This window comes from Bacillus sp. ChL18 (genome assembly GCF_026241425.1).
GTDB lineage: Bacteria > Bacillota > Bacilli > Bacillales > Bacillaceae > Bacillus > Bacillus velezensis.
On record NZ_JAPHWE010000001.1, the window covers coordinates 1,549,606 to 1,607,276 of the forward strand.

General features: G+C 45.4%; 58 protein-coding genes and 1 pseudogene (2 of these 59 only partly in view). 14 read left to right on the top strand and 45 right to left on the bottom strand.

The features are described from left to right. The 4 genes from rsmH to OQ477_RS07655 form a co-directional block, all read right to left on the bottom strand. Window positions 1-21 carry the 5' portion of a 16S rRNA (cytosine(1402)-N(4))-methyltransferase RsmH gene (gene rsmH / locus OQ477_RS07640; RefSeq protein WP_007409704.1) on the bottom strand. The gene continues 915 nt to the left of window position 1, outside the view, so the window shows 21 of its 936 coding nt (coding positions 1-21); its start codon is at window positions 19-21; its stop codon lies beyond the left edge, outside the window. Between the two features lie 69 nt (window positions 22-90). Beyond that, window positions 91-522 carry a division/cell wall cluster transcriptional repressor MraZ gene (mraZ, locus tag OQ477_RS07645; protein WP_007409703.1) on the bottom strand — a complete coding sequence of 144 codons (432 nt, stop codon included), beginning with the start codon at window positions 520-522 and terminating at the stop codon, window positions 91-93. A 125-nt stretch (window positions 523-647) separates the two neighbouring features. After that, window positions 648-2,267, bottom strand: a complete 1,620-nt coding sequence (bshC, locus tag OQ477_RS07650) for a bacillithiol biosynthesis cysteine-adding enzyme BshC (protein ID WP_265971992.1) — start codon at window positions 2,265-2,267, stop codon at window positions 648-650. 86 nt (window positions 2,268-2,353) lie between these two features. After that, entirely contained in the window at window positions 2,354-3,235 is an 882-nt protein-coding gene (locus tag OQ477_RS07655; RefSeq protein ID WP_265971993.1) for a 2-dehydropantoate 2-reductase, read from the bottom strand. A 162-nt stretch (window positions 3,236-3,397) separates the two neighbouring features. Between OQ477_RS07655 and OQ477_RS07660 the strand changes: the two genes are divergently transcribed. Further along, the gene (locus OQ477_RS07660) at window positions 3,398-3,880 is read left to right on the top strand and encodes an N-acetyltransferase (protein WP_007611262.1); all 483 of its coding nucleotides are present in this window, start codon (window positions 3,398-3,400) and stop codon (window positions 3,878-3,880) included. A gap of 40 nt (window positions 3,881-3,920) precedes the next feature. Here the strand turns inward: OQ477_RS07660 and gerR are convergent, their stop codons facing one another. The 3 genes from gerR to OQ477_RS07675 all read right to left on the bottom strand — a co-directional run bounded on the left by gerR (window position 3,921) and on the right by OQ477_RS07675 (window position 5,374). Continuing rightward, window positions 3,921-4,496, bottom strand: a complete 576-nt coding sequence (gerR, locus tag OQ477_RS07665) for a sporulation-specific transcriptional regulator GerR (RefSeq protein ID WP_003154450.1) — start codon at window positions 4,494-4,496, stop codon at window positions 3,921-3,923. Window positions 4,497-4,654: 158 nt separating this feature from the next. After that, entirely contained in the window at window positions 4,655-4,834 is a 180-nt protein-coding gene (rpmF, locus tag OQ477_RS07670; protein ID WP_003154457.1) for a 50S ribosomal protein L32, read from the bottom strand. Between the two features lie 21 nt (window positions 4,835-4,855). Beyond that, on the bottom strand, window positions 4,856-5,374 hold the full coding sequence (locus OQ477_RS07675) for a YceD family protein (RefSeq protein ID WP_014417711.1): 519 nt from the start codon (window positions 5,372-5,374) through the stop codon (window positions 4,856-4,858). Window positions 5,375-5,582: 208 nt separating this feature from the next. On the opposite strand from OQ477_RS07675, the gene OQ477_RS07680 reads away from it, so the two are divergent. Then, a complete protein-coding gene (locus tag OQ477_RS07680) occupies window positions 5,583-6,830 on the top strand; it encodes a nucleotidyltransferase (RefSeq protein WP_021493721.1) in 1,248 nt (415 codons plus the stop codon). Between the two features lie 18 nt (window positions 6,831-6,848). Here the strand turns inward: OQ477_RS07680 and OQ477_RS07685 are convergent, their stop codons facing one another. Together OQ477_RS07685 and OQ477_RS07690 are read right to left on the bottom strand one after the other, a co-directional pair. Continuing rightward, a complete protein-coding gene (locus OQ477_RS07685) occupies window positions 6,849-7,871 on the bottom strand; it encodes a SepM family pheromone-processing serine protease (RefSeq protein WP_182072684.1) in 1,023 nt (340 codons plus the stop codon). Between the two features lie 5 nt (window positions 7,872-7,876). Further along, complete coding sequence (locus OQ477_RS07690; RefSeq protein WP_014304961.1) at window positions 7,877-8,656, bottom strand: patatin family protein; 780 nt, start codon at window positions 8,654-8,656, stop codon at window positions 7,877-7,879. A gap of 179 nt (window positions 8,657-8,835) precedes the next feature. On the opposite strand from OQ477_RS07690, the gene ylbJ reads away from it, so the two are divergent. Beyond that, window positions 8,836-10,062, top strand: a complete 1,227-nt coding sequence (gene ylbJ, locus OQ477_RS07695) for a sporulation integral membrane protein YlbJ (protein WP_053573413.1) — start codon at window positions 8,836-8,838, stop codon at window positions 10,060-10,062. An 18-nt stretch (window positions 10,063-10,080) separates the two neighbouring features. Here the strand turns inward: ylbJ and coaD are convergent, their stop codons facing one another. From coaD to OQ477_RS07735, 8 genes are all read right to left on the bottom strand, one after another. Beyond that, window positions 10,081-10,563 carry a pantetheine-phosphate adenylyltransferase gene (coaD, locus tag OQ477_RS07700; RefSeq protein ID WP_014417707.1) on the bottom strand — a complete coding sequence of 161 codons (483 nt, stop codon included), beginning with the start codon at window positions 10,561-10,563 and terminating at the stop codon, window positions 10,081-10,083. 4 nt (window positions 10,564-10,567) lie between these two features. After that, on the bottom strand, window positions 10,568-11,122 hold the full coding sequence (rsmD, locus tag OQ477_RS07705; protein WP_007409693.1) for a 16S rRNA (guanine(966)-N(2))-methyltransferase RsmD: 555 nt from the start codon (window positions 11,120-11,122) through the stop codon (window positions 10,568-10,570). A gap of 298 nt (window positions 11,123-11,420) precedes the next feature. After that, on the bottom strand, window positions 11,421-11,693 hold the full coding sequence (locus tag OQ477_RS07710) for a YlbG family protein (RefSeq protein WP_014417705.1): 273 nt from the start codon (window positions 11,691-11,693) through the stop codon (window positions 11,421-11,423). Between the two features lie 58 nt (window positions 11,694-11,751). Further along, window positions 11,752-12,201 carry a YlbF family regulator gene (locus tag OQ477_RS07715; RefSeq protein WP_003154472.1) on the bottom strand — a complete coding sequence of 150 codons (450 nt, stop codon included), beginning with the start codon at window positions 12,199-12,201 and terminating at the stop codon, window positions 11,752-11,754. Window positions 12,202-12,271: 70 nt separating this feature from the next. Beyond that, window positions 12,272-12,511, bottom strand: a complete 240-nt coding sequence (locus OQ477_RS07720; protein ID WP_003154475.1) for a YlbE-like family protein — start codon at window positions 12,509-12,511, stop codon at window positions 12,272-12,274. A 15-nt stretch (window positions 12,512-12,526) separates the two neighbouring features. Next, window positions 12,527-12,937, bottom strand: coding sequence for a YlbD family protein (locus OQ477_RS07725; protein WP_007409691.1), 411 nt, complete (start codon window positions 12,935-12,937; stop codon window positions 12,527-12,529). Window positions 12,938-13,100: 163 nt separating this feature from the next. Further along, on the bottom strand, window positions 13,101-14,141 hold the full coding sequence (locus tag OQ477_RS07730; protein WP_014417703.1) for a CAP domain-containing protein: 1,041 nt from the start codon (window positions 14,139-14,141) through the stop codon (window positions 13,101-13,103). Window positions 14,142-14,225: 84 nt separating this feature from the next. Then, window positions 14,226-14,669 (bottom strand): CBS domain-containing protein, encoded by a 444-nt coding sequence (locus OQ477_RS07735; protein WP_014417702.1) that lies wholly within the window; start codon window positions 14,667-14,669, stop codon window positions 14,226-14,228. 139 nt (window positions 14,670-14,808) lie between these two features. Here OQ477_RS07735 and OQ477_RS07740 point away from each other — a divergent pair, with 139 nt between their 5' ends. Further along, complete coding sequence (locus tag OQ477_RS07740; RefSeq protein WP_007409688.1) at window positions 14,809-15,168, top strand: YugN family protein; 360 nt, start codon at window positions 14,809-14,811, stop codon at window positions 15,166-15,168. 33 nt (window positions 15,169-15,201) lie between these two features. Here OQ477_RS07740 and ctaG read toward each other — a convergent pair whose 3' ends face one another. The 6 genes from ctaG to cyoE all read right to left on the bottom strand — a co-directional run bounded on the left by ctaG (window position 15,202) and on the right by cyoE (window position 21,174). Beyond that, window positions 15,202-16,086 (bottom strand): cytochrome c oxidase assembly factor CtaG, encoded by an 885-nt coding sequence (ctaG, locus tag OQ477_RS07745; protein ID WP_100261768.1) that lies wholly within the window; start codon window positions 16,084-16,086, stop codon window positions 15,202-15,204. 24 nt (window positions 16,087-16,110) lie between these two features. After that, complete coding sequence (ctaF, locus tag OQ477_RS07750; RefSeq protein WP_007409686.1) at window positions 16,111-16,443, bottom strand: cytochrome c oxidase subunit IVB; 333 nt, start codon at window positions 16,441-16,443, stop codon at window positions 16,111-16,113. Between the two features lie 2 nt (window positions 16,444-16,445). Then, on the bottom strand, window positions 16,446-17,069 hold the full coding sequence (gene ctaE / locus OQ477_RS07755) for a cytochrome c oxidase subunit III (RefSeq protein ID WP_003154482.1): 624 nt from the start codon (window positions 17,067-17,069) through the stop codon (window positions 16,446-16,448). Continuing rightward, window positions 17,069-18,937 (bottom strand): cytochrome c oxidase subunit I, encoded by a 1,869-nt coding sequence (gene ctaD, locus OQ477_RS07760; RefSeq protein ID WP_007611227.1) that lies wholly within the window; start codon window positions 18,935-18,937, stop codon window positions 17,069-17,071. Before ctaD ends, ctaE begins: the two co-directional genes overlap by 1 nt. Window positions 18,938-18,968: 31 nt before the next feature. Further along, the gene (coxB, locus tag OQ477_RS07765; RefSeq protein WP_003154484.1) at window positions 18,969-20,039 is read right to left on the bottom strand and encodes a cytochrome c oxidase subunit II; all 1,071 of its coding nucleotides are present in this window, start codon (window positions 20,037-20,039) and stop codon (window positions 18,969-18,971) included. A gap of 217 nt (window positions 20,040-20,256) precedes the next feature. Next, on the bottom strand, window positions 20,257-21,174 hold the full coding sequence (gene cyoE, locus OQ477_RS07770) for a heme o synthase (RefSeq protein ID WP_003154486.1): 918 nt from the start codon (window positions 21,172-21,174) through the stop codon (window positions 20,257-20,259). A 343-nt stretch (window positions 21,175-21,517) separates the two neighbouring features. Between cyoE and ctaA the strand changes: the two genes are divergently transcribed. After that, window positions 21,518-22,444 carry a heme A synthase CtaA gene (ctaA, locus tag OQ477_RS07775; protein WP_007611205.1) on the top strand — a complete coding sequence of 309 codons (927 nt, stop codon included), beginning with the start codon at window positions 21,518-21,520 and terminating at the stop codon, window positions 22,442-22,444. Window positions 22,445-22,540: 96 nt separating this feature from the next. Here the strand turns inward: ctaA and pyc are convergent, their stop codons facing one another. The 4 genes from pyc to glsA all read right to left on the bottom strand — a co-directional run bounded on the left by pyc (window position 22,541) and on the right by glsA (window position 28,797). After that, the gene (gene pyc, locus OQ477_RS07780) at window positions 22,541-25,987 is read right to left on the bottom strand and encodes a pyruvate carboxylase (RefSeq protein ID WP_265971996.1); all 3,447 of its coding nucleotides are present in this window, start codon (window positions 25,985-25,987) and stop codon (window positions 22,541-22,543) included. A gap of 75 nt (window positions 25,988-26,062) precedes the next feature. After that, window positions 26,063-27,274 carry an FtsW/RodA/SpoVE family cell cycle protein gene (locus OQ477_RS07785; RefSeq protein WP_015239798.1) on the bottom strand — a complete coding sequence of 404 codons (1,212 nt, stop codon included), beginning with the start codon at window positions 27,272-27,274 and terminating at the stop codon, window positions 26,063-26,065. A 204-nt stretch (window positions 27,275-27,478) separates the two neighbouring features. After that, on the bottom strand, window positions 27,479-27,760 hold the full coding sequence (locus OQ477_RS07790; RefSeq protein WP_003154494.1) for a YlaN family protein: 282 nt from the start codon (window positions 27,758-27,760) through the stop codon (window positions 27,479-27,481). 107 nt (window positions 27,761-27,867) lie between these two features. Continuing rightward, entirely contained in the window at window positions 27,868-28,797 is a 930-nt protein-coding gene (glsA, locus tag OQ477_RS07795; protein ID WP_101669578.1) for a glutaminase A, read from the bottom strand. Window positions 28,798-28,900: 103 nt separating this feature from the next. On the opposite strand from glsA, the gene OQ477_RS07800 reads away from it, so the two are divergent. Continuing rightward, window positions 28,901-29,377: a peptidyl-prolyl cis-trans isomerase gene (locus OQ477_RS07800; protein ID WP_265971998.1), complete on the top strand. Its 477-nt coding sequence runs from the start codon at window positions 28,901-28,903 to the stop codon at window positions 29,375-29,377. On the opposite strand, the gene OQ477_RS07805 is transcribed toward OQ477_RS07800, so the two are convergent. Continuing rightward, window positions 29,372-30,700 (bottom strand): PhoH family protein, encoded by a 1,329-nt coding sequence (locus OQ477_RS07805; protein WP_265971999.1) that lies wholly within the window; start codon window positions 30,698-30,700, stop codon window positions 29,372-29,374. The genes OQ477_RS07800 and OQ477_RS07805 overlap by 6 nt on opposite strands. A 154-nt stretch (window positions 30,701-30,854) precedes the next feature. Between OQ477_RS07805 and OQ477_RS07810 the strand changes: the two genes are divergently transcribed. Further along, entirely contained in the window at window positions 30,855-31,478 is a 624-nt protein-coding gene (locus OQ477_RS07810) for a YhcN/YlaJ family sporulation lipoprotein (RefSeq protein WP_012117484.1), read from the top strand. A 100-nt stretch (window positions 31,479-31,578) separates the two neighbouring features. Further along, complete coding sequence (locus OQ477_RS07815; protein ID WP_007409677.1) at window positions 31,579-31,788, top strand: YlaI family protein; 210 nt, start codon at window positions 31,579-31,581, stop codon at window positions 31,786-31,788. A gap of 41 nt (window positions 31,789-31,829) precedes the next feature. Here OQ477_RS07815 and OQ477_RS07820 read toward each other — a convergent pair whose 3' ends face one another. Then, window positions 31,830-32,150: a YlaH-like family protein gene (locus OQ477_RS07820; RefSeq protein WP_007611192.1), complete on the bottom strand. Its 321-nt coding sequence runs from the start codon at window positions 32,148-32,150 to the stop codon at window positions 31,830-31,832. Between the two features lie 56 nt (window positions 32,151-32,206). Next, complete coding sequence (gene typA / locus OQ477_RS07825; RefSeq protein WP_007409675.1) at window positions 32,207-34,045, bottom strand: translational GTPase TypA; 1,839 nt, start codon at window positions 34,043-34,045, stop codon at window positions 32,207-32,209. A 111-nt stretch (window positions 34,046-34,156) separates the two neighbouring features. On the opposite strand from typA, the gene OQ477_RS07830 reads away from it, so the two are divergent. After that, window positions 34,157-34,345 (top strand): YlaF family protein, encoded by a 189-nt coding sequence (locus OQ477_RS07830; RefSeq protein WP_003154504.1) that lies wholly within the window; start codon window positions 34,157-34,159, stop codon window positions 34,343-34,345. Window positions 34,346-34,656: 311 nt separating this feature from the next. Next, window positions 34,657-35,274: a hypothetical protein gene (locus OQ477_RS07835; RefSeq protein ID WP_265972001.1), complete on the top strand. Its 618-nt coding sequence runs from the start codon at window positions 34,657-34,659 to the stop codon at window positions 35,272-35,274. Between the two features lie 38 nt (window positions 35,275-35,312). Here the strand turns inward: OQ477_RS07835 and OQ477_RS07840 are convergent, their stop codons facing one another. Together OQ477_RS07840 and OQ477_RS07845 are read right to left on the bottom strand one after the other, a co-directional pair. Further along, window positions 35,313-35,606: an anti-sigma factor family protein gene (locus tag OQ477_RS07840; RefSeq protein WP_007409673.1), complete on the bottom strand. Its 294-nt coding sequence runs from the start codon at window positions 35,604-35,606 to the stop codon at window positions 35,313-35,315. After that, window positions 35,603-35,737 (bottom strand): annotated as a pseudogene (locus tag OQ477_RS07845) (RNA polymerase sigma factor); the annotation flags it as partial. The gene OQ477_RS07840 and the pseudogene OQ477_RS07845, both read right to left, overlap by 4 nt. A gap of 366 nt (window positions 35,738-36,103) precedes the next feature. Here OQ477_RS07845 and OQ477_RS07850 point away from each other — a divergent pair. Beyond that, the gene (locus OQ477_RS07850) at window positions 36,104-37,669 is read left to right on the top strand and encodes a M4 family metallopeptidase (protein WP_032874795.1); all 1,566 of its coding nucleotides are present in this window, start codon (window positions 36,104-36,106) and stop codon (window positions 37,667-37,669) included. A gap of 51 nt (window positions 37,670-37,720) precedes the next feature. Here OQ477_RS07850 and OQ477_RS07855 read toward each other — a convergent pair whose 3' ends face one another. The 3 genes from OQ477_RS07855 to OQ477_RS07865 all read right to left on the bottom strand — a co-directional run bounded on the left by OQ477_RS07855 (window position 37,721) and on the right by OQ477_RS07865 (window position 39,279). Next, window positions 37,721-38,173 (bottom strand): GNAT family N-acetyltransferase, encoded by a 453-nt coding sequence (locus OQ477_RS07855; RefSeq protein WP_014417654.1) that lies wholly within the window; start codon window positions 38,171-38,173, stop codon window positions 37,721-37,723. After that, the gene (gene suhB / locus OQ477_RS07860; RefSeq protein WP_017417710.1) at window positions 38,160-38,957 is read right to left on the bottom strand and encodes an inositol-1-monophosphatase; all 798 of its coding nucleotides are present in this window, start codon (window positions 38,955-38,957) and stop codon (window positions 38,160-38,162) included. The genes OQ477_RS07855 and suhB overlap by 14 nt, the downstream gene beginning before the upstream one ends. A 133-nt stretch (window positions 38,958-39,090) precedes the next feature. Continuing rightward, window positions 39,091-39,279 (bottom strand): hypothetical protein, encoded by a 189-nt coding sequence (locus tag OQ477_RS07865; protein WP_003154513.1) that lies wholly within the window; start codon window positions 39,277-39,279, stop codon window positions 39,091-39,093. A gap of 235 nt (window positions 39,280-39,514) precedes the next feature. Between OQ477_RS07865 and OQ477_RS07870 the strand changes: the two genes are divergently transcribed. Next, entirely contained in the window at window positions 39,515-40,147 is a 633-nt protein-coding gene (locus OQ477_RS07870) for a DUF1054 domain-containing protein (protein ID WP_007409668.1), read from the top strand. A 34-nt stretch (window positions 40,148-40,181) separates the two neighbouring features. On the opposite strand, the gene OQ477_RS07875 is transcribed toward OQ477_RS07870, so the two are convergent. After that, window positions 40,182-40,448, bottom strand: a complete 267-nt coding sequence (locus OQ477_RS07875) for a UPF0223 family protein (protein ID WP_265972003.1) — start codon at window positions 40,446-40,448, stop codon at window positions 40,182-40,184. Between the two features lie 179 nt (window positions 40,449-40,627). Here OQ477_RS07875 and OQ477_RS07880 point away from each other — a divergent pair, with 179 nt between their 5' ends. Then, the gene (locus OQ477_RS07880; protein ID WP_265972005.1) at window positions 40,628-42,100 is read left to right on the top strand and encodes an aminotransferase class I/II-fold pyridoxal phosphate-dependent enzyme; all 1,473 of its coding nucleotides are present in this window, start codon (window positions 40,628-40,630) and stop codon (window positions 42,098-42,100) included. A gap of 47 nt (window positions 42,101-42,147) precedes the next feature. On the opposite strand, the gene OQ477_RS07885 is transcribed toward OQ477_RS07880, so the two are convergent. Beyond that, window positions 42,148-42,267: a GapA-binding peptide SR1P gene (locus OQ477_RS07885; RefSeq protein ID WP_003154518.1), complete on the bottom strand. Its 120-nt coding sequence runs from the start codon at window positions 42,265-42,267 to the stop codon at window positions 42,148-42,150. A 113-nt stretch (window positions 42,268-42,380) separates the two neighbouring features. Further along, window positions 42,381-43,181, bottom strand: coding sequence for a polysaccharide deacetylase family protein (locus OQ477_RS07890; RefSeq protein ID WP_007409665.1), 801 nt, complete (start codon window positions 43,179-43,181; stop codon window positions 42,381-42,383). 248 nt (window positions 43,182-43,429) lie between these two features. Between OQ477_RS07890 and OQ477_RS07895 the strand changes: the two genes are divergently transcribed. Then, entirely contained in the window at window positions 43,430-43,804 is a 375-nt protein-coding gene (locus tag OQ477_RS07895; RefSeq protein ID WP_007409664.1) for a hypothetical protein, read from the top strand. A gap of 47 nt (window positions 43,805-43,851) precedes the next feature. On the opposite strand, the gene lpdA is transcribed toward OQ477_RS07895, so the two are convergent. The 7 genes from lpdA to OQ477_RS07930 all read right to left on the bottom strand — a co-directional run. Further along, window positions 43,852-45,264, bottom strand: coding sequence for a dihydrolipoyl dehydrogenase (gene lpdA / locus OQ477_RS07900; RefSeq protein WP_007409663.1), 1,413 nt, complete (start codon window positions 45,262-45,264; stop codon window positions 43,852-43,854). Between the two features lie 4 nt (window positions 45,265-45,268). Then, a complete protein-coding gene (gene pdhC, locus OQ477_RS07905) occupies window positions 45,269-46,597 on the bottom strand; it encodes a pyruvate dehydrogenase complex dihydrolipoyllysine-residue acetyltransferase (protein ID WP_007611173.1) in 1,329 nt (442 codons plus the stop codon). Window positions 46,598-46,719: 122 nt separating this feature from the next. After that, complete coding sequence (gene pdhB, locus OQ477_RS07910) at window positions 46,720-47,697, bottom strand: pyruvate dehydrogenase complex E1 component subunit beta (RefSeq protein WP_003154528.1); 978 nt, start codon at window positions 47,695-47,697, stop codon at window positions 46,720-46,722. Window positions 47,698-47,700: 3 nt separating this feature from the next. Continuing rightward, window positions 47,701-48,816 (bottom strand): pyruvate dehydrogenase (acetyl-transferring) E1 component subunit alpha, encoded by a 1,116-nt coding sequence (gene pdhA, locus OQ477_RS07915; protein WP_007611171.1) that lies wholly within the window; start codon window positions 48,814-48,816, stop codon window positions 47,701-47,703. 470 nt (window positions 48,817-49,286) lie between these two features. Next, a complete protein-coding gene (locus OQ477_RS07920) occupies window positions 49,287-50,378 on the bottom strand; it encodes a serine hydrolase domain-containing protein (RefSeq protein ID WP_265972006.1) in 1,092 nt (363 codons plus the stop codon). Between the two features lie 35 nt (window positions 50,379-50,413). Beyond that, window positions 50,414-54,262, bottom strand: coding sequence for an alpha/beta fold hydrolase (locus OQ477_RS07925; RefSeq protein ID WP_265972007.1), 3,849 nt, complete (start codon window positions 54,260-54,262; stop codon window positions 50,414-50,416). Window positions 54,263-54,312: 50 nt separating this feature from the next. Beyond that, window positions 54,313-57,671, bottom strand: partial view of a type I polyketide synthase gene (locus tag OQ477_RS07930; RefSeq protein WP_265972008.1) — the 3' portion only. 4,021 nt of this gene lie beyond the right edge of the window; 3,359 of the gene's 7,380 nt are visible here — the last part of the coding sequence; the start codon falls outside the window, past its right edge — the gene reads right to left on this strand; it ends in the stop codon at window positions 54,313-54,315.

Sequence of the window (57,671 nt, forward strand, 5' to 3'; positions counted from 1 at the left end):
TACTGTCTTATGCTGAAACATTTGTGTCGGTCCCACCTTTATAAGGAATGAATTGAATTGTCAGTTGTTGTTGTGATGCACGAAGATCCATTATATATCAAATCCAATCATGTTTTCAGCAATTTCAGCGAATGAATCTTCTTGCTCTTCTGTGTATTGTTCCCATATTACCTTACTCCACAATTCAATTCGATTGGAAACCCCGATGACAACACATTCTTTTTCCAGTTTTGCGTAATTCAGAAGAGATGACGCAATATTAACCCTTCCCTGCTTGTCCAGTTCGCATTCGGTCGCACCGGAAAAAAAGAATCGGGTAAATGCGCGGGCGTCTTTTTTGGTGAGCGGCAGAGCCTTCAGCTTTTCTTCAATCAGCTTCCATTCATTCATCGGATAGCCGAAAAGGCATTGGTCCAGTCCTCTGGTCAGCACGAACTGCTCACCGAGGCCTTCTCTGAATTTTGCGGGTACGATCATGCGGCCCTTTGCATCAACAGTATGCCGGTATTCACCCATAAACATGATAAGGACCCCCACTTTCTCCCCTAAACTCACCACTATCCGCCACTTCTCTCCACAACCTCATTTTACACTGTTTACACATAAAAAAAAACCCTGAACTATTCAGGGTTCTTTAAAACTTTATTTCAAAGTTTGACAATCTGATGTTGGTTTTGAAAAGAAAATGGCAGATGTTTGAAGGTTGTGAAGAATTTTGGACCGTAGCGGTTCAGATAATACATCACATTCCAAATCCGTTCCTGCGGAGCGCCGAGCGGTCTGATGCTGTTTTGGATTCTTTCATAGTCACGCAGCACAAAGCCTTCTTTTTCTTCAATTCTTTTCGTTACCGTCCGTTCTAAAAACAAGAGCTGATCTTGAATGAAGGCGGCATTCTTCTGTAAGAGCGGCTCAAGGCTTGAATCGACTTTCAGCGCTTCGTCCCTTGCGCGTTTATGGACAGCTTCAATCTGCGACTTCGCCTGTTCCATTACAGAAGAAAACTCTTCCGGAATCTGCTCTTCAAAATAAGTGTCTTTCAGGTGTCCGGTGCCGTGTTCAATCGCTTCCTGAAGCGGGATATTCCGTTCTGAAAGCTTCTTTTCAATATGGCGCTCAAGAATCGTAATGTTCAGTCTCGGCACTACCGGCGTCATGCGAAAGCCCATTAATGAGAAAGCCTGCTTCAGCTCACCCCAATAATTGATCTCCCCCGGCCCCGCGATAAACGCCAGAGTCGGAATGAGAAACTCCTGCATAAGCGGCCTTGTCACAACGTTATTGCTGAAACATTCCGGTTTTTCTTCCATATGGGTATGAAGCTCGTCGTTCGTCCACTTCAGGTCAAGCTCCTTAATGACAAAAACGCCGTTTTCTTTTTCAATTAAGAAACGCTCTCCCTCGTGTTCGTAAAACAGATTGGCCTGATCTTTGTCCGATTCAATAATCGGGTGATAACCGGCTTCCCGCATAAGACTCTGCTGGTCTGACACGGCTTTGGCAAGCTCATGATTGTGTTTTAAAATCTGCTGAAACATACTCGTTTCCAGCTTTTTAATCCCCGGATCTCCCGAATTCATCAGAATAAGGCCTTCTTCTTGAAACAAGTCGGCGATCAACAGCTCAAAAAAGTCCGTGAATGTCTCTGATGAGCGTAAACATCGCTTCACGTTTTGAAGGAGTGTGTTTGTGTGATCCGTTTCCTCAAAAGCAGCGAACACTTCATCAATCCAAGCCGCGCATTTTTCCTGATCAAGCTCGGTTTTAGCCGCCGATGTTTTTTTCCAGTACGACTGCGGCAGTTTCTGTTTCACCGGACCTTTATTCTCTGCTGACGTATGCACAAAATTGATTTCTTCCAGATCGTGATCTTCACCCGCCACCCAGAAAATCGGAACGACAGGAATCTGTAACACCTCTTCCTGCTGTCTGGCAAGTACGATAATGGAGATAATTTTATGTATGGTGTAAAGAGGCCCCGTTAAAAGACCGGCCTGCTGGCCGCCTACAACCGCTGCGCTTTTTGGATCTCTCAGTTTTTCGATGGAGGCCTGCATGGCGGCGGAGTGAAATTTTTCGTGATAGGAGGATAAATAATCCGCTAATTCCTCTCTGGCAAACGGCCGCGAAGACAAGTCACGAAGCCGCTTTTGCCATACGTCCTCTGAATGAATATCATAATCAAAAAATGAAGACATGTTTTCTCCATCTATATAGTGCTGCACAAACTTATTTTGACTTTTGATGGAAAGTTCAGTTAGCTGCATCTGTCTGGAACTTCCTTTCTCCAATAAATAGTTAGGTTTCCGAAATGAGTATAGCATGTTACCGGAAAACCTCAAAAGACTTTGTTTCAGTTTCTTTCTAACGCTTTTATGCTGCGGTGTAAAAACGTGAGATGAACGTCCGGCAATCCGCGGCTTTCCGCTTCTTTTACAAGGTAGCCGATAATCGCATCGGCCTCTGTCCGCCTGCCTGCCATGATATCGACGAGCATGGAAGAATGATTTTTTTCCGTCAGTCTGCAAACTTCGCAAACCTTGTTCCACGCTTTTTCTCTATCGGCGAGGCCAAGAATTGTCTCCGCTTCTTCAAATACGTTTCTCATATACTTTTTGTAAGCGTTATTTCTTAACAGCTCTCCGTTTTTCACCCGCAGCAATGCAGTTAACGGGTTGATGCATACATTTATGATCAGTTTTCCCGTTAACAGCCGATACCAGTCGTTTTCATCATATACGGGAAAATCCCGGTGCATGCCGGAAAAGATGCTTTTGAGCGTTTCCGGCCGGGATGCGCTGAATACACTCCATCTTACGGCTCCCGCTCCCGTATGTTCAACGGCATGATCTGATATCTTTTTTGCTCCGTGCTCAACAGTGCCGGCATAAAGCGAATGATCTGTTTGCCAATCTTTCATGTCGTGTATGTGTCCCATGCCGTTTTGCAAAAACAGCACATTCGTCCCTTTTATCGTCTCAAGATCCCGCAGCACAGCACTGAGCTGGTGCTGTTTAACGGCTGCGATTAAGAGGTCGAATCCGGAAGTGATGCCCGTTTGCGCTCTGCATGCCGCCCTACATTCTATTCCGTCTTTCACAAGCCGTATACCGCCTGAGTTAATCGCATCAGCCTGCTCCGTCCGCCGCGTAATGACCGTTACCTGATGGCGGGACGATAAGTAGTAAGCACATAAAAGGCCTACCGCTCCGCCGCCGATAATTCCGATTTTCACACTGTCACACCCTATATCTGCATTTTTCCATATTATCATAGCAGAAGCCGCCGCAAATTACTTCAATTTCGTTTTGAGCAAAAAGACTGGCAAGCATATTATAGTTGGAATTTTCAATTAAAGCGTTTACAATAATGGTAGAACACAACAAAGGGGGAGTTTGTGTTGAAAATAGAGCGACTGCTCATCAACTTTAAGACACTCGAAGAATTTAAAAGGTTTAAGGAATACGGGATGCAGGAGCTGTCGATGCTTGAAGATCTTCAGGATAATATCATTGAAAATGACAGCACCTCGCCTTTTTACGGGATTTACTTCGGGGATAAACTAGTGGCGAGAATGAGTTTATATCAGGTAAACGGAGGTGCGAATCCGTATTTTGATCAGCGTCAGGACTTTTTGGAACTTTGGAAGCTTGAGGTTCTTCCGGGCTATCAAAACAACGGATACGGAAAAGCGCTTGTTGATTTTGCAAAATCCTTCAGAATGCCGATCAGGACAAATTCACGCATGAAATCAGCAGATTTCTGGGATAAGATGAATTTTGAGCCCGTTAAATATGATATGGCGCGTGATAAAGGAGAAAATCCTTATATCTGGCATCCCGATATGGACGGTGAAATGACATCCGGAGAAACGGCATAATAAAAAACCGGCCGGGCCGCCGCCCCCAGGCCGGTTCATTTTACAGGCTCTGCGCCGATTTTCTGTCGTCTTCTTTTGAATTTACCATCCTTCTCGCTCTGTCCATAATGTCAATTAACGCTTTATAATCTTCTTCCGTCATCTCCAGCTTGTTTCTCAAGCTTTCATTTTCCTCACGCAGATCCTCGACTTCTTTTTGCAGCGCGGTCAGCTGTTCTGTGAGTTTTTCTTTTTCATGACGCACATCCGCTGCGGCCGGCGACTCTTTAAATTGCTGCAGAAACAAAATGACATCATCAATGGACAGCTCTTTTTCTCCTTCCGCCCTGCGGATCGGAGGCTGTTTGACGGTTCCCGGCAGATTGGCGGAATGCACCCCGATCTGCTTTCTTAATTCCTTCCGCTGTTTTTTCGCAAGTTCTATCCCTGACTGATATTGTTTTCTGACATAAGAATTCCATCTGAACCCGCAGGCGGCAGCCGTTCTCGTCAGCGCTCTGCCGACTTCTTCAAAAGCGGAAAGCTGGGTCCCGCCTTCCCGAATATGCCTGAGCACCACTTCGGCCAGCAGCAAATCTTCATCTTGCGTCCACGCGTCTTGTCTCGTTATCGTCAATCGTATCTCCCTCCATATTTGCTCATTTACCTCATACATATGCCGCTGATAGATTAGATAGACTACTGGCGCTCACAATTTTTTCGGCGGAAGCAGGCCGGAGGGGCAAAAAAAAAGAAAAGCGCAGGAACCGAGATTCCCGCGCTTTTCTTCATACATTAATTGCTTTTAACATTTATGTCTTTGCCGTTGTATGATCCGCATGCTTTACATACACGGTGAGACAATTTCATCTCTCCGCATGACGGGCATTCTGTCATACCAGGTACATTTAGTTTGAAATGTGTACGGCGCAATCTTTTTTTCATTTTAGAAGTTCTTCTAAAAGGTACAGCCATTATTCCCACCTCCTTAAAGAGTTAAGATTCATCATCTTGTGTTAAGAGCTTTTTCAGATCTGCAAGTCTGGGGTCGATTTGATTTTTCTTGTCTTCCTCAGAAATCACTTGCCAATCCTTCCCCACTTGGGGAGCGGCTCCTTCTTTTTGTTCAGTTTCACAAAAGACTTGCATAGGAATTTCTAAAAGAATCTCTTCTTTTACGATCGGAGTTAAGTCGACGGTATCGTCTTCAGCAATATGAACGTCCTCATCTTCTATATCATCCGACTTATGAAATCTAAACAGTTCTTTTGTCGCGATTGTAAATGGATACGGCACATCAACTAAAGTTCTTGAGCACGGCAAAACCATTTCGCCTGAAATCGTAAAGTCAAACGAAACTTGCTTGGATTCAATCTCCGCGCGGCCCTTCACCCGGACGGGAGAAATGCGGCGGATGTCAGAATTCAATTTTGTCAGCTCATTTAACTCAACTGTTTCATCAAATTCAAAGCTCTTTTTCGCCATTTGATGAAGCTGATAAATCGTCCATTTCATTTGTATCACCTCAGGAAAGCAACAAACATGATTATAGCTTTTCAGAATGTTTTTGTCAATATTTTTTCTTTACAGCATAATGCCGCCGTCATGCAATCGTTGACAGCCGGATAGGCTATGCATACACTAAACGAAACGGACTAAAATATGCACTTCATTTGCAAATGTACCACACGAAGCAAAACATAGCAAGAAAGGCGGGACAAATATGAAAGCAGTCGGCCTGGTTGTTGAATATAATCCCTTTCATAACGGACACCGCTATCATGCGGAACAAGCAAAAATCAAAACGGACAGCAGCGTCGCGGCGGCGGTGATGAGCGGCCCTTTTTTGCAGCGCGGGGAACCGGCCGCCGTCTCAAAGTGGGCCCGGACAAAAATGGCGCTGGAAAACGGCGTGGATATCGTCATTGAGCTCCCTTATATATATGCCGTACAAAAAGCGGAATTATTCGCGCGCGGCAGCGTTTCGCTTCTTCATCATTTAGGATGCAGCAGCTTGTTTTTCGGCAGCGAAAACGGGCGGATCGAACCCTTTATTGAAGCGTCTGAAGCGTTCAGCCGAAAGGAAGATGACTGCAGCCTGATTCTGAAAGAGGAGCTGAAAAAGGGTCTCAGCTATCCGGCCGCCGCCTCAAAAGCTTTTTCACACATATTCAAAGGGCGGGACATGCTCGATTTGTCCAAGCCGAACAATATTCTCGGTTTTCACTACGTTAGAGCGATACACACCTCCGGTTCCGCTATGAAGCCTTATACAACAGCCAGAATCGCTTCCCAATATCATGACGCCGAGCTGCCCGGAGATAACAGCCGGATAGCCAGCGCAACAAGCATCCGGAGAGCGCTGATAGAAAAAGGAACGGCGGCCGCAAAGAGCTTTCTCCCGGAAGCATCTGCGCGTCAGCTGGAGGCATACAGAAATTCATACGGAATATGGCACAGCACGGAAGACTATTTTTCATATGTAAAATACAGCCTCAGCACTCTTTCCGCTGAAGAATTGAGCCGAATCTATGAAGTGGAAGAAGGCCTTGAGCACAGAATTCTGCGCACCATCAGACAAGCCCGATCCTATCGCGAAATGATGGAACGATTGAAAACAAAACGATACACGTGGACGAGGCTGCAGCGGATGAACACGCACATTCTGACACGGACGAAAAAAGAAGACATGCATCGGCTCTTGCAGCCTTCAAGCGCTCCTTATATCCGTCTTCTCGGAATGACGAAAAAAGGACAGGCGTACCTGTCGGCAAAGAAAAAAGAGCTTACCGCACCTCTCGTCAGCAAGCTCTCTTCTTTCTCTCATCCCGCTCTGGATCTGGACATACTGGCGGGACGGGTTTACAGCCTGCCGATAAAAGAACCTGAACGCACATTGTTTGAGAAGCAGGAATTTTCACAAGCCCCGATCCGCTATGATGAAGACGAAAAGCGTTTTTTGAATGCGTAAAAAAAGCACCTGACTGTATCAGGTGCTTTTTACTTTCATCTGATCCAAATAGTCAAGTGCGTCCTGCATGGTGTCGACAGGGACGATCTTCATATCGGACTTGATTGCTTTCGCCGTTTTTACCGCATTTTTGTAATCAGAATTTTCAGCTCCGTTTTGATTCGGCGCAAAGAAAATATCTTTTCCCGCTTTGTCTGCGGCGACGACTTTCTGATCGATTCCGCCGATCGGTCCGACTTTGCCGTCCACGTCGATTGTCCCCGTTCCGGCTATATTATAGCCTTTTGTTTCGTCAGGTTTTGTCAGCTGGTTGTAAATTTCTAAAGACATCATGAGACCCGCAGAAGGCCCGCCGATGTTTTCAATGCTGAAATGGAGATCCGGCTTCACTTTCACGTTCCGGTCCGTATATAATGCGACGCCGATTCCCGCTCTTTTCGGGTCGTCCGGGAAGGATTTCAGCACAATGTCAACGGTCTTTTCTTTCGTGTCCCGTTCAATGTGAAACGTTACTTTTTCCCCCGCTTTTTTGCTGCTGATATAATCAATCAGCTTTTCAGCGGATTCGTATGTTTTCCCGTCCGCGCTGATGATTTTATCACCGACCTCTATTTTTCCTTTTGCCGGCATGTCAGAGACGACTGAGCTGGCATAAATGCCGTTAAATGAGTATTTCACCTGTTTCCCGGCTTTTTGATAAGCGGCAATGACCGCGTTTTCTTGGGAGCTTTTCATCATTTGCAGCTGGCGCTTCATATAATCCGAGTCCGATTCGCCCTCTTCTTTTATGCTTTCGTCAGGGACGATTTCATCGTAAGGATGCACTTTCGCCCAAAGATATGTATACGGATTGGCGGGGCCTACTTTGACAGTCATCAAGGAAAGGCTTCCTTTTTCAGGATAGCCTCCGTCCACCTTAATCAGCGGTCTCAGCTCTGATGCTTCTCCCGGCTGTGTGATGTAATACGGAAGCTTAATAAATGTAACAGCGATTAATAAGATCAGGATGATAAACACCCAGCGAAAATGTTTTGCTTTCATATGAGCTAGCCCTCCCAGTTCTCTATTTCTTGTTTAATCCGGCCGATCATCCGGTCTGCGGCTTCTTCGCCCGCTGTGATCATATGATCAATGTTGGCAAAAGAACTTGAGCTGAATGATTCAAGAGAAGGGCGGATCATGACGTCTGCGGCAATGGTCTGGTGACGGACCAATTCATTTTGCAGTATATCCATACTTTGCATGATTACATCAAAAATATGTGCCGCCTTTTCCGTTTTTTTCACCCGGGATACGTCAGAGGCGATGACGATATCAGCACCCATATCTTTTACGGCGGAAACCGGTATTCTGTCGACCACCGCGCCGTCGACTAACATACGTCCGTTCATTTTTTGCGGGACGAAAACGCCCGGTATGCTGATGCTCGCTCGGACGGCTTCGGATACTGAACCTTTCGTAAAAACAAGCTTTTCGCCGGTCTGAAGGTCGCAGGCCACAATGCCGAGCGGGATCCGCAGTTCTTCTATCGGCTTGCCGTACGTATAGGCATGAACGAGCTGCCTGATGCGGTCTCCTTTTAAAAAACCAAGCCTCGGCATCGTATAATCCGCGTACAGCCGCCGCTTAAATGCTTTGGCGACTTTTTTCATCGTGGCCACGTCATGCCCGGCCGCATAAAAGCTCCCGACTAATGCTCCCATGCTGCTGCCGGCAATCATATCAATTGGAATCTGATGCTTATGTAAACTGGATAACACTCCGAGATGAGCGATGCCTCTTGCCCCTCCCGAACCTAACGCTAACCCGATTGTAGGTTTGGCCAACGCGACGAACCCCCTAATAGACATCCTATACATGAATTCTATGGTCTAAATTGAACCCCTATGCTCGTATATTAGTACAGGATGACAAATAGGTACTTGCCCGGCCGCCTTTAAGGTCTGTTCTATATTTTATCATGATATAAATGTCAGTGTGCAATTTTAGCATCGGGGAGGTAAGAATGAATTTGTCTAAGTTTCATACATTTTTGATTTCATTGTTTTTCATTTTTTTGACGGCGACGGTTATTTCACACCCTCAGGCCTCATTCGAAGCCTCCAAAACCGGTCTTTCCATGTGGTGGGAGGTCGTTTTTCCTTCATTGCTTCCGTTTTTTATTCTATCTGAGCTTTTAATCGGATTCGGCATTGTCAAGTTTGTCGGCCTTTTACTCGAACCCTTTATGCGTCCCATTTTCAGAGTGCCGGGGGTCGGCGGATTTGTACTGGCTATGGGCATGGCTTCAGGCAATCCGGCCGGCGCGAAGCTGACTGCACGGCTGCGCCAGGATAAACAAATCTCCAGAGTAGAGGCTGAACGCCTCGTCTCTTTTACCAATTCATCCAATCCGTTATTTATATTCGCTGCTGTGGCAGTCGGCTTTTTTCATAACGCGTCTCTCGGCATTCTGCTGGCATCGGCTCACTATCTCGGAAACATCGCCGTCGGCCTGACGATGCGTTCATACGGACGGAAAGAAGAAGCGGCGTATACCGGTAAAAAGACGATCGCTCTCCCTTCTCTGAAGGAAGCATTTCTGGCCCTCCACAAGGCGCGGCTTTCGGAAAAGCGGCCGCTCGGAAAAATTTTGGGCGACGCCGTCACCTCTTCTGTACAAACCTTGCTGATGGTGGGCGGTTTTATTATATTGTTTTCGGTTTTCAGCCGGTTATTATCAATCGTACAAGTCATGGATGTGCTTTCTGTATTTACAAACGCGCTGCTTTCGCTTTTTCATCTTCCGGCAAATCTGGACATCCCTCTTATCAGCGGGATGTTTGAAATTACACTTGGGAGCAAACTGGTCAGTGAAGCTGATGCCGACTTGCTGCCGAAAGCCATGATTGTGAGTTTTATTCTCGGGTTCAGCGGCCTTTCCGTACAGGCCCAGGTAGCCGGCATTTTATCGGAAACAGATATCCGCTTTAAACCGTTTTTCGCGGCGCGTATCCTTCAGGGCATTTATGCCGCACTCTTTATTCTCTTACTGTGGAAGCCGCTTTACCTTGCATTGGACGAACCTTACCAGTCCGTATTCCTCCCTTTCCGCGATCAGGAAGCGGTATCTGCTGTCGTCAGCGGATGGAATACACTTGTTGAAACCGGACCCGCCATCACGCTGACAGCTCTCGCCGTATACGCATTGATTTATTGTTACAGGCTGTCAGCACGGACAAAAAAAGGATGAGACGCCAATCAGCGCTTCTCATCCTTTAAATTTCTGCTTCAGCGCCTGTTCAACTTCCGGAGGAACAAACTCTGAAACAGGCCCGTTATATTTTGCGACTTCTTTTACGATGCTTGAACTTAAAAAAGAGTACTGATTGTTCGTCATCATAAAAAAAGTTTCTATTGATTCGTCGAGCACGCGGTTGACGGAAGTCCCCTGCATCTCATATTCGAAGTCAGAAACGGCTCTGAGCCCCCTGATAATCGCCTTCGCCCGCTTTTTTTTCGCATAGTCGATTAACAGTCCCTGTGACGTCTCGACCGTAACATTCGGTATGTCTTTTGTCACTTCTCTTAACAGCTCACATCGTTCCTCAACTGTAAACAGCGGCTGCTTAGAAGAATTATTGAGCACGCATACGTACACCTGCTCAAACACGTTTGCCCCCCGTCTGATAATGTCCAGATGTCCGTAGGTAACGGGATCAAAACTTCCGGGACATACAGCTATACTTGCCACATCACTACCCCCTATTTCGGTATATCGTCACTCCTGTAAGCCCGTAAATTTCCCTTCTTGTTACGGAAAGCGCGCCGACGGCTTCAGGAAGCGCAACGGCTTTATCATGCTCGGCTACGACAAAACCGTCTTCATTCAGCATGTTCTGCTCATCAATCATTTCGATAAGCGCTTTCAGCTTTTGCTCCTTATACGGAGGATCTAAGAAAATTCCGTCAAAACCTTTTTCCCGTTTCGCCGCGGCATAGAGAGCCCGCTCTGCATCATTGCGGTATACTTCCGCTGAAGACAGCAGATCAAGCGCTTTGATATTCGCTTTTACCGTTTGGATGGCTTTGAAATCACGATCCACAAAGATACAGCGGTCAAATCCGCGCGACAGCGCTTCAATCCCGAGACCGCCGCTCCCCGCAAATAAATCCAGCCCCGTTCCTCCGTCAAAATACGGGCCGATCATATTAAAAATAGACTCTTTTACTTTATCCGTCGTCGGCCTTGTTGATGTGCCCGGCACAGCCTTTAAGGCTCGTCCTTTTCTTGAACCGGAAATTACTCTCATTATTCACACCACTTTTTCTGAAAACTTTGATGTTTCTCATCGGCTGAGCCGTTATGTATAAAAACAATCCCTATCTTATCATAAAGCATTCTTTCAAACAATGAACGTGAAACCGTGTATACATATTCACATTCCTGTCAAGACTAAGTGTAACAGCATCAATGAATGATGTTGTTGCCAACCGCGGAGAAGACTTACGTTTCCCCATAAGTTCTTCCTCCGGTTTCTCCTCTCCCTTTTCCTTCTCCTTAACTTGTTAAGGAATAGAAGGACCCCGCAGGTATCTGCGGGGATTTTTTTATATGCCGATTTTATAATCGTACTCTTTCGCTTTATCAAGCTTTGATTCAAATTCCAGCTTTAAAAAAGGTTTATAAGAAGGCTCTACCTTCTTCACATAAGAATAAGAAGAAATCTTTTCCATTGTTTTTTCGATTAGATCCATATCGCAATACAGCACAACGTATTTCAGCCGCTTGGAAACATAATGAACGTTGCCGAATTTTCTCAGCATTTTGCTGTGTTTTAAAGAATGCAGATATACGATTATGCCTTGGCGCTTATTTTCCATCATGATCACCCGCCTGACTTTCTGTTCATTTTATGTAAAAGACGAGACGGCCGTCTCGTCAGGAAACTTTGCATCCGCAGCCGCCGCCGGAACCGCACCCGCCGCCGCAGGATGACAGGCCGTCAAAATAAGGATTCCCCGTCGGAACTTTTACATGCTCCGAGACGGCCGTTCCGAGTTCAATGCTGATCTCGTCAAGCAGCGACTGAAGCTCAGTCTCCGCTTTTTTAAATTCGGCCACCTTATCGTTTAAATCCAGTTCCCGCTTCATTTCTCTCATTTTGCGGGAAATCTCTCTATAATCAGGATGGTATTTGCCAAAGCGCTGCACATCCTCATACTGCTCTTTAACGCTCATAAAAGAACGAATGATCCGCCCTGCCTCTTCATCTTCACGGAGACGCTTGTAACAATCGCGGTAATTTTCAGCCGTCTCAGACTGCAGAATCATGCCGGCAAGCTGCTCCGCTTCACTTTGAAGCTTGACGGACTCAATTGTTGCATACATAAATACGCACCTCCAGTTGCTAGTTTACCATGAAACCACCCAATTGGAAAATGCGGCGTTTAAACGCTTTTTAATCCTGTGAACGCATGGCGTGAACCATCTGCATCATCATCTGCGCCATTTGAATCCCGTTTGAGAATTGGCTTACCCGATGCGGTATCGTCTTTTCATAAAAATTCATCATGTCAAGCTGAAAGGAATTGAGATCGTCCGGTTTTCTCGCAAGTCTGCGGTACCAGACGGGACGCTGCCGTATAAACCGTTTCCGTTCCTCATCTGCGGATATGAATTCCTGAACCTCTTTTCGCATACACGATCCCCTTCTTTAATCCTTTCTGAACGAAAAAGGATGTTGTCCGGAGCCTTGCCGGGGCTGCTTCGTGCTGCTCCCCGAAAATTGGCTTAAAAGGCTTTGCAATGATGAAATGGACTGGCTCATTTTATTGATCTGCTCATTCATTTGGTTGATATCCATCTTTTTGACGGCAGTGACCATTTTTGAAACGAAATCGTTTTTTTCAGCTGGTTCCTGTTTGGTTTCCGCGTCGGAAGAAGGCTGAACGGCCTCGTCTTTAAAAGGATCCCATATCGGATCATCCTCGCCCAGAAGAACCCAATTTTCATAGACTTCCTGCCAGCTCCTTTGTTCCTTGCGAACATTTTGGATCAGTTTGGGATGCTTTTTTACGAATTGTTTAAAATCATCGATTGATTGCCGTGATTGCTGATTCGCCACAATTCTCACCCCCTCCGAAAAGTTTTGCCTGCTATAATGTATCGGTTCATTCGCCTTAATGTTCGCCTAAATTGCGAAAAAAAGCAGGTATATTTTTTTCAGCAGGAGCGCCGCTCGCGAAAAAACATAAAAAAACCGCGGGGGACGCGCCCCTCTGCGGTTTTTACTGCCAAGGCTTAATGAAGTTTTGCGTATAATACTTCCGGTCCACGCCGACACCGAGGTGCGTATAATCCGGGCTTAACAGCGCCTTTCTGTGGCCTTCGCTGTTCAGCCAGCCCTCCACGGCGGCAGGACCGTCCACATAGTTGTAGGCAATATTTTCACCGGCCTCCCGGTATTTCACATCGCCTTTTTCTAAGCGGTCCTTCAGAGTCCCGTATTTCTTTGAGACGTGAGAGAAATACTTGTTATCCTTCATGTCCTTGCTGTGGCCGAATGCCACTTTTGCGGCGCCTTCGTCCCATTTCAGCCTTGCCAGTCCGTGTTTCACGCGGATGACATTTGTAATGTCGAGAATCTGCTGCTCACTCGCTCGTTCAATGTCGTTCCATTTTTCATCAGAAACTGGCTCGGGTTCTGTCAGCTTTCCTCTGTACATGACTTCATACGGCCTTTGTTTCACAAGTGTTTCCGCATCAAATGCCCTGATGCTTGACAGATTCCCGTCAAATTTGTCCATGTACAGCTGAACATACATTCCGCCTATCTTGACGGTGGGACGGGTATTGATATCTTCTTCAGAAAACTCGAACCGATACGTGTTTCCCTTGTCAGTCACATTGACAAAAGGAGAAACCTGCGTCGTTTTAAAAACTTCGCCCGTCGATTCGCCGATCTTAAACGGTTTTGCGTTGATGCCGCTTCCCGAAGCGTACAAAGTCACGGCTTTATCATTCAAAATACCGACTTGTACGTATTGGTCTTTCCCCTGGTTGTACACCCACCACTCGTAATCGTAGGCAGAAGGATCTTTCCGGGACGGTTCCCCAAGTTTCTTTTTCACATCGGCGGCAGATTTCCCCATGAGAGAAAGCAGTCCGGATGACGGCATTTTCAGCCGTTTTCCGCTCTCTTCTTCATTGGAAACCTGAGGCTCCTCCTGATCCGTCTTTTTCTGAGGAGCCGATCCATATTGTATAAACAGAACATACGCTCCGTAAATAAGCAAAAGGATAACGAGAGCCCTTGCGATATTTTTCAACCTCTCACCCCCATATGTTCAAACCGTTCTGTTTTTGTTTACTCTTATACAGTACAGCCTATTTGCATCGTCCGTGATTTATGTTTAATGGATAAACCCCTCCGGACCGCCGTCTTCAGAAATGTCAGACAGCGCCCGGCCTGCTTGCTCATTTGATTGCTCGGCCAACGAAAGATCGCCGAGCGTAACAATGCCGACCAGTTTTTTATCCTTTGTGACGGGAATTCTTCTGAGCTGATGTTCAGCCATCAAATGGAGCACCTCCTCCACAGAGGCGTCTTCTTCTGCACTGATAACCCGCTCTGTCATTGCGTCGGTTATTTTTTGAGAGTTCGGCTTTTTTGAAGCAATTCCCCGTAATACGAGATCTCTGTCTGTCACGATCCCGACAAGGGTCGCGCCGTCTTCATCCACTATCGGAATGGCGCCGACATCCGCGTCTTTCATCTTCACCGCAGCTTCATATACATTATCTAATACTGTACAATATTGCAAGTCTGACGTCATGAGCTTATTGATCTTTGTCATTGCGGAATTCCTCCTTTTTCTGCTACTATTGTCGTCAAATTTTTCTTTTTGCATACTTTCACCGTATGAATCATTGAAAGTGTAACGCTTTCATACTATGATTGTCAGGAAAGGGCATTTTTAAAAGGAGGGGGAAGGTTTGAAGTTTGAAAACAGCGGTCTTGAAGGGGTAACAGCGGAGCTCAGCCGCTTGAATGATCTGATGGAAGGTAAAGGGCTCATTCTGGCTGGACAATGGGATTATGAAAGAGTGACTTACGACAAAAAGTTTTCAGTACCTGAGGGGACATTTTATCTGCGGATTCAAGGAACGGCAAAAGAGGGCGATGTCGGCGGCAGCCGGGCCGTGATTCAGCTGAAGGCCCCTCTTTTAGGAAAGCATTATTATCCGCACGGCGTAGAATACGGCAGTGCTGAAGAATTTCCGGAACATGTTGTCGCTGAAAGCAAAGCTTTACTGCTTGAATTGGAAGAGTCATTAAAAACAGTGCAAATGTAATAAAAAAGTACAGCATATTCTGCTGTACTTTTTTTATGAGACGGTATGCTCGATATACGGCGGCTCTGACAGCGTATCTTTTTCCCGTTCCGTTCTGACCCACTGAAAAAAGATGACAGCCAAATATGTTCCGTAGACCGCCTCTTGAATGATTTTCATCAGCACTGCCCCAAGCTGCTGATCTTCCAGAGGAGGCAGCGTGTTAAACATCTCCGGTCCGGATAAAGGAATCTCCTCCAGCAAATCTAAAGGAACGCAAAGCTTCATTGCTTCGGCCCAAGCCGCCGGATCTGTATACGTGGCATACATGGGCGCCCCGCTGAACATAATGAGCGCGCAGGCCGGCGTTAACAGAATCCCGTCTGCCATAATATACCCCAGCTTCATTAAACCGCTGAGACGGGGCAGACCGTCCACCTTATGCACAAGCGGCCACCACATAAAAAACGCCGTTACAAAGATGAGTCCGTTCATCAGCGTGTGATACAGCGAATCCGTTTTGACGAAATCAAATATAAACGGGATGTGATACAGTGAAAAAATACCGTTAAACAGCACTAATGCGATAAGCGGCATTGAAAAGAACGAAAACAGCGGCTTTACGACAGGACGGAAGATCAGTTTTTTCCATGCCCAGCCGGGAATTCCGGAAATCAACAGCGGCGGTACGACTAAAAACAGAACCGCCATCTGCGTCATATGGGCACTGAACATCACATGGCCCAATAAATCAACCGGACTTCCCGCAGCCGTGTAAAAAAATAGCGCGGAAAGCACAAACAGCACCTTCTCCTTAGCGGCCACACGTCCTTTATGCCGGCTGCACCAGTAAAAGTAAATACCTGTTATCACGGCAGTTATACAAAACAGATACGGGCTCCACATTGCGCGAAACCCGAACATTTCCAAATTAATCAAATCTCTCACTCCCCGCCGTCCCGATTACCACCAAATAATCGTGACAAATGCAAGCACGGTGATAAACGCGACAAATATTCCCGAATACAGAAATAATGACGGCGCTTCATGCCCCTTCTGGCTCATATGCATAAAGTAAAACAGCTGAAAGATGACCTGGATGACCGCAAGCAGGATCAGAAACGGCATCGTAAACCATCCGGCAATGCCGTCAGCAGCCACCGTCAAAAACGCGACAAGCGTAAGGCCGATCATCAAACCGAAGGATATGACCTGATATTTCATCTCCTCGGCATTTTTCTTTTTCCGATATTCGAGATCCGTACTGACAGTCCCTCTGTTTTTGTTATCGTCCATCGTTATCCCACCATCCCCATCAAATATACAACGGTAAAGATAAAGACCCACACGACATCGATAAAATGCCAATATAAGCTGGCCACATAATATTTCGGCGCATTATAAAGGCTGAGCCCTCTTTTCGCATTCCGGATCATAAGCGCGCTGATCCACAACAGCCCGAACGCCACGTGTGCTCCGTGTGTGCCGACCAGCGTGTAAAACGCTGAGCCGAGCGCAGAGCTTGTAATGGTAAAGCCGAATTCGTGAGTGTAATGCATAAATTCATAGATTTCTACCCCTAAAAATCCTGCTCCCAATAAAACGGTAACCAAAAGCCACACCTGCATTTTTTTAAAGGAGAAATTTTTCATATGATACATCGCATACACACTCGTTAAGCTGCTCGTTAAAAGAAGCATCGTCGCGATAAATACGATCGGCAGCTCAAACATCTCAGCCGTTGACGGCCCTCCGGCTTTAGATTCCCGTAAAGCAAGAAATGTTGCAAATAGCGAGGCGAACAGAACCGTTTCCCCGCCGAGAAACAGCCAAAATCCCAAAAACTTATTTTTCCCTTCCAGCGTTGCTTTTTCAGGAGAAGCCGGAAAGGTTTCAGCCGTCATTTTTTCCTGCAGCTGCATTACGCCTTCACCCCTTTATCATCATTCGGCAGATCTTCTTTGTGAATATGATAGCCGTAATCATCGACCACAGAGCGAAGCAGCATGGTAAAGAATGTGATGCCGAGCCCTATGAAGATAACCGGAAGCCCCCATGAATAATCGGAGTGGTATAGAAACCCGAACGCTGCGACAAACAGCCCGAAAGATATGATAAACGGCATGATGGAGCCGTTCGGCATATGAATGTCCTCTACAGGCTCTGCAGGCGCCATCCCTTCATTTCCGGCCTGCTTTTCAATCCACAGCGGGTCAAGTCCCCGGACAAACGGAAGCTGTTTAAAATTATATTCCGGCGGCGGCGAAGAGACCGCCCATTCAAGCGTACGACCGTCCAGCCACGGGTCGTTCCCGACGTATTTCCCCTTTATTGAGGTATAAATAATATTGACGACGAGTAAAGCAGCCGCGCCCGCCATGAAAAACGCGCCGATTGAACTGATCAGGTTGCCGGTATCAAGCCCCTGGCCGGGCAGATATGTGTAAACGCGCCGCGGCATTCCCATCAAACCGAGGAAATGCTGAATGAAGAAGGTAAGATGAAACCCGATAAAAAATAAGACGAACGAAATTTTCCCCATCGTTTCATGAAGCACCTTCCCGAACATTTTCGGCCACCAGAAATGCACGCCCGCCAGGATGCCGAACACAACGCCGCCGATAATGACGTAGTGGAAATGCGCTACGACAAAATACGTATCATGGAACTGATAATCTGCCGCTGCGGCCGCCAGCATGACACCCGTGACTCCTCCGAGTACGAAAGAAGGAATAAAGGCGACGGCATACAGCATAGGCGTCGTGAATTTGACGTTTCCTCCCCAGATGGTCAAAAGCCAGTTGAAAATTTTAATGCCGGTAGGCACCGCGATCGCCATCGTCGCAACCGCAAATATCGCATTAGCGATCGGTCCGAGTCCCGTCGTAAACATGTGGTGAACCCAAACCATGAACCCGAGAAAGCCGATCAGCACGATCGCAAAGACCATAGACGAATAACCGAACAGACGTTTCCTCGCAAATACGGGAATGATTTCTGAAAAAATCCCAAAGGCGGGAAGAATTAAAATGTATACTTCCGGATGCCCGAAAATCCAAAACAGATGCTCCCAGATTATCGTATTGCCTCCCAATTCAGGATTAAAGAAATTGGTTCCGAACAAACGATCCAGCATCATCAGCGCCAAACCGACGGTGAGCGGAGGAAATGCGAATAAAATGAGTGCCGACGCCACAAATGTCGTCCACGTAAACAGCGGCAGTCTCATATACGTCAAACCCGGCGCCCTCATATTAATAATCGTGGCGAGAAAATTGATCCCCGCAATGAGCGTACCTAAGCCTGATATTTGCAGGCCGAGCACGAAAAAGTCTATGCCGTGCCCTTTCGAATTAAGCGCAAGCGACGCGTACGACGTCCAGCCTGCATCAGGAGCGCCTCCTAAAAACCAGCTCAGATTCAAAAAGATGCCTCCGAAGAAAAACAGCCAAAATCCGAGCGCATTCAAAAATGGGAATGATACGTCACGCGCCCCGATCTGCAGCGGCACAACCGCGTTCATCAGCCCGAATAACAGCGGCATCGCCGCCAGGAAGATCATTGTCGTGCCGTGCATCGTCATAATTTCATTAAATTGCTGCGCACCCATAAAATCGTTCCCCGGCCTCAAGAGCTGAATCCTGATAAGCATGGCCTCAAGTCCACCGACGACGAAGAAAAATCCCCCGGCGATCATATATAAAATCGCGATTTTCTTATGGTCAACCGTCGTCAAATAATCCCAAAGCAAAGAGCTTTTTCTTTGCTGTCCTGTAAGCGTATTCATCATTTACGACCTCCCCCCTGATATCTCCCTGTCCTCACTTGTTCTCCGCTTTCAGCCCTTTTAAATATTCATACAGCGCATCCGTTTCAGCGTCCGAGAGCTTCGGATAAGTGCCTGTCATTTTATTGCCCGGTTTAATGCTGTCCGGATTTTTCAGCCAGGCTTTTATATTCTCTTTATTCGCATCCTTAATGCCGGCCACTTTGACCCGTTCACCGAAGGTAGCGAGGTTCGGAGCCGTTCTTGCCGCTTCAGCCCGTTTATCATTGGGCTCAACCGCATGACAGCTCAGGCAGTTTTTTTCCTTAAACAGCTCTTCTCCTTGCGCGGCTAAACCGGAATCTGTTGTATGCTTATAATTTTTCATCGCTTTCGTCCATTGTTTAAATTCTTTTGACGGCAGCGGTTTCACTTTGAAATCCATCAGCGCATGTGAAGGTCCGCACAGCTCTGCGCATTTCCCGAAGAAATATTCTCCCGCTTCTTTGCTTCGTTTAGAATCGAAGGTCAGAAAGAAAGTATTGTCATTATCCGTATTCGTATCGATTTTTCCCCCGGCTGACGGAATCCAGAAAGAGTGTTTCACATCTGAGGACTTCAGCTTGAAATAAACGCGTTCATCTGTGGGAACGATCAGCTCCTGACTTGTCACAAACCCGTAATCAGGATACTCGAATTCCCACCAGTATAAATTCGCCCTTACATTAATCACGAGCGCATCCTCTGCTTTACGGTTTTTCTTATCCATCGGCGACGTATCCGCCAGCGCCAATGTATCGATGACAACCGGAATGACAAGAATAATCAGAAGCAGGATCGGAATAACGGTCCAAGTGATTTCTAAAAAACGGTTCCCCTCCACCTGTTTCGGTATCGTGTCTTCCCCTATACGCGACCGTCTGAATCTCACAATGACGTAAAAGAAAATAACTGCTACGACCGCAACGACGACAACCATGATAAGTGTGCTGAGCACCGTCAGATCATATTGTTTATCAGCCACTTCGCCGGCAGGCTTGAGTGTGGACAGAAACGGTTTTCCACAGCCGCTCAATAAAAGCGGCACTAAGGCTAATAATGATAAAAGACGCCAACGCTTTAACATTTCACCCAACCCCTTTTTTGAATCAGTACGAGATGCACAAGCAGTAAAACTGCTTCCAGCCGAAATACTTCATTTCCTCATTTCTTAAAATATGAGATTTTTTACTTAAAATTCCATCTATGTATAAAAGCAAAGCCGCCTGATTAAACAAAAGGTCAAGGCGGCGTTTACTAGTTGTCATTGTTTGTTTTGGCGATCAAACAAGCTCATTATTCAATTAAAACAGCGTGAAGACCACCATCGCTACAAAATAAATGGTCATGTAATTAAGCGAATAGACAAACATAAGAGTTGCCCACTTCATGATGTTTTTCATGCGGAATCCCATCAGTCCGAGAACAAGCCATCCGACATTCAGCAAAGTGCCGAGAATGACGATCGGAAGACCGAGACTGCCGAGGAAAAACGGCAGCGGCAGCAGGCATGCGACCCAGACGATAATCTGTCTTTTCGTCACTTCAAAGCCGTGCACTACCGGAAGCATCGGAATATTCGCTGCTCTGTAATCTTCCGTCTTTTTAATCGCAAGCGCTAAAAAGTGCGGAATCTGCCAGATGAATAAAATCATGAATAAAACCCACGCGACAACACCGATGTGCCCTTCAACCGCTGTCCAGCCGATTAACGGCGGCACGGCGCCTGATACACTTCCGACAACCGTATTAATCGTATAACGGCGTTTCGTCCACATTGTATAAAGAACAACGTACGTAAACACGCCGATAAAACCGATGACTGCTGCCATCACGGTGGTCATCAAAAGCATGATAAGTCCTAAAGCAATGAGTAAAATTCCTGACCACAGCGCTTGATTCGGCTGAATCTTTCCGGTTACCGTCGGTCTTACTTTCGTGCGTTCCATTAAATGATCAATATCACGGTCGTAATAGTTGTTAACCGCACAAGAACCGGCGATGATCAAAGAAGATCCTATTAATGTAAGAAGCACGGTGTTTAAATTGCCTAAAAAACTCAGACCGGATATATGTAACGCAAGCCACATGCCGGTAAAAGTCGTAATTAAATTCGAATTGACGATTCCTATTTTAATAAGCGAAAGGAAATCCTTCCATGCCGTCGTCTCTTCAATCTGTCCGTCTATAGCTGTATCGTTTAAAATTCTGGAATTAGCCATAACGTAAACCTCCCTTACAAACCTAAAGCAGGTTTTTTAAGACCTGCAACTCTATCATACAAGATAATGACCTGTAAAAAAACATCCTCTTAAATATTAAACGAGAAACAGGAATTTATTTGTGAACTTTTTATGAATTTTACCAAATCCGCCGGTTTCATAATAAAGCGGTTACTTTATTTCTATCAGACCCATCTGGAATAATCAACCCCATTATCTAAGAAGTCCTGATTCTATTATATTTTTGTGAACAAACAGAATTGAGAATTGCCACAAAACACATATTCGCTTACACTTGGTACGTATATCATTTTGTCCAGTTTGTTAAGAAGGTGAATGTAAAATGAATAAAGCTTTGAAAGCGCTCGGCGTGCTGACGACATTCGTTATGCTCGTCGTGCTGATCGGCGGCGCTCTTGTCACAAAGACAGGATCGGGTCTCGGATGCGGAAGGCAGTGGCCGCTTTGCCACGGCCGGTTTTTCCCGGAGCTTAACGCCGCTTCTATCATTGAATGGAGCCACAGACTCGCAAGCGGTGTCTCAATCGTTCTCGTGCTGAGTCTCGCTTTTTGGGCATGGAGAAAAGTCACGCCTGTTTTCCGTGAAACAACCTTTCTCGCCATTATGTCCATTATCTTTTTATTTTTACAGGCGCTTCTCGGCGCATTAGCGGTTGTTTTCGGATCAAATGCGCTCGTTATGGCGCTTCATTTCGGCATATCGCTGATTTCTTTCGCTTCTGTTCTGATTTTGACGCTGCTCATATTCGAAGCTGATAAATCAGACAAAAAGCTCGTCAAGCCGCTGAGAATCGGCAGGAAAATGCAGTTTCATATGATCGGCCTTTCGATTTACACGTATATCGTCGTTTATACGGGAGCTTATGTGCGCCATACGAAATCAAGCCTTGCCTGCCCTGACGTTCCGCTTTGCAGCAGGCTGAATCACGGGCTTCCGTCCCATTTTCAGGAATGGGTGCAGATGGGCCACAGAACGGCAGCGCTGCTTCTGTTCGTATGGATTCTTGTCGCTTTTGCACATGCGGTGCGCTCCTACAAAGACCAAAAACAGATTCTTGGAGGCTGGATAGCGGCTCTTGCCTTTGTTGTATTACAGGCGCTCTCCGGAATCATGGTTGTTTATTCAGAAATGGCCACCGGCTTTGCACTTGCCCATTCGCTCTTTATTGCCGGCCTGTTCGGCGTCTTATGCTATTTCTTATTATTAATCGCCCGCTTCCGCTATGAATCAAAACAGCGGAACATCTGAGGCACATGAAAAGGCCGAAGCATTAGAGCTTCGGCCTTTTTACATATAAAAACCTGATCGCACACGGGGGCGGATCAGGTTTTTTATGTTCATTTTTTACGCTTTTTCAATTTCGATCAGTAAATCGCCTGTCTGAATCGGTTCACCGTTTTTCACATGAATCTGCTGTATCGTCCCGGAGAACGGCGCCTGTACCGTCGTCTCCATTTTCATCGCTTCATTAATCATCAGATAATCGCCTTTATTCACCTTTGCCCCGGTTTCCGTTAACAATTTAATGACGGTTCCCGGCATGGATGCCGCAATGTGGCTTGGGTTTGTCCGATCTGCTTTTAATTTTTCCTGTACGGACGATTTAATGCTTTCATCTTTAATGACCACCTCGCGCGGCTGGCCGTTCAATTCGAAATAAACGACACGTGTTGCATCTGGCTGCGGTTCACCGATAGATACAAGCTTCACGATCAGCGTTTTTCCGCGCTCGATCTCCACTTCGATTTCTTCACCGAGTGTCATGCCATAGAAGAAAGTCGGTGTGTCTAATACGGAAATATCACCGAAGCGTTCTGCCGTTTTAACATATTCAGTAAACACCTTCGGATAAAGAGCATACGCAATTGCGTCCTGATCACTCAATTCCATCTGATGTGTTTCTTTCCATTCTTCTTTAATGCCTTCAAAAGATACCGGTTCAAGCAGCTCACCCGGTCTTACCGTGATCGGCGTCTGTCCTTTCAGAACGAGCTTTTGCAGTTTTTCCGGAAATCCGCCGTGCGGCTGGCCGATCTGCCCTTTAAAAAGCTCAACGACTGAATCCGGAAAATCAAGCGTTTCGCCTTTATCATAAACATCTTGTTCTGTTAAATTGTTTTGCACCATGTAAAGCGCCATATCTCCGACGACTTTGGAAGAAGGTGTTACTTTCACGACGTCGCCGAACATGCGGTTGACGACGCTGTACATGTCTTTCACCTCATTCCAGCGATCACCGAGGCCGACTCCTTTTGCCTGCTGCTGCAGATTACTGTACTGGCCGCCCGGCATTTCATGATTATAAATCTCAGTATGCGGAGACTTCATCCCGCTTTCAAATTCACTGTAATACTGACGGACGGATTCCCAGTATTGCGACAGTCTTTCCACCTGCCGGACATCCATTTCAGGACGGCGGCTGTTTCCTTCAAGGGCATGATAAAATCCGCTTGCGCTCGGCTGTGAAGTCAGACCCGCCATTGAGCTGACGGCGACATCCACGATGTCCACACCCGCTTCAACAGCTTTGGCATAGAGAAAGACGCCATTGCCGCTCGTATCATGCGTGTGAAGATGAACGGGAATATCAATCGTTTCCTTCAGCGCTGAGATAAGTTCGTATGCGGCTTGAGGTTTCAAAAGACCGGCCATGTCTTTAATACCGAGAATGTGCGCACCAGACGCCTCAAGCTCTTTCGCCATAGAAAGATAATATTGCAAATCATATTTCGTCCGGGTCTTATCAAGAATATCTCCCGTGTAACAAATCGCGGCCTCCGCCACTTTTCCGGTTTCACGGACGGCATCGATGGCCAGCGTCATCCCTTTTACCCAGTTCAGGCTGTCAAAGATCCGGAATACGTCAATACCTGACTCCGCTGACTGCCGGACAAATTTTTGGATGACATTGTCCGGATAGTTTGTATAACCGACGGCATTTGATGAACGAAGCAGCATCTGGAACAATGTGTTCGGCACTTCTTTGCGAAGATCTTCAAGGCGTTTCCAAGGGTCTTCTTTTAAGAAACGGTACGCTACATCAAATGTCGCGCCTCCCCACATTTCAAGGCTGAACAGTTCAGGCCACAGGGCAGCCGTAGGATTCGCGATTTTTTTCAAATCATTGGATCTGATCCGGGTTGCAAGCAGAGACTGATGGGCATCCCTGAACGTTGTATCGGTCAGGAGCACGGATTTTTGCTCTTTCACCCAGTCTGCAAGCCCCTTAGCGCCTCTTTCGTCAAGGATCTGTTTCGTACCGCTTGCCGGCTTTTCTTCGATACCTAACGTAACGGTCTGAGGCTTATCAAATGCAGGTTTTTCTTTTTTCCCGATTCCCGGAAAACCGTTCACCGTGACATTGCCGATATAGGAAAGCATTTTTGTTCCGCGGTCCTTCTGTTTTGGGAAAACAAACAGCTCAGGCGTTGTGTCGATAAACGATGTGTCATATTGGCCCGTCAGGAATTTTTCATGCTTTGCCACGTTTTCAAGAAATGGAATATTGGTCTTAATGCCCCTTATCCTGAATTCCTGCAGGTTGCGGACCATTTTTGCTGATGCCTGTTCAAACGTCAGCGCCCATGTCGACAGCTTGACGAGCAGTGAATCATAGTAAGGCGTGATGACGGCGCCCTGGAAGCTGTTTCCCGTATCAAGGCGGACGCCGAAGCCGCCGCCTGAGCGGTAAGCCATAATTTTACCCGTGTCAGGCATAAAGTCATTCAGCGGATCTTCAGTGGTCACACGTGATTGTATCGCATACCCGTTTGTAAAAATGTCTTTCTGCTCAGGGATATTGACGGCACGGCTGTGCAGTCCGTGGCCCTGCGCCACGAGGATTTGCGTCTGAACGATATCAACCCCCGTTATCATTTCCGTAATCGTATGCTCCACTTGCACACGCGGGTTCACTTCAATAAAGTAAAATTCACCGCCCGCTACGAGAAATTCCACGGTCCCCGCGTTGATATAGCCGACATTTTTCGCAAGCGCCACAGCCGCTTCACAGATTTCGTCCCTTAATTCAGGCTGCAATGATACACTCGGCGCCACCTCAATGACCTTTTGATGGCGTCTCTGAACGGAACAGTCCCGCTCATACAGATGGACGACATTGCCTTCTTTATCTCCGATCACCTGAACTTCAATATGCTTAGGATTTTCGATTAGTTTTTCAACATACACTTCATCGTTTCCGAATGCGGCTTTCGCTTCTGATTTGGCCCGCTCAAACGATTCTTTCAATTCGCTTTCACTTTGGACGATTCTCATTCCGCGGCCTCCGCCTCCGAGCGATGCTTTAATAATAAACGGAAATCCGTGGACTTTTGCGAATTGTTCGACATCTTTTAATGTTTCAGCCGGTCCGTCACTCCCCGGAATAACGGGGATGCCGGCTTTTTCTGCCTGCTCCCTCGCCTTTACCTTATCTCCGAACATATCCAAATGCGCTGACGTCGGTCCGATAAATACGATGCCCTCTTCTTCACAGCGTCTCGCAAATTGGATATTTTCAGAGAGAAATCCGTAGCCCGGATGAATGGCATCAACGCCGTTTCTTTTTGCGATCTCAATAATCCCTTCAATATCAAGATACGCGTCAATCGGTTTTTTGCCTTCTCCCACAAGATAAGCTTCATCCGCTTTATAGCGATGATAGGAGCCCGAATCTTCTTTTGAATAAACGGCTACCGTTCTGATGTTCAATTCTGTGCACGCCCGGAAAATCCGGATCGCAATTTCTCCCCTGTTTGCTACTAACACTTTTTGGATGGATTGTTGTGACAAACTTTTCTCCCCCTTGGCCTAATAAATATGTAGTTTATAATAAAGGAATATCCGTCCTGTGTATACACTTGTTTTTTAGAGATACACAGATTTTTCCGTCTGCCGTCTTTTTACCCCCTTAGACGGAACGGGCTCCCTCTTTTTCTTCTTTTCTGAGTACTTGACATGCATGCTGACATTCACCAATATACCGGCGCTCATTAATAACAACAACATTGATGAGCCCCCGTAGCTGATAAACGGCAGCGGAACACCTGTAATCGGAATTAAGCCGCTGACACCGCCGAGATTGATAAAAGTCTGAATCGCAATCATGCTGGATATCCCGATTGCCAAAAGGCTCCCGAACGGATCTTCACATTTTCTCGCAATATAAAAACCTTTTAACACGACAAAAGCCAGCAGTACAATGACAAACAGGACGCCGAAAATGCCGAGCTCCTCTGAAATAACCGCCATAATAAAGTCTGTATGCGATTCAGGCAGATAACCGTATTTTTGAATGCCTTCTCCAAGACCGAGACCGAAAAAACCGCCTGAGCCGATCGCATAATACGAATTTATAATCTGCAGGCCTGATGTGCTGGCGTATTTAAATGGATTTTCAAGGCTTTCAAACCGGCTCATACGACCGGGTGTCAAAATATCGTCCCATTTCAGATAGATGATCGGGCTGACAAGGAGCAATACGATTCCCGCCATGAGAACCAGCCTGAGCAGGGTCCTTCCGCTGAATCCCGAACACATAATGACGCAAAACGCGATCAGACCGATAATCATCGCCGTTCCGAAGTCGGGCTGAATGGCGATAAGCGCACAAATAACTACGGTGACGATCACCGGCGGAGCAACCCCCGTCAAAAGCTGATCGATGTAGCTTTGTTTCTTTGCGTATACCGCGGCAAGGTACAGTATCAGGGTCAGCTTGACAAATTCTCCCGGCTGAATGGCCATTCCGCCGATTTTAAACCAGCTTTGCGCGTTTCCGGCAACATGTCCGAAAACAAACAGCGCGCAAAGCGCAGCCACTGACGCAAGCAGTATGAATTTCTGAATCTTTTGATGGGCGAACACTTTGTACGGAAAAACGGCCGCGATGATAAACAGCACAAACCCCGCGATGACGGCGAACAGCTGCCGTTTAAAGAAATAGTCGCTGCTCACGCCGTAACGCATAACGGCGGTAATCATGCTTGAGCTGTATACCATTACCAATCCGAAACAGCACAGCAGAATGATAGCGCATATCAATGAATAATCGTAAGATTTTAACATTCTTTTAAACATAACATCCTCTTTCCTGCTTAAAGCTTACGTTTAATACCTATAGCGTATTATATTTTACTATAATTCATAAACAATTTACGCAGTTTCTTTATAGTTTTTCGGATGAAATGCAGATTAAGAGACCGTCTTACGAAAAGAAGATGCAAAAAAACGGTTTACGGTTATAAAAAAACCCAAACCGTTGAATAGTTTGAGTTTGATCATTTATTTTCCTGTAAACGCGTCATGCAAAGCAGACAGTTCTCTTTCAAGTCTGTCCAGCAGCTCTTTGCCGTCGTTTTCGTCAACTAATCCCAGGCGGACAGCAAAATCGATTTCCCTCGACAGTCCGAACATCTGAGTATCCAAGACCTCTTCATACAGAGGACATTGAGGCATCGTTAAGTTATCCATTTGTACTCGGATCAGCTTCAAAATCTTCTCAGCATCTAACTTTAACAGCTCGAATGCTTTCTGCTGATGGTCAACTATAATCTCTGAAGCCAAAAGTATCCCTCCGTTCCCCAGGCGAGTACCTAATTCTTCTATTTATCATAAAGGGTATCAGGTGAAATTGCAAGAGGATTTAAGCAGATGTTATGATAAAAAATGTTTCAAAAAATACTCAGCCTGTATTTCTCAGACATGATTTCCAAAAGCTTCACACCCGCGATGCTGTTGCCTTTTTCATCAAGCGCCGGGCCGAATATACCGATTCCGAAGTTGTACGGCGAAATGCCCATGATTCCTCCCGAAACGCCGCTTTTAGCGGGAATGCCGACCTTGATTGCGAATTCCCCGCTCGCATTGTACATGCCGCATGTCACCATAAACGTCTTGCAGATTCTCGCCACATCTTTTTTAATGACCTGCTCCCCGGTTTCCGGATGCTTGCCGTCAAGGGCGAATACACAGCCGATTTTGGCTAAATCCAGACTGCTCATCTTAATCGCGCACTGTTTTGTATACAAATCCATGACCTCTTCAACATCGCCTTTAAAAATGTCATACTGCTTCATGTAATAACACATGGCCCGATTAATCATGGATGAACTGAATTCCGATTCCGCGACATGGCTGCAATATGTAATGTCCTGATTATTCGCAAGTCTTCTGATGAATCCGAGCAGGTAATCCAGGCGGTCTTTCGGCGAATGCCCTTTAATTAAACCCGTAACGATGAGAGCTCCCGCATTAATCATCGGATTTAAAGGCTTGCCCGGATTCATTGTTTCAAGCTTAATCATGGAATTAAATGGGTCGCCGGTCGGCTCCTGACCCACGCAGCTGAACACCTTTTCCTTTCCGTAATCCATCAGTACGAGCGCCAGAGAAAGCACTTTCGAAATGCTCTGCAGCGTAAATGTCCGGTCGGCGTCTCCCGCCGTCAGACATGTATTTTCCGCATGATAAATCGTGACCGATAGGCTGTCTTGTTCAGATTCAGCCAGAGCCGGAATATAGTCTGCCACTTTGCCTTCTTCGGTTCTTTTTTTCGCTTCCTGAACTAATGCGTCCAGCTCTTGGTAATGCCGGCATACCATGTCGATCATCCTCACTTCGCTGCCGTTGTATACATCTAATTTGCGACGCAAAGTGACAATTCATGCGAAAACTTTTATACTTTAAGTAAAGGGGGGCTTCACCATGAGCGTTATTCAAGTAAAAGGCAACGTTACATACCCGATTACAATTGATCCGAGTGTCTGGATTTTCGATGACCGCAAGTTTCCGTTTGAAAAAAATCAGCCCGTTCATCCGGACGGCTCTGCAGAAACCCAGGAGCATACGCTTGATCCGGAACGGGTGATCAGAGAAGGGCGCATTTCGCCGCCGACTTTAAAAAGCGAAAAACGTTATGAAAAAGAAAGACTGATGAACGGCAGCTTCGCCATGAAGCTCGGCGCTGTTTTAGCAAATGCCGAGCCGAAAGAAAGCGCTGTCCTGTGCGCATTTATTTCAAAATCAGAAAGAACCGAAGTGCCGCTCGAAAAGGCGATGGACGCAATCGCGCATTTCAGCGATGCGGGGAAACCCCTTCAAGACGGCGGCCCGGTCCATTTTTACGTGGACAGAGACTTTGAAAAACCGATAACGGGCGTCACAGAAATCGAAGTTTTATAACAAATCGGCGGCAAGCTGTGCAAGGCCGGATCTCTCACCTTTCACAAGCTTCAAGCTGCCGGAGACGGTTTGTTCTTTAAACCGTTCTACAACATAAGCAAGTCCGTTGTTTAAACTGTCTAAGTATGGGTGATCTATTTGCTCCGGATCGCCCATCAAGACAATTTTGCTGCCCTCTCCCACCCGAGTCAAAAGCGTTTTGACCTCGTGCCTCGTCAAATTCTGAGCCTCATCAATAATAATAAACTGATCCGGAATGCTTCTTCCCCGAATGTATGTCAGCGCCTCCACCTGAATCGATCCGATTCCTGCCAAAATCGCTTCAAGTTCACCCGGCTTTTTCGCATTGAATAAAAATTCAAGATTATCAAAGATCGGCTGCATCCACGGCTTGAGCTTTTCCTCTTTTTCGCCCGGCAAATATCCGATATCCTTTCCCACCGGGACGATGGGACGCGCGACGATCAGTTTTTTATAAATCCCGAGATCCTCCGTCTGCAGAAGCCCTGCCGCGAGAGCAAGCAAGGTTTTACCCGTTCCCGCTTTTCCGATCAGGGTGACAAGCGGGATATCTTCCCTCAGCAGGAGTTCAAGCGCCATTGTCTGCTGAACGTTCTTCGGCCTGATACCCCATACGTGCTCATCATCGAAAACGAGTCTTTTTACGGTCTCGCCTTTCTTATCTGTCATGCCGACCGCAGACGAAGATCCTCCTAATTCATCTTTCATCAGCACAAATTGATTCGGATAAACCTGATGCTGCTGAAGCTCCTTGACTGAAATTTGTTTGTTTTTATAAAATGAGGCAAATCGCTCTTTATTCATAAATATATCTTTGTACCCGCTATATATTTCATCATGGTCAACGACTCTGTCGTTTAAAAAGTCCTCCGCCAAAAGCCCGATGGCATCCGCCTTTACCCTGACAAGCACATCTTTGCTGACCAGGATGACGAGGCGGCCGTTTTCTTTCGTTTCCTCCTCAAGGCTTAAATTTTTTGCCACCGCCAAAATGCGGTTATCATTCGTTTTTTCGATAAAAATTTCTTGGAGCTGGTGAAATGACCGGTGGTTCAGTTCAATTCTGAGCGTTCCTCCGCTTTCAAGCGGAACTTTTTCGTGCAGCCTTCCTTTCTCCCTGAGCCCGTCTATCAGCTTAGATACGTGCCTCGCATTTCTCCCGACCTCGTCCATATACCGCTTTTTTGAATCGACCTCTTCCAGCACGACGGCGGGGATGACAACTTCGTTTTCTTCAAAGGAAAAAATGGCGTTAGGATCCTGCAAAAGTACATTCGTATCTAACACATAAATTTTACTCAAGTCTCAGCCTCCTGAAATAAGGATCAAAGCCCATCGTGTGCTTCTCTTTCCGCGAATAACGGGGATGCCTGCTAAAATATATGATTTGGTGAATAAAGATAGAAGGTTAATTCAACAATAAAATAAATGAAAGCATTCAAGGAGGAAATCTGACGTGCGAATTCTTTTCATTATCATACAAGCCTTGTTTATCCTGACCGGCTGCACTGCTGTACAGGACGGCCGCGGCCGCAATATTCAGAACGAATCAGCCGATCAGCGCGATGCAAAACCGATCCATGTGAAAAATACGGCTCCTGAGACAGCTGAAAATCCCGGCCGGACAGACATCGCTAAGCATCTCGTCGAGGTAACCGAAAAAATCCCCGGCATTTCAGATGCCACCGCGGTTGTACTCGGAAGATACTCCGTTGTCGGTATCGATGTGGATGACAATTTAGAAAGAAGCAAAGTGGAGAGCATTAAATACACGGTTGCCCAGGCGTTAAAAAACGATCCTTACGGCGCCAATGCCGTTGTCGTGGCTGATCCTGATACGGTTTCCCGTCTGAGAGGCATGGGCAGCGACATTAAGGCCGGCCGCCCCGTTTCAGGCATTTTGGACGAACTTGCCGCCATCGTCGGTCGTGTCATGCCGGAAGTCCCGAATGATGTGACCGACAATGAAAAAGAATCACCGACTCAATCAAATGATGATCAGCTGAACCAAAGAGACCAGAACAAGCTGCAGAACGAACAGAACGATCAATCGGATCATCATATGAAAAACCGCCGGTAAAAAGCAGCGCCCGCTCCAAAGGAAGGGCGCTGCTTTCTTTCCCTTTGGCAGGAGGGGCATCCATGATATAATGCTTGTCATAGTGAAAGAGGTGAAATCAATGAGAGTAAAATGTTCCATTTGCGACAAAATCGAACAAATTGATGATGAAACACTGACAGCCAAACGCCTCCGCAATCGTCCGATTCATACATATATGTGCCGGGAATGCCATGACCGAATCAAAGTCAAAACGGAGGCGCGGCTGAATACCGGACACTTTTCCTTTCATCCCGGACAAAAAGCGAAAAAAGATAAACTGAAAAAATAAACCGAATAAAAAATGACCCGCCGGAAGGCAAGGTCATTTTTTTATTGCGGTTTAGCTGACTGGCTTTTTTTGGACTGGTGCAGACGGATTTTGTAAACGATCAAAATCAAGGCGGCGACAACAAGCCCTTCTCCGACCGGCAGAAACACACCGAAAAAAGTCAGTACGGTGCAGCCGAGCACGAGAAAGAGATAAACTGCCGCAGCCTTCAACACCGGCAGCCGTTTGGCAAAGCCGAGTTTAAATACAATCACCGAAAGCACGACGATCGTTCCGTATAACAGCCACATTCCCGTCAGCGGATGCTCATCCACTTGGTAAAGAGCCGCAAAGAACGACAGCCGTTCACTTACTTCATTCAAAAGGATCCCCCTCCCCTTTTCCGTTCGGGTTCTACCTCTTCAAATTCTGCAAGTGATTAAGACATTCCTGCTGTTTTTTTCTTTTTCGCCGCTTTTTCACGTTCGTTTTTATTCAGGATTTTCTTTCTTAAACGGATGGATTCCGGCGTTACTTCACAGTATTCATCTTCGTTTAAGTACTCGAGTGATTCTTCAAGCGACATAATGCGCGCTTTCTTAATCGTAGTCGTTTGATCCTTCGTAGCGGAACGGACGTTTGTCTGCTGTTTCATTTTGCTGACATTGACGACAAGGTCATTGTCACGGTTATGTTCGCCGACAATCATGCCTTCATATACTTCTGTTCCAGGCTCAACGAAGATGACGCCGCGGTCTTCAATACCTTGAATTCCGTAAGATGTCGCTTTTCCGTTTTCCATGGAAACGAGCACACCCTGACGTCGGCCTCCGACTTGGCCTTTTTGCATCGGCTGATAGCTGTCAAACGTGTGGTTCAGGATACCGAAACCGCGTGTCAGTGACAGAAACTCAGTAGAATAGCCGATGAGTCCGCGTGAAGGTACGGTAAAGATCAGGCGGACCTGGCCGTTTCCGTTATTAATCATATCAAGCATTTCGCCTTTTCTCGCACCCATTGATTCCATAACAGAACCGGTATGCTCTTCAGGCACGTCAATCTGCACGCGCTCAACAGGCTCGCAGCTTACGCCGTCGATTTCCTTAATGATAACTTCAGGTTTAGACACTTGAAGCTCATAGCCTTCACGGCGCATGTTTTCAATTAAAATGGACAGGTGAAGCTCACCGCGTCCTGAAACAACCCATGCGTCAGGTGATGCAGTCGGTTCGACACGAAGACTGACGTCTGTTTGAAGCTGCGCGTTCAGACGCTCTTCAATTTTGCGGGCTGTGACATATTTGCCTTCACGGCCTGCAAACGGGCTGTTGTTTACAACAAATGTCATTTGAAGCGTAGGCTCATCAATGCGCAGAACCGGCAGCGGCTCATGGTGGTCAGCCGGACAAACCGTTTCACCGACGTTGATGTCTTCCATGCCCGAAACGGCAACGAGGTCTCCCGCTCTCGCTTCTTCAATTTCCACGCGTTTCAATCCTTGGAAACCGAAGATTTTCGTTACGCGGAATGATTTTACCGTTCCGTCAAGTTTCATCAATGAAACCTGCTGACCCACTTTCATCGTGCCGCGGAAAACGCGTCCGATACCGATACGGCCGACATAATCATTGTAATCAAGCAGCGCCACTTGGAATTGAAGAGGCTCTTCGGCGTTATCTACCGGGGCAGGGACATGTTCAAGAATCGTTTCATACAGTGATTCCATATTTTCGTCCTGCTTTTTCGGATCCAGACTTGCCGTTCCGTTAATCGCAGAAGCGTAGACGACAGGGAACTCAAGCTGTTGTTCGTTTGCGTCAAGCTCGATGAACAAATCAAGCACTTCATCAATGACTTCTTCCGGGCGGGCGAAATCACGGTCGATTTTGTTTACGACGACAACCGGATTTAAGTTCTGCTCAAGGGCTTTTTTCAGTACGAAACGGGTTTGCGGCATGCAGCCTTCATATGCGTCAACGACTAACAGAACGCCGTCAACCATTTTCATAATCCGTTCTACCTCTCCGCCGAAGTCGGCGTGTCCCGGAGTGTCCAAAATATTAATGCGTGTATCTTTATAGTTAATCGCAGTATTTTTCGCAAGAATTGTAATACCGCGTTCACGTTCAAGATCGTTTGAATCCATTGCGCGTTCGGCAATATTTTCGTTGGCACGGAATGTTCCGGCTTGGTGAAGCAATTGGTCTACCAAAGTCGTTTTCCCATGGTCAACGTGGGCAATAATCGCGATGTTGCGAAGATCGTTTCGAAGTTTCACATTTTCATCTCCTAAAAAAATTAGATAACTTTCATATTATACCACACATCCTCTTTAAAAGCGTTACGTTTTTCTGTAAACTGAAAGTATGACGTTAAAGGGGATGGAAATATGAAAAAATTGAATTGGCTCTTATTATTATTTGCATTCGCAGCAGTCTTCAGCATGATGCTGATCGGCGTATCAATCGCTGAGAAAAGCGCATGGGGCATCATCGGAAGCATTGTTCTCGTTATCGCCATGATGGGAAGCGGTTTCACCGTAAAGAAAAAAATGCGCGAACAGGGACTGCTTGATTAAAAGCATGACCCTTTGCAAAATTCCGTAAACATGAAAAGCACAATATCTAATGAAGCCTGAATCAAAGATTCAGGCTTTTTTACATCCTCAAAACAGGCTGAGGATGTAAGGCTTATCTCCCCCGCCGCCTAGTCAGGAAGCCGGAAATGACGGCCCCCACTCTAGTTACATCAGCAGATTCCCTCAGAAAATGAAGTCTGAAATAGTCCGGCAACGTTATGCAGAAAATACCATACCTCCTATATCAATTCCATCATTGTCTTTTTATACTTGTGGCTGTAAGCAAATACACATGACAAGGAGAGAATGAAATGAAAACATCTTTTTTGAAGAAAACCGCTGTAACTGCCGCCGCAACCGCCTCAGCCGCCTTGCTTGCATTCAGTCCGCTTGATTCTGCCGGCGCAAAAACGATCCAGGCAAATGAACCGCATGTCCTGCAGGCTTCCGCAGAGAAAACACCGGAAGACGCGGCAAAACTCATTGACATCATCAGCCAATCGATTTACGAAAAAGACGGTGTCTATTATTTTGACGGTGAAAAAGCGGTTGAATTGGGATTAGATCAAGAACAAGCCCAGACCATTCAAAAGCTGTGGGACAGCTCAACGGAATTTTTAACCGTCCTTTCCCAATGTATTGAGAAAACGGACGGCGAATATACATTTAATAAAGAAAAAGCGGTGGAGCTCGGCTTTACGGAAAAAGAGGCCCTTATCGTTGATCAGCTGTTCACCGCTTTTTCCCAAAGTCTTCATATCCTTCAATCTGCGCTGATTGAAGAAGACGGTGTGTTTACGTTTGATCAGGACCTTGCTGAAAAAGCAGGAGCAGGAAAAAAAGAAGCAAAGCTGTGTGCCGGATTCTTTAATTCACTGCCCCAGGAATTGCTTGAAGGCATTTATACAGCCTTTCATCCGGCTGAGTAAACGGATTAAAACGCCCGGTCATTCAGCCGGGCGTTTTTTTAAATCAGCAGTTTAAGGATCAGCATGATAAAGAAAACAGCGCCGAACAAACAGGCTGCTTTTATCAGCAGCTTCCCGTAATACCGTTCCTTAAACCGCCTTTCTTCTTCTGCATAACAGGCGGGCGCCTTCATCTCAGGGCTGCCGAGGTCAAGCGGCTCCTTCATCATATGATATAAACTCCCGCACTTACCGCATGATTCAAGATGGCGGGAAATAAACCGCTCCGTTTCTGTTTCACAATCGCCTTCAATATATAAAGGGAGTAAATCTCTCACTAAACAGCAAGTCATATCTGTCCGTCCTTCCTTTTTTCCGCCAAGTGCTGTTTCAGCTGCATTCTTGCCCTGTACAGGGTGCTCTTCACCTTCGAAAGACTCCAATCCAAAACATCAGCAATCTCTTCGTAAGACAGCTCTTGAAATACCTGTCGAAATGCTGAATAAAATGACTAAAAATCTCTGACATCTGAAACAATCCTTTTCGTTTATTAAGGCCTCACCCGTTTAGACAAACGGCTATAAAAAAAGTTTTACAGATCGGAACATTTTTCCCCTATCATTTTTCCCGACTTCATTTGTCATTTTTTTCAGAATAAATCGCATCATTCGACTCATGTCTGATTCAACACGTGCCTCTCGGCTTATCCCCCGATGCTGGCCGCCGGAAGCCTTTCCGGGACGATTCTATCAATTCATCAGCGGAGTCTAGTTTTATATTGCAGAATGAGAGAATGCTGGTTTATTATAACAATATAAGTTTTCATTATTTTCAAAAAGGGGGATTTATTGTGGGTTTAGGTAAGAAATTGTCTGTTGCTGTCGCCGCTTCCTTTATGAGTTTAACCATCAGTCTTCCGGGTGTTCAGGCCGCTGAGAATCCTCAGCTTAAAGAAAACCTGACGAACTTTGTGCCGAAGCATTCTTTGGTGCAATCTGAATTGCCTTCAGTCAGTGACAAAGCAATCAAGCAATACTTGAAACAAAACGGCAAAGTCTTCAAAGGCAACCCTTCTGAGAGACTGAAGCTGATTGACCACACGACTGATGATCTCGGCTACAAGCACTTCCGTTATGTGCCTGTCGTTAACGGTGTGCCTGTGAAAGACTCGCAAGTCATTATTCACGTCGATAAATCCAACAATGTCTATGCGATTAACGGTGAATTAAACAACGATGCTTCTGCCAAAACGGCAAACAGCAAAAAATTATCTGCAAATCAGGCGCTGGATCATGCTTTTAAAGCAATCGGCAAATCACCTGAAGCCGTCTCTAACGGCAACGTTGCAAACAAAAACAAAGCCGAGCTGAAAGCAGCGGCCACAAAAGACGGTAAATACCGCCTCGCCTATGATGTAACCATCCGCTACATCGAACCGGAACCAGCTAACTGGGAAGTAACCGTTGATGCGGAAACAGGGAAAGTCCTGAAAAAGCAAAACAAAGTGGAGCATGCCGCTGCAACCGGAACAGGTACGACTCTTAAAGGAAAAACGGTCTCATTAAATATTTCTTCTGAAAGCGGCAAATACGTAATGCGTGATCTTTCTAAACCTACTGGAACGCAAATTATTACGTACGATCTGCAAAACCGACAATATAACCTGCCGGGCACGCTCGTATCAAGCACTACAAACCAGTTCACAACTTCTTCTCAGCGCGCTGCCGTTGATGCGCATTACAATCTCGGCAAAGTGTACGATTATTTCTATCAGACGTTTAAACGCAACAGCTACGACAATAAAGGCGGCAAAATCGTATCTTCCGTTCATTACGGCAGCAAATACAATAACGCGGCCTGGATCGGCGACCAAATGATTTACGGTGACGGTGACGGCTCATTCTTCTCGCCTCTTTCCGGTTCAATGGACGTAACGGCCCATGAAATGACACACGGCGTTACACAGGAAACAGCCAACCTGAACTATGAAAATCAGCCGGGCGCTTTAAACGAATCCTTCTCTGATGTATTCGGATACTTCAATGATACTGAGGACTGGGATATCGGTGAAGATATTACGGTCAGCCAGCCGGCTCTCCGCAGTTTATCCACTCCGACAAAATACGGACAGCCCGACCATTACAAAAATTATCGAAACCTTCCGAACACTGATGCCGGCGACTACGGCGGCGTGCATACAAACAGCGGAATTCCGAACAAAGCCGCTTACAACACGATTACAAAAATCGGCGTGAAAAAAGCGGAGCAGATTTACTATCGCGCACTAACGGTATATCTCACTCCGTCATCAAACTTTAAAGATGCAAAAGCAGCTTTGATTCAATCAGCGCGGGACCTTTACGGCTCTCAAGACGCTGCAAGCGTAGAAGCGGCCTGGAATGCGGTCGGCTTGTAAACAAGAAAAGAGACCGGAGAAATCCGGTCTCTTTTTTATATCTGAAACATTTCACAATGGCTTCACCATGATCATATATGTTTTTTCCCGATCGTCTTTTTCAAGCTTAAGCTGTTCAAAGCCGCATTGGCTTAAAAACAAAACCCATTCCTGCCTGTCCAGGGGAACGGCTGAAAACATCGCTTTATGCTCCCCTCTCAGCCGGCCCGCAATCTCTTCAATGACCGCGCGTCCGATTCCTTTCTCTTTTGCCTCCGGAGCGACGGCCACGGTTCCGAGCCACGGTTTTCCGTTTGAAGGCGCCCATTCCAAATGAAAACTGACGGCGGCAGGAGCGCCGTCAATCTCCCATACGAGCCACGTTCCATTGTACATGGAGTATGCAAGCATAAACTCCGCCGCATTTTTTGTTCCGAACTCTTCGCTTTTCCACACCGGGTGTGATGCCGCCAGCTGCTCCAGAAACCCGAGATCTTCTTCTTCAAAATCTCTACCTGTCAGCATGTAAATAGTCGTCAAAGATAATTTTATGTATTGCCGGATTGCCCGCAAGCACGCTGTGGTTGTCTAAAAACGTAAACGGTTCGCCGTCTGTGGTCGTGTAAATGCCCCCGACTTCGTTCAGCAGCACGCAGCCGGCAGCGTAATCCCACGGCGCGAGCCTCATCGTAATGTATGCGTCAATGCGGCCGGCCGCAACACTGGCCAGCTCAAGTGCCGCCGAACCGTAGGAACGCGTTCCTCTGACCCGTTTTACGAGCGGCGCCAAAATACTCGGGTCAATCCTTCTGTTTTCCGTCACCCATGTGGCATTGATTGCAATAATGGCTTCTTCAATGGAAGCTTCTTTTAAAGGAGCAAGCGGCGTATTGTTCAGATAAGCCCCTTTTCCGCTGAATGCGTGATACAGTTCGTCCTGCATCACATCATAAATTAAGCCGATTTTGCCTTTTCCGTCTTCAAAGATGCCGATGGAGATCGCGAAATGCCGCTTTTGATGGACAAAATTCATCGTTCCGTCAATCGGATCAATGATCCAGACAATTCCGTCAAGGGAGCGGAGTTTATCCCCCTGCCCTTCTTCTCCGAGAATCCGGTGTCCGGGAAAAGTTCCTTGTATACGGTCAATGAAAAAGCGTTCCGTCTCTTTATCAATATTTGTGACTAAATCATTCGGATTTGATTTTGTTTCAATCGTCAAGCTTTCCTGCATGGATTGTCTGATTCTCGTTCCGGCTTCTTTTACCCATTTTTTTGCGATATCATCAATTTCCGTCCAATTTGTCATACCGTGTACCTCTTTTCTATGTATAGCTTATTCTATAGCATACTGATAAAGGCGATGAAAAAGCAAGGAAAATGAAAAAAATGCCTTCTCACGTAAAAACGAACCATTTCCTGCGGTTCGTTTTTACTATTCTTTATCCGTTAAGCCGAATCCATTCTTTTCTGAGACGTTCCAGTTTTCTTTTGCTGAGATCGATTTGATCTTCATTCTCTTTTTGCATGGCCTCATACAGGGTTGCCAATTCATAATCAACCTCTAGTCTCCAGACAGCTACACGGTTATTTTTTTCCTCCCTGAATCCTTCCTTCACCACTTGCCTCATTGTCTTTCGCCCCTTCCAGAGATCATTTGTTAAAAAAGCATCCCATTTTCCCAATTTATTAATGATACTTCTTATATCGTATGGAAACTTATATTCGGCTGTAACAACATTCTTAAAATTGTGTGTTTACCTATTCGTTTTTTACCCCAATCCTCTCGGCTCAAACGTTCTCAATGTTTTTGCGGCCGGCGGCGGCTGTGGTAAAATATGAATACTTACGATAAGGAGGAAAAAGATGACTCAGATGCGTTTTACAAAAGAAGACTTCGATACATTTACAATAGAAGGTTTAGATCCGCGCATGGAGGTGTTAAAAGAACAAGTCCGTCCGAAGCTGACCTTGTTAGGAGAGCATTTCGCACCGACATTGTCAGCATTGACAGGAGATGAAATGTTCCCGCATGTCGCCAAGCACGCGAGAAGATCTGTCAACCCGCCGGCTGACAGCTGGGTTGCCTTTGCCAACAGCAAACGCGGGTATAAGAAACTCCCTCACTTTCAGATCGGTTTATGGGACACCCATATGTTTGTATGGTTTGCCATCATTTATGAATCTCCGATAAAAGAGGAATACGGCAGATTGCTGGAAGCGAAGCAGGAGGACATCACAAAACAGATTCCCGGTCATTTTGTATGGTCGCCGGATCATACGAAGCCAGGTGCGTACAAGCAGTCCGACATGGATCAGGAGCAGCTGAAAACATTATTTGAACGCCTGCAGACAGTGAAAAAAGCAGAGCTTTTGTGCGGCATTCAGCTGCAAAAAGAAGACGTGATCAACATGAACAACAATGAATTCCTGCAAACCATTGAAGATGCTTTTAGGAAGCTTTCCTTTTTATACACACTGACTCAGAAAGTCTCATAACATAAAAAGCGGGCCGATTGCCGGCTCGCTTTGTCTACATTTTGATAATCGCTTGATCTGATTGTTTCGCCTGTTTCACAGTCCGATACGGGGAATAGGTGCTGTCAGCTTCAAATTGGCTGCAGATTTTCTTTTCTTCCGCTTTCCCGGCAACGATTTCTTTAAAGCGGCGGTACGCATTCAGAAGTCTGTCTCGGTCAGCTCCTTTTTCATAGGCGTTTTCCACCTGCTGAAAAAAAGCAATGACATCCACGGCCTCCTCTGTCGTCCAGTCCTCATTCATCGGATATTGATATTCCAAATGTCTTCACTCCTTTATAATCATGCTCAAAATAAGCATCTTCCATAGATCATAAATTGTTCTTTACTTTCTTTCAAGTTCATAATATAATTCATTTGTTTTACGTTTAAAAAACGGGTAATAAAACTGAATGTAATACAAACTAATCCGTAGGTATTATGATAAAGGTGGGAAAACAATTGCCGCAACATGAAACACCCCTGTACAGCGGACTGAAAAAGCACGCGGACAGACAGCCTGTCCAATTCCACATTCCGGGCCATAAAAAAGGCGCGGGAATGGACCCGGAATTCAGACAATTTATCGGAGAAAACGCGTTAAGCATAGATTTAATTAATATCGAACCTCTGGATGATTTACATGCGCCAAAGGGCATCATTAAAGAAGCCCAGGATCTGGCCGCTGAAGCATTCGGCGCAGACCATACCTTCTTTTCCGTACAAGGGACGAGCGGCGCCATTATGACGATGGTCATGGCCGTATGCGGACCCGGAGATAAAATCATCATCCCGAGAAACGTTCATAAATCCATTATGTCGGCCATTGTATTTTCCGGAGCGGTGCCGATTTTTATACACCCGGAAATTGACGATGAGCTCGGAATTTCTCACGGCATTACGCTTGAGTCCGCCGAGCGGGCTTTGACGGAGCACCCTGACGCAAAAGGCCTGCTTGTCATAAATCCGACGTACTTCGGTGTGGCAGCGGACTTGAGCAGCATTGTAAAGCTCGCGCATTCTTTCGATGTGCCTGTGCTTGTCGATGAAGCGCACGGCGTGCATATTCATTTTCATGAAAAGCTTCCTCTGTCCGCCATGCAGGCGGGCGCTGATATGGCAGCTACTAGTGTGCACAAATTGGGAGGCTCCCTGACGCAGAGCTCCATTTTAAATGTGAGAGAAGGCCTTGTTTCCAAAGAAAGAGTACAGTCGATTTTAAGCATGCTGACGACAACGTCAACATCCTATCTGCTTCTCGCTTCACTTGATGTCGCAAGAAAACGCCTCGCTACAGAAGGCCGCGATCTTCTTGAAGATACGATTCTGCTGGCGGATCAGACACGGGAACGCCTCAATCAAATTGAAGGCATCCGCTGTGTCGGCGAAGAAATCACAGGGTCTAAAGCTGCCTTCAGTTATGATCCGACTAAATTAATCATTTCGGTCAAAAACTTCGGCCTGACGGGTCATGACGTTGAAAAATGGCTCCGCGAATCATATAATATCGAAGTCGAGCTGTCCGATTTGTATAATATTTTATGTATTTTCACCCCCGGAGACAGAGCAGGAGATGCCGACCGTCTTGTAAGCGCGCTTACAGACATTTCAAAGCAGGCTTCCGCCAATGACTATGCTCATCAGCAAACCGAAGTTCTGCTTCCTGAAATTCCTCTGTTAGCGATGACGCCAAGAGACGCGTTTTACGCAAATACGGAAGTCATTCCGTTAAAAGAATCCGCGGGACGGATCATCGCAGAGTTTGTCATGGTGTACCCGCCGGGAATTCCGATCTTTATTCCGGGTGAGATCATTACTGAAGAAAATATCAGCTACATTTTTAAAAACTTGGACGCCGGCCTTCCTGTGCAGGGTCCCGAAGATGCAACGCTTGAAATGATCAGAGTGATCAAAGAGCAAAAAGCCATCCAATAAACATAAAGAAGCCCGAAACGAAATCGTTTCGGGCCTTTTTACGCTTTTTACTCTTCTTCAAGATGACACTGGCATTGTCCGCAGCATGTTCCGTATAACGTCGTGACCTTCTCATCCTCAAAGTAATGAATCGCTTCGTTACAGTCTTGGCAAACAATTGTACCCATCTGTCATTCCCCATTTCTCAGAATTTGAAAACGCTTAATTTTCACTTGTTGTTATTATATTATTATGTCACATTTAATATGTCAACCGATAAATTGTATAACACATTTATTTTTTATGGTCTTTTTATAGCTCGAGGGTCAATAACAGTATATCCTTTATGACGCAATCCTTTTACAATGTCCGGCATGGCTTCTGCCGTCCATTTCCGGTCATGCATCAATATGTTGGCCCCGTCCCGCAGATAAGGACTGTTCAGTGTGATATCGGTAAGCGCTTTTTTGGATTGATATTTCTGATCCCAATCATACCCGAAGGTCCAGTTCATTTTCACCATACCTTCTTTTTTTATAAGTCTGTCACTGTAGTCCGTATTGCTTCCGAAAGGCGCCCTGAAAAATGCGGGTTTCTCTCCTATTACCTTTTCAACCGCTTTATTGACGCCAATGATTTCTTCCCGTTGTTTTTGTTCGGAAAGATCTTTTAAGTTTTGATGAGTCATTGTATGATTTCCGATCATAAAACCTAACTCATGAATATGCTTAAGCGCTTTCTTATTTTCATCTTTTTTCAAAAAATGTCCGTTCACAAAAAAGATCGCTGATGCATTGAGATCATGCAGTTTATCCGCAATCTCAGCGGCATGCTGATCAGGCGCGTCATCGATCGTTACCAATGCGATCGGTTTTTTCTCTTTCTGTTCATCCATTTTTTCCACAGAAAAACTTTTCGGATTGATATAGTAACGGGGCTCCGCCTTTTGTTTTTTCTGTTTTTCCTCTTTTGTATGGTGGTTTTCCCGTTTGGCGTGATTGGCCGCGGCTTGAGAATGGGGTTTGTTTGTTTGCATCTTTTCATTTGATTGGCAGCCGGCGAGTAAGCACATACATATGACGGCTGCAGCGGCTTTATACATGACAATCCCTCCTGATATGGTTTTGCCCTCAGTATAACGAAAAAACAGCGCTCTCACGAAAAACAATGTGCCTTTTTTACACATCGGCTGCGCAAGTTGTCACACGTATTATTTCTTCATTAAAAACGGTTTCAATTATATAACAATTCAGTAACAAGCCTTAGGTTTTTCACCTCTCGTGATACACTTGATATAGTCCTTATAAATGGATGAACCAATATATTATATAAAACAGAGGAGTAAGATAGATGCGCTACCGTACGGTGATTCCCTTTTTTTTGATGCTGTTCGTTCTGTCAAGCTGTTCGGTTTCTACTGTCAGTCCATTCACAAAAAACCGGATCGACAGCATTCATCACACTCAAATCTTGTTTTTTTCCGATGAAAATCATATAGATAAAGAAGTGCCTTATTACGATGCGATCCTTGATTTAGAAAAGAAATATCCCCATCATGTCGATCAAATGAAGGTTTATGACAACAGAAAGGGATGGGAAGAGGAAATCAACACGTTCCCTGCGCTGATGGTGATCAATCATCGGCATGTGGTCATGAAGATTGAGGGATCCGTAAAGAAAAAAGAGGATATCATCAAACCTATGCAGCATGTGCTTGCACAATAAAAACAGCCCCCGCTTTTACAAACGGGGGCTGTTTCTTTGTTACATTATTATTTTACGATATGGATCGGGCTTCCGATTGCTACTTCGGCAGCTTCCATAGTGATTTCGCCCAATGTCGGGTGAGCGTGAATTGTCATTGCGATATCTTCAGCAGTCATTCCGCCTTCGATCGCCAGACTCAATTCAGAAATCATGTCAGAAGCGCTTGCGCCGGCAATTTGCGCACCGATTACAAGACCGTCTTCTTTACGAGTGATCAGCTTCATGAAGCCGTCAGTTTCGTTAAGAGACAGCGCACGTCCGTTCGCTGCAAACGGGAACTTAGCTGCAACGACTTCAATGCCTTCTTCTTTCGCCTGTGCTTCAGTGTAACCGACAGAAGCCAGTTCAGGCTCAGAGAATACAACCGCCGGAATACCGAGGTAATCGATTTCAGCCGGCTCTCCTGAAATAGCTTCCGCAGCGATTTTACCTTCGTAAGACGCTTTGTGAGCCAATGGAGGTCCGTCAATGATGTCACCGATTGCGTAAATGTTCGGTACGTTTGTGCGGCACTGCTTGTCTGTTTTAATGACACCGCGGTCAGTCATTTCGATACCGACTTGCTCAAGGCCGAGCTCATCAGTGTTCGGACGGCGTCCGACAGTGATTAATACGTAATCAGCATCAACCGTTTTTTCTTCGCCTTTTACTTCGAATGTAACTGTTACGCCGTCAGGTCTTTCCTCAACGCCTTTAGCCATGGCGCTTGTATGGATTTCAACGTTGCCTTTTTTCTTCAGTCTGCGGGTAACGAGAGAACTCATTTGTTTTTCGAAGCCAGGAAGAATTTCATCTCCGCCTTCTAAAATAACCAATTCAGTTCCGAAGTTCGCATACGCTGTTCCAAGCTCAGTACCGATATATCCGCCGCCGATAACAACGAGCTTTTTCGGAATTTCTTTAAGCGCAAGTGCGCCTGTAGAGTTCAGAACGCGTTCGCTATATTTGAAGTTTGGCAATTCGATAGGGCGAGAACCGGTAGCAATGATTGCGTTTTTAAATGTGTATGTTTGCGCAGAGTTCTCATCCATTACACGGACAGAGTTGCTGTCTACGAAATAAGCTTCCCCTTTTATAACGTCCACTTTATTTCCTTTTAAAAGACCTGCAACACCGCCGGTAAGCTTATTTACAACAGAAGCTTTCCATTCTTGGACTTTTGTAAAGTCAACCGTTACGTTCTCAGCAGTGATTCCCATGTCATCTGAATGTTTTGCATTCTCGTAACGATGGCCTGCATTGATGAGCGCTTTTGAAGGAATACAACCGACATTCAGACAAACGCCTCCAAGAGTTGCTTTTTCAACGACTGTTACTTTTTGTCCAAGCTGAGCAGCGCGGATGGCAGCTACATAGCCGCCGGGTCCCGCACCAATCACAAGAGTATCTGTTTCAATAGGGAAATCTCCTACTACCATAACATTACGCCTCCATTAAAATAAGTTGTGGATCGTTCAGTAAACGCTTGATGTGGTTTAACGCATTTTGTGCAGTTGCTCCGTCAATCATACGGTGGTCAAAGCTGAGAGAAAGAGCTAAGACAGGAGCAGCTACAATTTCACCATCACGGACGATCGCTTTTTCAGCAATACGGCCGATACCGAGAATCGCAACCTCTGGGTGGTTGATAACCGGTGTGAACCATTGGCCTCCGGCAGAACCGATATTTGTGATCGTGCAAGAAGCGCCTTTCATTTCCGCAGGTGCAAGCTTGCCTTCACGCGCTTTTGTAGCAAGGCTGTTGATTTCATCAGAGATTTCGAAAACGGCTTTACGGTCGGCATTTTTCACTACCGGCACAAGCAGGCCTTTTTCGGTATCCGCTGCAATTCCGATGTTGAAGTAATGTTTTTGGATCACTTCATCTGTTTTATCATCAATAGATGTGTTTAAAACAGGGAATTTTTTCAAAGCGGATGTTAATGCTTTGACGACGTAAGGCAGATAAGTCAGCTTGATGCCTTGATCAGCAGCAACTTGTTTGAACTGTTTGCGGTGAGCAACAAGATTTGTTACGTCAACTTCATCCATAAGAGTTACGTGCGGTGCAGTATGCTTAGAGTTCACCATTGCTTTCGCGATCGCTTTACGGATACCGCTCATTTTTTCGCGTGTTTCAGGGAATTCGCCTTCAGGAGCCTGAGCCGCTGCAGGTTTAGCTGTTTCCTGAGGTGCAGCTGTTTCTTGCGGTGCCGCTTCTTGAGCCGCTCCTCCATTTGCAAAGCTGTCGATATCTTCTTTTACAACACGTCCGTTATTGCCTGAACCTGTTACTTTACGGATATCCACGCCTTTTTCACGGGCATATTTGCGTACGGAAGGCATCGCGATCACGCGTTTGTTCGGATCAGCTTCCGCTTGGTCCTGCTGTCCTGCGCCGGTTTCTTTTGCAGGCTCTTTAGGAGTCTCTTCTTTAGAGATATCCTGCCCTGCTTCAGCAGACGACTGAACTTGAGCTTCAGTTTTCGCATCTCCTGAATCATGGCTTCCTTTAAATTGAAGATCTTCGTAACCAGGTGCGTCAAACGTAATAATCGTTTGTCCAACAGTTGCAACTGTTCCCTCTTCAACTTTTAATTCTAATACTTTTCCTTTAACAGGTGAAGGAATTTCTACCACTGCTTTATCATTTTGCACTTCAGCCAGAACATCGTCTTCTTCTACCTCGTCGTTCGGCTTAACAAACCATTTTACGATTTCGCCTTCGTGGATACCTTCCCCGATATCCGGAAGTTTAAATTCAAATGCCACAGTTTTCGACCTCCTAGTTGATTAAGCAAATTTTAGTTATGCATTCGCAAGCATTGAACCTAGTAAACAGACTCCTTCATATAGAGAAAAGGACTCTCTTTACCGTCTTTTATGATGCCTGATTAAAATTCAAGAACTTTTTTCGCAGTTTCAAGAACGTCTTTATGGTTTGGAAGCCATACGCTCTCAGCAAGCGAGAAAGGAAATACTGTATCAGGCGCCGCAACACGCAGAACCGGAGCTTCCAGGCTCAGAATCGCGCGGTCATTGATTTCAGCTACAACGTTGGCAGCGATGCCGGCTTGTTTTTGAGCTTCTTGCACGACAATTGCGCGGCCTGTTTTTTCAACAGAAGCAATAATCGTATCAATATCAAGCGGACTTACAGTTCGAAGGTCGATAACTTCAGCAGAAACGCCTTCTTTTTCAAGCTCTTCAGCAGCCTTAAGCGACTCATGAACCATCGCGCCGTATGTGATGATAGAAAGGTCAGTACCTTCGCGTTTCACATCAGCTTTGCCAAGCTCGATTGTGTATTCCTCCTCAGGAACTTCCTGACGGAAAGAACGGTAAAGTTTCATATGCTCTAAGAAAACAACCGGATCATTGTCTCTGATAGAGGCAATCAGCAGTCCTTTTGCATCGTAAGGAGTGGAAGGGATAACAACTTTAATACCCGGCTGCTGAGCGATAAGGCCTTCCAAACTGTCAGCGTGAAGTTCGGGTGTATGAACCCCTCCGCCGAATGGAGAACGGATTGTCACCGGAGAAGTCCAGCGTCCGCCGGAACGGTAGCGGAGACGAGCCATTTGTCCTGAGATTGAATCCATTACTTCATATACGAATCCGAAGAATTGGATTTCCATAACAGGACGGTAATCTTGCAGGCCTAAACCGAGAGCGAGACCGCCGATACCGGATTCAGCAAGTGGCGTGTCAAATACGCGGTCCTCACCGAATTCTTTTTGAAGGCCTTCAGTTGCACGGAATACGCCTCCGGCAACGCCTACATCTTCCCCGAAAAGCAGAACGTTTTCATTGTTTTTCAGTTCTGTGCGTAACGCATCAGTGATCGCTTGAATCATTGTCATTTGCGCCATGGCTTACTTCGACTCCTTCGCTTTGTAAATTTCAAGTTGTTCTTTCAAGTTGAACGTCGGCTCTTCAAACATATTCTCAATCAGCTCTGTTACTTTCGGTTTTGATTCGCCGTCAGCCTTTTTGATAGCTTGTTTGATTTCTTCTTTGGCCTGTTCAATCACTTTGTTCTCTTCTTCTTCAGACCATAGTCCTTTGTTTTCCAAGAACTTGCGGAAACGTACGAGCGGGTCTTTTTGCTCCCATTCATTTTCTATTTCTTTCGTACGGTATTTAGTCGGATCGTCACCGGACATTGTATGAGGTCCGTAACGGAATGTAAGAGTTTCGATCAGAGTCGGACCTTCACCGTTAATTGCGCGCTGGCGTGCTTCTGCGGTTGCAGCATAAACGGCTAGTGCATCCATTCCGTCTACTTGAACACCTGTAATACCGACGGCAACTGCTTTTTGGGCAATTGTCTGTGCGGATGATTGCTTTTCTACAGGAGTTGAAATCGCATAGCGGTTATTCTGAACAACGAAGATCGCTGGCGCTTTAAATGCTCCGGCAAAGTTCATTCCTTCATAGAAGTCACCTTGAGAAGCTCCGCCGTCACCAGTGTAAGTAATAGCTACCGCTTTTTTACCGCGCTTTTTAAGACCTAAAGCTACACCTGCGGTTTGAATAATTTGAGCACCAATAATAATTTGAGGTGATAAAGCATTTACTCCCTCAGGCATCTGATTACCTTTAAAATGGCCTCTTGAGAACAGGAATGCCTGGTGTAAAGGAAGCCCGTGCCAAATCAGCTGAGGAACGTCACGATAACCCGGAAGGATAAAGTCGTCCTGTTCAAGCGCGAAGTGTGATGCAATTTGAGAAGCTTCTTGGCCCGCTGTCGGTGCATAGAAACCTAAACGTCCTTGACGGGAAAGAGAAATTGAACGCTGGTCTAAAATGCGGATATACACCATTCTTCTCATTAATTCCTTTAACTGATCATCTGAAAGATCAGGCATTGCGTCTTTATTTACGACTTCTCCTTCAGCATTTAAAATTTGGAACGTTTCAAACTGCTTATGAATAGCATCAAATTGTTTTTTGCTATCAACAATTGAAGTTTTTGTCTTTGCAGCCATTTTTTAAACCACCTCTTCTTTTGATTTAACAGGGTTAGGATACCGTTTAGCCATCCGTATTAAAAACAGTCTTATCATGCTCTGCAATTCTAAAATTAATCATTCAGAAATTCACATAGCGCTTAAGCAAAGATAATGACGTTTAAACTGTACTAATAAAAAAAGATTTTTTATTAGTACAATATGATCAACAACCATAGTTTACAGTAATTAAACAAAGCCGTCAATCATTTATAACCTCATTTTGAAACCGCTTATAAAACTTAAGATCATATTGCGCCAAACTGTACTATAAAAGACTTTAAACTGTATTATAAAAATGCTCTACTGTACTATAATTAAAAAAAATTACAAAGAGTAAATTAAGTTATTTAACTTAGGGGCGGGCTTTGAAAAGATGCCGCGGAATAAAAACGGGCAGTTAGCAATCGTCCCGCCTGCCGAACAGACGGGACGATGCTTTTGTCTAATTATTCAATACCCGCCCACACGATATTCAGCGGCGTCAGCACGGCATGAGGATGAAACTCGGAAATCGGAGTGAAAAATACATACGTAAAATCTTCGGCTGGATCAGAAAACATGCCGCACCAACCCATTCCAAGATGTGAAAAGGTGCCTTCTGTCATGAAATAATGGTCACCGGCCGGCCACAAATTAACGCCTAAACCAAAGCCGCCTTCCTCCCTGGGCGCTCCGAAGAAGTAAAAAGGAAGACCGGGCTTTATTTGATTTCTCAGCATCGCCTCGACTGTTTTTCTTCCAAGCAGCTTCTTATCTTTCAATCTGCCTTTATTTCTAAACATTTCAGCCAACTTCCAAATATCTCGCAACGAAGAGTACAGACCGCTTGTCGCTTTATTCGGAAAATACGGGTGATGACTTTTTTCCAGCTGTACGCACTCGTGCTCATTGATCACACAAACTTCTTCTTTTAAAGCATCAGGCACATAAAAATACGTTCTTTCTAATCCTAGCGCTTCAATAATATGCTTTGTTACATACTGTTCGTAGGATACGCCTGTTACTTTTGAAATAATGATGCCAAGTATAACAAAACCGGTTCTGGAATAGTTCCATGCTTCATCCGCTCCGTACTCCAAAGGCGTACTGACGAGATAGTTTATCCATTCTTCCTCATTCGTTAAGTCAATGCCTTCAGCCTTTTGAATATCCAGCTCAAAACTTAATCCCGCCGTATGAGTCAAAAGGTGCAAAATTTTAATTTCTCCGAAACCCGGTTTATCAAACGCAGGCAAAATGAGCTTGACCGGCATTTTCAGATCGAGCAAACCTTTTTCGACGAGCTGCATGACGGCTACAGCGGTAAACACTTTTGTCAAAGAACCGATTTCTCTGATTGTATCAAGCTGAAATGGTTGCTTTTCGTTTTGTCCGCCGGTAAATTCCCCTAACGACTCAGCTGCAAAAACCTCACCTCCTCTTGACATCATATAACTCGCACATTGCAGATCTCCATTGTCTATCATCGTCTGATAATGGCTGTTAAGAGCGTTAATTTGTTTCATATCAAATGCCGGATTGCTTATTGTTTGTTTCATTGTTTTCTCCCCCTGTACTGTATGTATCGTTTTCATCACTTACTTACTGATTTCTTGATGAATTCTGACACTGCTTTATTAAATTCTTCCGGATGTGTGATGTTCGGAAGATGCCCCGCTCCCTTAATTTTCTTTAATTCTGCATTGCTCAGCAGTTTCCGCAGCCTTTTTGTTTCTTTCTGATCAACTACGCTTTCCTTCTCACCTGTAAGGATAAGCGTTCTTGTATGAATGTCTTTTAAAAAGCCGATTGTAGAATAGCCTTCTTGTTGATGTATCTTCATAAAACGTTCAATAGAAGCATTTAAGAATTGATTACTGTATAAACTTTCATATTCATGCGACTTTCCTATAGCTATAAAATCATTTTTCAGTTTTTCCTCGACACTGCTTTCAGGGTCTTCTTCGTATTCGGTGTAACTTCCGGAAAGAATGAGTGTTTTTACTTTTTCGGGGTATTCATAGGCTATCCTCTGCCCTATCATGCCTCCCCAAGAAGCTGCCGCAATGTGGATCGGCCAAGCAACCCCTAACTCGTTCAGCACTTCGATAAAAGTCTGAGCCAGCCCGCTCAGTGTAAAATCGGCGCTCCCCTCACTCAGCCCGTAACCCGGTGTGTGTATGACAATTACATTAAATTGATCTGCCCATTCCTTCATTTGTTCTTTCCACATGTAAGCAGTGGTAGCAAAACCGCAAATCAGTAAAATTGTTTCGCCCTTACCGCTCATCAATATTTCCATATGCCGGGCATTTTCTGTGTTTGCCAGAAAATGAACGGTTTCCGTTTCTTCTGTCTGGTAAAAAGCGATGAGTTTTTTTGCGGCATCGCTTTGATCGTGCTGAAGGGCTCCTTTCTTCAGTCTGCTCCAATAATGCAAATAATCGTCGAGATGACGATTGGAAGCCGTGCCGAGTATTCGGAAAGGACTTTCAGCTTCTCCCGTAACGATTGACGAAGCATCAAAATCGGCTGCAATCGCTGAATCTCTTACTAGAGGCGGTGCTGAACGGGCGGATAACGGCTTGAAATCGTTTTGTATTTTTTCTTTTTCTCCGTATAACACGATCAGCTGGTGGCCTTGGCCGAGAAGCGAGTGTTCAAATGCTTTGATTCCGGCAGTATTTTCTAATGGGTGAAGTCCGTACTCCATTTTCATAATATCTTGAATGCCGGGATCAACTGACATGCCTCCGTCTTTCCAGAAAGGCCAATTTACAGCGATGGTTTTTCCTGATCTCCCCCCCGCCTTTCTCATACATTCCCTCCACTCGGCAAAATGCTCCAGAAAACGATTGGCGTAGGCGTAATCGGCTTGACCCAGACTTCCGATTTCTGAGGAGATGGAAGAAAACAAAACAAAAAAGTCTAAAGGCATATCTCTGAGCGCTTCATCCAAATGAATCACACCATTGACCTTTGATTGCAGCACCGCTTGAGCTTCCGCGTCTGTTTTATTCATAATGAGAGAGTCTTTTAACACGCCTGCACTGTAAATGACCCCGTTGATTTCGGAATAATCAGCATGAATTTTTTCCGCTAACTTGATGACCTGCTGCTTATCTGACATGTCAGCCTGGATATAAGAAATGCTTGCCCCGTTATAGCGGATGCTGTCTAATTTTTCTTCCATGTCTGCTGTCATTTTCGATCGTCCGGCAATAATAACGCTGGCTCCGTGATTTGCATAAAGAAACGCTGAAATAATCCAGCCGATGCCGCTTAACCCTCCGATGATGAGATACACCCCGTTTTTTGCAAACTTTGCGGCCTTTTGTCCTGTTTGCAGCGAAGCGTCTTTATATGCTGTCACCCACCTTTTTTGATCGCCGTCATATTTCACAGCCTGATGATGTCCGGCACTTAATTCATTGAGAAGCAAAGGTGCTTTTTCAATGGTTTGTCTTGAAGAAATCTCAACCGTTTTACACTTTATATTCGGCTGCTCCGCATTCAGCGTTTTAAAAAAGCCTCCAATCGCGGCGTAAACCGGATTTGTATATTGACCCTTGTCATGTACGTACAGAATGTTGATGTTTTCTTTTACTTTTTGATGGATCAAAGCTTTGCTCAAATAAAGAATTGAATAAAAGCTGTGAGTCAGATCTAACGCTGCTTCAGTATAAGCTTTTTTTGACAGGTAATGAATGATTGACGCCGGAAACGCTCCGGACTTTTTCATATCTTCTAACAGTCTGGTGTAATGAGCAGACTGCTCCGGATTAAATTTATAATGCTTTTCATTTACCATTTCATATTCATCGGCGGCTTCCGCATAAATAACATTTTCACTGCCGATGTACTTTCGGATTTCATCACTCAATGAACTGTCGAAATCGAAAATCAATGTATTTTCCATTGGTACTTCTCCGGACTTTAATGGCAATTCTATCCATTCTTTTTGTAAATACAAAGATTCAAGCATCGGCTTTTCAGACGGCTCTTTCGTTTGCGTTTTTTCTTTAAAAGCTGCGGCCGGCGTATTACGCACATCATATTTTTCTTCTAAATAAGCCGCTAAATCATGAATATTGTTATAATCAAAAAGCAATGTCGGATACAATTGTGTATCTAATCTTTCCTCGAGCATTTTCGATATATGCAGCAGCTGTTTTGAGTCAAGACCCAGTTCGTAAAAAGATTGGTGTTTGTCCGCTTTATTTGGCGGTGTGTTTGTAACCTCTCCAATAATGGATGACAGCTCATCTGTTAATGTTTTATGACTGTCTTGGTGCTGAACTGTAACAGAGATAGAGTCTGTAATGTCGGCTCCGTATTTCTCCTGCAGATATTCCGTCAATTCACCGATTGTGGAGTAATCAAATAATAAAGTCGGGTACAGCTTTGTATCTAACATCAGTTCTAATTTTTTGGATAAGTCTAATAATTGTTTAGAATCCAAGCCCATCTCGTAAAAGAAAATATCATTCTTCACTGTTTCTGCAGGTTTTTCAATCATGCCGGCTATCTCTTGGATCAAATTATTTCTGATCATTTCTTTATTGTTCGTTGCGCTGCCGATCTCTTTAGCTTTTTGGGAATGCTCCAGCCTTTGTATTGATTTTTCATTTCTGACTCTTTTCACACCGAATCGCTCATAATAAAAAGCAAGCTCTCCATCAGGCCTGTATACTTCTATGTCCGCATATAAAATGTCTTTAGAAGGCGGCTGCGTTATACTGTTTTTATCAATATACACAAAACAAGACCCAGTTGTTTTATGCAGTGCCCGGAACGTCTCAATATATATAGGGATAAACGCATTTGTTCCTTCATCCGGCAAGTCTGATGTAAGGATTCCCAACAAGCTGAGAGACCCATCCAAAAATGCGGGATGCATGTAAAAGTCATCCGTATATTCTTTTGAAAGTCCGCTTAAACTGACCTCTCCCAGAATATAATTTTCACCTTCATATACTGTACCTTCCAATTTCATAAAATCTTTATGAATCAGGCCGCCTCTGCGCAAATTACGATAGGCGGATTCAGCATCCGTAGTCCGGACGGCCCCTTTCTTTAATTCTTCGATTGAAATTGTCTTTTCGTTTATCGCATTTTTTCTTATGATTTCCGCCTGCAAGTTGACTGACGCTTCACCTTCCGCCTTTTCAGCGACCCATTTCCTGCTTGTTGTTTCAACAAGCCAGCCGTTTTCTTGTTGCGTAAACTGGAAGCTGACTTTTTTATCAAAATGGACTGACGTCGCAACAGGTTCACGGAATAAAACATGTTTGATTTCAAAACTTCGGGGGGATATCCCTTTCTCAGCTAAAAATCGGGTTATTAAATCCAGATACGTTACGCCGGGTATCGTACGCACTTGATGAAGGACATGGTCTGAAACAATATAATCGTCATGTTTGACTAATACGCTGAACCTCATGCAACTCGACAACCTTTCTTCTTTTACAAAGTAAAGAAACAGAGCAGGTGCTACTCTGTTTCATCAATAATTTCAAGAAGCCGTTTTTTATTTTGTTTGATTTGTTTTTTCCGATTTGAATCCGGCCAGTACTCTTTTCTGACAAACTCGGCAGGCGGCAGCGGATTTCTGACGGAATGATATGAATCATCCAGGCCGCTTACCAAAAGGTGGGCGTTTGTTCCGCCAAAACCGAAAGCGCTGATGCCCGCCCTCCGTTTTCCATCCTTCCAGCTTCTCAGTTCTGTATTCGGATAAAAAGGCGACTTTTCAAATTCAAAGCGGGGATTTGGCGTTTCACAATTCAATGTAGGCGGAATTTCCTTATGCCATATTGATAAAATCACTTTAATGAAACTTGCCGCTCCGGCAGCGCTTAATAAGTGTCCGATATTGGTTTTTACACTTCCTACTCCGCAAAATTGCGTTTTGTTTGTGTCTCTTCGGAATACTTTTGTCAGAGCCTGAAGCTCAATCGGATCTCCAATCATCGTGCCTGTGCCGTGAGTTTCGACGTAGCTGACTGATCCGGGAGTGATATCGGCTTTTTCAAATGCATCTTGAATAACCTGCTCTTGAAGCTTAGGATTCGGGGTCGTGATTCCCATTGTCGCACCGTCGTTATTAATAGCTGATGCTTCAATGATACCGTATATCCGATCTCCGTCTGCTTTTGCTTTCTCCAGCGGTTTTAACAGAACAGCGCCAAAACCCTCTCCGGGTACAAAGCCGTTTGCCCTTTCATCAAAAGTAAAACACTGACCGTCCGGCGAAAGAGCTCCTCCTTCTGTTAACATCAGGTAAGGAATTTCATCCAAAAGCAGATCCGCCCCTCCTGCCAGCGCCATCTCTGAATCACCGTTTTTTATGCTTTGGCAGGCTAAATGAATGCTGACTAATGAAGAAGAACAAGCGGTATCAGAAACCATGCTTGGACCGTGAAAATTAAAGAAATGCGACACATGTGAAGCAATAAAGTTTTGACTAAGCCCGACGATGTGGCTGCTGCTTTCTTTCGGCAGTTTGTGACCGTAGCCGCCCATTCTGGAACCGACAAATACGCCGACTTTTTTTCCCGATAATTCCGTTTCTTCATAACCGGCATCCCGTACAGTCTGTACACTCGTTTCTAAGAAATGTCTTATCAGCGGGTCCGTTTGGATGGCTTTCTCCTCTTCCATGCGGAAATACTCCGGATCGAAGCTGCCGATTCCATTGATAAACCCTCCCCATTTGCTGATGCTTTTTCCCTTTTGCTGCACCGGAGAGTAATTTTCTTCTATATTCCACCGGGAATCAGGTACTTCTTTAATATGATTCTTCCCTTTTCTCAGATTGTCCCAAAATTCCTCTTTATCAGCCGCTCCAGGGAACTTACATCCGATTCCGATAACAGCTATCTTTGCAGAGGAAGCCGTCTGAAGTTCTGTATTTCGGCTCGTCACAGACTGCATATCTTGCTGATTGCTGCTTTGAGAATCAGTCTGTTCGATTTGTTTTTTCAACGGCGGCGCCGTCTTACCGATATATTCCGCAAGACCATGAATCGTGTTGTGTTCAAGAAGCACAGTAGGGTCAATTTTTTTCTGAATCATTGCTTCTATACGATGTATTATGCTGACAAGAAGTATAGAATCCACACCGTATTCCTGAAAATCCGTATTTGGGTTAAGCTTTTCAAGGGGAATGCTCAATTCCTCGGCAAATACGGCAGAAAGTTCACTGACAAGCCCTTCTGAACGCTCAAAAGTGTCGGGAGTCTCCTGTCTTCGGACTGGAACCGAAGCTCCGCCGGTTTTATTGATGTTCAGGAGACTGTCTGCATGAAACACTGTTCCTTTTTTCGCGATAGGAATGATATTGGCCGATTTTCTCTCCAGTGCATGATACAAAATCGCCAGTCCTTCCCGTGTGGAAAGAGAGTCCAATCCCAATTCATCATATAAAGGACTCGTCACAGTACCCATTCCGACTTCTTTCCAGCTCGGCCAATTGATGGACGTGAAATACGTTCTCCCCTTTTGAAAATGATAAGCCGCGAAATAGTCCATATATGCGTTTGCCGACGCGTAATCAGTCATTCCTTTCGACAGTTTGGGTGACTGTGCAGCAATTGATGAAAATAGAATAAAGAAATCCAGCGGCCTATTATTAAAAATCCGCTCCAAATTCTGAAGTCCAGTGACTTTCGGCCCGTACACCGTCTTAAATTCACTCATTCTTTTATGAATAAAGGCCGGATTTCCGCCGCTGTGCAGTCCGGCACAGTGTATGACACCGCTTATATCTTTAAATTCAAGGCTTACTTGGTGAAAGAATGAACGCAGCTTCTCTTCATTTGTGAGAGAACCGCTGTAATACAGATAGTTGACACCTTTCTCTTCAAAACTTTGAAACAGTTTGATATTGCTGACTGTCTTTTCGTCCTGTCTGCCCTCTTTCAGCAAATGATCCCATTCACTTCGCAAAGGTAATGGACGCGTACCCGTCAGTACGAGTTTTTTCACTCCCCGTTTCACCAAATCTTCAGCTATTGCTCTGCCAATGCCCCCTGTCCCGCCGGTAATCACGATGGCTTTATCCGCAGGAAATGAAACAGGCTCGCCAGTATGGATTCTTTCTTCTTCAAAATACGGAACATATCTGACGCCGCTGCGGTAGCATACTTCATTCTCTCCGGTACATTGCGCCCTTTCATTCTCAAAGATTTGTTTCAGCTCATACGTTTCTTTCATGCTGTCTATATCTATTGTTTTCACATGAACAAAGCCGTATTCCGCAGAAAGGGCTTTCAGAAAAGCCGCTGATTCTGCCCCCGTCAGCTTTGGTTTTCCCGCTTTAAATACCTGCAAGCCATTGGTGATTTGTAAAATGGATAATGGTGTTTCCTTTTTACTCCTCTTAATTATTTCTTGTATAAATAAGAATTTACCATATGGGATGCCGTTCTGATTTTCACTCTGGTTTCCGATATCTGAGAAATCAAATATATTTTCGACCTGCCGCTCACCGCCCGAGAAGATCTCACGGATAACGTCGTATGCGTGGTTTTCATCTAATAAAGAACACTCAAACATTTGATCAGAGTGTTTTATAAATGAAGAGTGATGTTTTATGACAATCAGATTCTCCTGATCTATATCCGAACAAATGGTGCGGGCAATTGATTCTGTGTCTTGATTTACAAATACTACTGTCAGTCCGTACTCTTTTGTTTCGGATGGATTTACAAACGGATTCTCCCTCCATTTTTTTTGCAAGTGATGTTGAAAAGAATGCTGAGGGATCTCTGTCTTCTCAGTCCTGGACGGAACCCAATAACGTTCTTTCGCAAACGGATAAGTCGGAATTGAGATCCGTTTACCCGGCT

Bases quoted from the DNA above. Each gene is read 5' to 3' on its own strand.
- mraZ (WP_007409703.1), bottom strand. From the start codon at position 522: ATGTTTATGGGTGAATACCGGCATACTGTTGATGCAAAGGGCCGCATG.
- bshC (WP_265971992.1), bottom strand. From the start codon at position 2,267: ATGCAGCTAACTGAACTTTCCATCAAAAGTCAAAATAAGTTTGTGCAG.
- OQ477_RS07735 (WP_014417702.1), bottom strand. From the start codon at position 14,669: ATGACAAAGATCAATAAGCTCATGACGTCAGACTTGCAATATTGTACA.
- OQ477_RS07680 (WP_021493721.1), top strand. From the start codon at position 5,583: ATGAAAGCAGTCGGCCTGGTTGTTGAATATAATCCCTTTCATAACGGA.
- pdhB (WP_003154528.1), bottom strand. From the start codon at position 47,697: ATGGCGCAAATGACAATGATTCAAGCGATCACTGATGCGTTACGCACA.
- suhB (WP_017417710.1), bottom strand. From the start codon at position 38,957: ATGACAAATTGGACGGAAATTGATGATATCGCAAAAAAATGGGTAAAA.
- OQ477_RS07815 (WP_007409677.1), top strand. From the start codon at position 31,579: ATGAGAGTAAAATGTTCCATTTGCGACAAAATCGAACAAATTGATGAT.
- OQ477_RS07885 (WP_003154518.1), bottom strand. From the start codon at position 42,267: ATGGGTACAATTGTTTGCCAAGACTGTAACGAAGCGATTCATTACTTT.
- lpdA (WP_007409663.1), bottom strand. From the start codon at position 45,264: ATGGTAGTAGGAGATTTCCCTATTGAAACAGATACTCTTGTGATTGGT.
- OQ477_RS07785 (WP_015239798.1), bottom strand. From the start codon at position 27,274: ATGTTTAAAAGAATGTTAAAATCTTACGATTATTCATTGATATGCGCT.
- ylbJ (WP_053573413.1), top strand. From the start codon at position 8,836: ATGAATTTGTCTAAGTTTCATACATTTTTGATTTCATTGTTTTTCATT.
- glsA (WP_101669578.1), bottom strand. From the start codon at position 28,797: ATGGTATGCCGGCATTACCAAGAGCTGGACGCATTAGTTCAGGAAGCG.
- OQ477_RS07675 (WP_014417711.1), bottom strand. From the start codon at position 5,374: ATGAAATGGACGATTTATCAGCTTCATCAAATGGCGAAAAAGAGCTTT.
- cyoE (WP_003154486.1), bottom strand. From the start codon at position 21,174: ATGGCTAATTCCAGAATTTTAAACGATACAGCTATAGACGGACAGATT.
- ctaF (WP_007409686.1), bottom strand. From the start codon at position 16,443: ATGGACGATAACAAAAACAGAGGGACTGTCAGTACGGATCTCGAATAT.
- ctaD (WP_007611227.1), bottom strand. From the start codon at position 18,937: ATGATGAATACGCTTACAGGACAGCAAAGAAAAAGCTCTTTGCTTTGG.
- OQ477_RS07920 (WP_265972006.1), bottom strand. From the start codon at position 50,378: ATGAAACAAACAATAAGCAATCCGGCATTTGATATGAAACAAATTAAC.
- OQ477_RS07710 (WP_014417705.1), bottom strand. From the start codon at position 11,693: ATGGAAAATAAGCGCCAAGGCATAATCGTATATCTGCATTCTTTAAAA.
- OQ477_RS07840 (WP_007409673.1), bottom strand. From the start codon at position 35,606: ATGACTTGCTGTTTAGTGAGAGATTTACTCCCTTTATATATTGAAGGC.
- rsmD (WP_007409693.1), bottom strand. From the start codon at position 11,122: ATGAGAGTAATTTCCGGTTCAAGAAAAGGACGAGCCTTAAAGGCTGTG.
- OQ477_RS07715 (WP_003154472.1), bottom strand. From the start codon at position 12,201: ATGTATGCAACAATTGAGTCCGTCAAGCTTCAAAGTGAAGCGGAGCAG.
- OQ477_RS07685 (WP_182072684.1), bottom strand. From the start codon at position 7,871: ATGAAAGCAAAACATTTTCGCTGGGTGTTTATCATCCTGATCTTATTA.
- OQ477_RS07800 (WP_265971998.1), top strand. From the start codon at position 28,901: ATGAGCGTTATTCAAGTAAAAGGCAACGTTACATACCCGATTACAATT.
- OQ477_RS07835 (WP_265972001.1), top strand. From the start codon at position 34,657: ATGAAAACATCTTTTTTGAAGAAAACCGCTGTAACTGCCGCCGCAACC.
- OQ477_RS07925 (WP_265972007.1), bottom strand. From the start codon at position 54,262: ATGAGGTTCAGCGTATTAGTCAAACATGACGATTATATTGTTTCAGAC.
- rpmF (WP_003154457.1), bottom strand. From the start codon at position 4,834: ATGGCTGTACCTTTTAGAAGAACTTCTAAAATGAAAAAAAGATTGCGC.
- OQ477_RS07855 (WP_014417654.1), bottom strand. From the start codon at position 38,173: ATGCTGACAGGTAGAGATTTTGAAGAAGAAGATCTCGGGTTTCTGGAG.
- OQ477_RS07720 (WP_003154475.1), bottom strand. From the start codon at position 12,511: ATGCGAAAAGAGGTTCAGGAATTCATATCCGCAGATGAGGAACGGAAA.
- OQ477_RS07870 (WP_007409668.1), top strand. From the start codon at position 39,515: ATGACTCAGATGCGTTTTACAAAAGAAGACTTCGATACATTTACAATA.
- OQ477_RS07895 (WP_007409664.1), top strand. From the start codon at position 43,430: ATGCGCTACCGTACGGTGATTCCCTTTTTTTTGATGCTGTTCGTTCTG.
- OQ477_RS07830 (WP_003154504.1), top strand. From the start codon at position 34,157: ATGAAAAAATTGAATTGGCTCTTATTATTATTTGCATTCGCAGCAGTC.
- ctaE (WP_003154482.1), bottom strand. From the start codon at position 17,069: ATGCAGCTGCAGGAAAAAATGACGGCTGAAACCTTTCCGGCTTCTCCT.
- ctaA (WP_007611205.1), top strand. From the start codon at position 21,518: ATGAATAAAGCTTTGAAAGCGCTCGGCGTGCTGACGACATTCGTTATG.
- pdhA (WP_007611171.1), bottom strand. From the start codon at position 48,816: ATGGCTGCAAAGACAAAAACTTCAATTGTTGATAGCAAAAAACAATTT.
- coxB (WP_003154484.1), bottom strand. From the start codon at position 20,039: ATGTTAAAGCGTTGGCGTCTTTTATCATTATTAGCCTTAGTGCCGCTT.
- OQ477_RS07890 (WP_007409665.1), bottom strand. From the start codon at position 43,181: ATGTATAAAGCCGCTGCAGCCGTCATATGTATGTGCTTACTCGCCGGC.
- OQ477_RS07865 (WP_003154513.1), bottom strand. From the start codon at position 39,279: ATGAGGCAAGTGGTGAAGGAAGGATTCAGGGAGGAAAAAAATAACCGT.